Origin of the sequence: Kerstersia similis (assembly GCF_965139615.1) — a bacterium.
Lineage (GTDB): Bacteria > Pseudomonadota > Gammaproteobacteria > Burkholderiales > Burkholderiaceae_B > Kerstersia > Kerstersia similis.
In genome coordinates this window covers 113545-157031 of the sequence record NZ_CBCSIQ010000005.1, presented here as the reverse complement: position 1 = coordinate 157031, position 43487 = coordinate 113545, and the positions used below count along the sequence as shown (strand labels likewise).

41 protein-coding genes (1 of these 41 running past the window's edge) are annotated in these 43487 nt (G+C 61.0%); 25 read left to right on the top strand and 16 right to left on the bottom strand.

All coding sequences use genetic code 11. From position 1 onward, the window contains the following. Positions 1-59: 59 nt before the first annotated feature. Genes ACNA1V_RS05400 through ACNA1V_RS05390 form a run of 3 tightly spaced genes read right to left on the bottom strand, consistent with a single transcriptional unit; the run spans position 60 to position 984 of the window. Positions 60-248, bottom strand: a complete 189-nt coding sequence (locus tag ACNA1V_RS05400; protein ID WP_415832559.1) for a hypothetical protein — start codon at positions 246-248, stop codon at positions 60-62. After that, positions 245-526, bottom strand: coding sequence for a type II toxin-antitoxin system HigB family toxin (locus ACNA1V_RS05395; protein WP_415832549.1), 282 nt, complete (start codon positions 524-526; stop codon positions 245-247). Before ACNA1V_RS05395 ends, ACNA1V_RS05400 begins: the two co-directional genes overlap by 4 nt. An 11-nt stretch (positions 527-537) precedes the next feature. Beyond that, entirely contained in the window at positions 538-984 is a 447-nt protein-coding gene (locus ACNA1V_RS05390; RefSeq protein WP_415832548.1) for a helix-turn-helix domain-containing protein, read from the bottom strand. 138 nt (positions 985-1122) lie between these two features. Here ACNA1V_RS05390 and ACNA1V_RS05385 point away from each other — a divergent pair, with 138 nt between their 5' ends. After that, entirely contained in the window at positions 1123-1980 is an 858-nt protein-coding gene (locus ACNA1V_RS05385) for an SIR2 family NAD-dependent protein deacylase (protein WP_415832547.1), read from the top strand. Positions 1981-2138: 158 nt separating this feature from the next. Here ACNA1V_RS05385 and ACNA1V_RS05380 read toward each other — a convergent pair whose 3' ends face one another. Together ACNA1V_RS05380 and ACNA1V_RS05375 are read right to left on the bottom strand one after the other, a co-directional pair. Further along, complete coding sequence (locus ACNA1V_RS05380) at positions 2139-2516, bottom strand: glyoxalase superfamily protein (protein ID WP_415832545.1); 378 nt, start codon at positions 2514-2516, stop codon at positions 2139-2141. A 191-nt stretch (positions 2517-2707) separates the two neighbouring features. After that, positions 2708-3193 carry a PACE efflux transporter gene (locus ACNA1V_RS05375; protein ID WP_415832544.1) on the bottom strand — a complete coding sequence of 162 codons (486 nt, stop codon included), beginning with the start codon at positions 3191-3193 and terminating at the stop codon, positions 2708-2710. Positions 3194-3407: 214 nt separating this feature from the next. On the opposite strand from ACNA1V_RS05375, the gene ACNA1V_RS05370 reads away from it, so the two are divergent. Beyond that, the gene (locus tag ACNA1V_RS05370) at positions 3408-3968 is read left to right on the top strand and encodes a GNAT family N-acetyltransferase (RefSeq protein ID WP_415832543.1); all 561 of its coding nucleotides are present in this window, start codon (positions 3408-3410) and stop codon (positions 3966-3968) included. 35 nt (positions 3969-4003) lie between these two features. Here ACNA1V_RS05370 and ACNA1V_RS05365 read toward each other — a convergent pair whose 3' ends face one another. Further along, positions 4004-5452, bottom strand: coding sequence for a glycoside hydrolase family 32 protein (locus ACNA1V_RS05365; protein ID WP_415832542.1), 1449 nt, complete (start codon positions 5450-5452; stop codon positions 4004-4006). A 162-nt stretch (positions 5453-5614) separates the two neighbouring features. Further along, positions 5615-8323, bottom strand: a complete 2709-nt coding sequence (locus tag ACNA1V_RS05360) for an aminotransferase class I/II-fold pyridoxal phosphate-dependent enzyme (protein ID WP_415832541.1) — start codon at positions 8321-8323, stop codon at positions 5615-5617. 270 nt (positions 8324-8593) lie between these two features. On the opposite strand from ACNA1V_RS05360, the gene ACNA1V_RS05355 reads away from it, so the two are divergent. From ACNA1V_RS05355 to nuoN, 19 genes are all read left to right on the top strand, one after another. Beyond that, positions 8594-9574, top strand: a complete 981-nt coding sequence (locus tag ACNA1V_RS05355; protein ID WP_415832540.1) for an ABC transporter substrate-binding protein — start codon at positions 8594-8596, stop codon at positions 9572-9574. 100 nt (positions 9575-9674) lie between these two features. Beyond that, positions 9675-11549: an ABC transporter permease gene (locus ACNA1V_RS05350; protein ID WP_415832539.1), complete on the top strand. Its 1875-nt coding sequence runs from the start codon at positions 9675-9677 to the stop codon at positions 11547-11549. Continuing rightward, positions 11537-12571: an ABC transporter ATP-binding protein gene (locus ACNA1V_RS05345; RefSeq protein WP_415832538.1), complete on the top strand. Its 1035-nt coding sequence runs from the start codon at positions 11537-11539 to the stop codon at positions 12569-12571. Before ACNA1V_RS05350 ends, ACNA1V_RS05345 begins: the two co-directional genes overlap by 13 nt. Continuing rightward, positions 12568-13260: a histidine phosphatase family protein gene (locus tag ACNA1V_RS05340; protein WP_415832537.1), complete on the top strand. Its 693-nt coding sequence runs from the start codon at positions 12568-12570 to the stop codon at positions 13258-13260. Before ACNA1V_RS05345 ends, ACNA1V_RS05340 begins: the two co-directional genes overlap by 4 nt. 254 nt (positions 13261-13514) lie before the next feature. After that, positions 13515-14636 (top strand): porin, encoded by a 1122-nt coding sequence (locus ACNA1V_RS05335; RefSeq protein ID WP_415832536.1) that lies wholly within the window; start codon positions 13515-13517, stop codon positions 14634-14636. Positions 14637-14958: 322 nt separating this feature from the next. Next, entirely contained in the window at positions 14959-15318 is a 360-nt protein-coding gene (locus ACNA1V_RS05330; RefSeq protein WP_415832535.1) for an NADH-quinone oxidoreductase subunit A, read from the top strand. 30 nt (positions 15319-15348) lie between these two features. Continuing rightward, a complete protein-coding gene (locus tag ACNA1V_RS05325; RefSeq protein ID WP_068366901.1) occupies positions 15349-15825 on the top strand; it encodes a NuoB/complex I 20 kDa subunit family protein in 477 nt (158 codons plus the stop codon). 41 nt (positions 15826-15866) lie between these two features. Further along, on the top strand, positions 15867-16481 hold the full coding sequence (locus ACNA1V_RS05320) for an NADH-quinone oxidoreductase subunit C (protein ID WP_415832534.1): 615 nt from the start codon (positions 15867-15869) through the stop codon (positions 16479-16481). A 2-nt stretch (positions 16482-16483) separates the two neighbouring features. After that, a complete protein-coding gene (locus ACNA1V_RS05315) occupies positions 16484-17740 on the top strand; it encodes an NADH-quinone oxidoreductase subunit D (RefSeq protein WP_415832533.1) in 1257 nt (418 codons plus the stop codon). Positions 17741-17780: 40 nt separating this feature from the next. Then, a complete protein-coding gene (gene nuoE, locus ACNA1V_RS05310; protein WP_415832532.1) occupies positions 17781-18290 on the top strand; it encodes an NADH-quinone oxidoreductase subunit NuoE in 510 nt (169 codons plus the stop codon). A 20-nt stretch (positions 18291-18310) separates the two neighbouring features. After that, a complete protein-coding gene (nuoF, locus tag ACNA1V_RS05305) occupies positions 18311-19675 on the top strand; it encodes an NADH-quinone oxidoreductase subunit NuoF (protein WP_415832558.1) in 1365 nt (454 codons plus the stop codon). Between the two features lie 15 nt (positions 19676-19690). Continuing rightward, positions 19691-22024 carry an NADH-quinone oxidoreductase subunit NuoG gene (gene nuoG / locus ACNA1V_RS05300; RefSeq protein WP_415832531.1) on the top strand — a complete coding sequence of 778 codons (2334 nt, stop codon included), beginning with the start codon at positions 19691-19693 and terminating at the stop codon, positions 22022-22024. Between the two features lies 1 nt (position 22025). Beyond that, positions 22026-23099 (top strand): NADH-quinone oxidoreductase subunit NuoH, encoded by a 1074-nt coding sequence (gene nuoH, locus ACNA1V_RS05295; protein ID WP_415832530.1) that lies wholly within the window; start codon positions 22026-22028, stop codon positions 23097-23099. Between the two features lie 22 nt (positions 23100-23121). Then, positions 23122-23610 carry an NADH-quinone oxidoreductase subunit NuoI gene (gene nuoI / locus ACNA1V_RS05290; RefSeq protein ID WP_415832529.1) on the top strand — a complete coding sequence of 163 codons (489 nt, stop codon included), beginning with the start codon at positions 23122-23124 and terminating at the stop codon, positions 23608-23610. 18 nt (positions 23611-23628) lie between these two features. Next, positions 23629-24273 carry an NADH-quinone oxidoreductase subunit J gene (locus ACNA1V_RS05285; RefSeq protein WP_415832528.1) on the top strand — a complete coding sequence of 215 codons (645 nt, stop codon included), beginning with the start codon at positions 23629-23631 and terminating at the stop codon, positions 24271-24273. Next, positions 24270-24578 (top strand): NADH-quinone oxidoreductase subunit NuoK, encoded by a 309-nt coding sequence (gene nuoK, locus ACNA1V_RS05280; RefSeq protein WP_068366885.1) that lies wholly within the window; start codon positions 24270-24272, stop codon positions 24576-24578. Before ACNA1V_RS05285 ends, nuoK begins: the two co-directional genes overlap by 4 nt. 14 nt (positions 24579-24592) lie before the next feature. After that, positions 24593-26614, top strand: a complete 2022-nt coding sequence (gene nuoL, locus ACNA1V_RS05275; protein ID WP_415832527.1) for an NADH-quinone oxidoreductase subunit L — start codon at positions 24593-24595, stop codon at positions 26612-26614. Next, positions 26611-28110, top strand: coding sequence for an NADH-quinone oxidoreductase subunit M (locus ACNA1V_RS05270; protein WP_415832526.1), 1500 nt, complete (start codon positions 26611-26613; stop codon positions 28108-28110). The genes nuoL and ACNA1V_RS05270 overlap by 4 nt, the downstream gene beginning before the upstream one ends. A gap of 9 nt (positions 28111-28119) precedes the next feature. Then, entirely contained in the window at positions 28120-29607 is a 1488-nt protein-coding gene (nuoN, locus tag ACNA1V_RS05265) for an NADH-quinone oxidoreductase subunit NuoN (RefSeq protein ID WP_415832557.1), read from the top strand. A 155-nt stretch (positions 29608-29762) separates the two neighbouring features. On the opposite strand, the gene ACNA1V_RS05260 is transcribed toward nuoN, so the two are convergent. From ACNA1V_RS05260 to ACNA1V_RS05250, 3 genes are read right to left on the bottom strand one after another with little or no spacing between them, the layout of a single operon-like run. Beyond that, positions 29763-30869, bottom strand: coding sequence for a Rieske 2Fe-2S domain-containing protein (locus ACNA1V_RS05260; protein ID WP_415832525.1), 1107 nt, complete (start codon positions 30867-30869; stop codon positions 29763-29765). 22 nt (positions 30870-30891) lie between these two features. Next, positions 30892-31869 carry a PDR/VanB family oxidoreductase gene (locus ACNA1V_RS05255; RefSeq protein ID WP_415832524.1) on the bottom strand — a complete coding sequence of 326 codons (978 nt, stop codon included), beginning with the start codon at positions 31867-31869 and terminating at the stop codon, positions 30892-30894. 60 nt (positions 31870-31929) lie between these two features. Next, positions 31930-33291, bottom strand: a complete 1362-nt coding sequence (locus ACNA1V_RS05250) for an MFS transporter (RefSeq protein WP_415832523.1) — start codon at positions 33289-33291, stop codon at positions 31930-31932. A 218-nt stretch (positions 33292-33509) separates the two neighbouring features. Here ACNA1V_RS05250 and ACNA1V_RS05245 point away from each other — a divergent pair, with 218 nt between their 5' ends. Then, positions 33510-34388 (top strand): LysR family transcriptional regulator, encoded by an 879-nt coding sequence (locus ACNA1V_RS05245; protein ID WP_415832522.1) that lies wholly within the window; start codon positions 33510-33512, stop codon positions 34386-34388. A 60-nt stretch (positions 34389-34448) separates the two neighbouring features. Here ACNA1V_RS05245 and ACNA1V_RS05240 read toward each other — a convergent pair whose 3' ends face one another. Both ACNA1V_RS05240 and ACNA1V_RS05235 read right to left on the bottom strand, forming a co-directional pair. Further along, positions 34449-34613, bottom strand: coding sequence for an RcnB family protein (locus tag ACNA1V_RS05240; RefSeq protein WP_415832521.1), 165 nt, complete (start codon positions 34611-34613; stop codon positions 34449-34451). 433 nt (positions 34614-35046) lie between these two features. Continuing rightward, positions 35047-35577: an RcnB family protein gene (locus tag ACNA1V_RS05235; RefSeq protein WP_415832520.1), complete on the bottom strand. Its 531-nt coding sequence runs from the start codon at positions 35575-35577 to the stop codon at positions 35047-35049. 265 nt (positions 35578-35842) lie between these two features. On the opposite strand from ACNA1V_RS05235, the gene ACNA1V_RS05230 reads away from it, so the two are divergent. Further along, complete coding sequence (locus tag ACNA1V_RS05230; protein WP_415832519.1) at positions 35843-36607, top strand: SDR family NAD(P)-dependent oxidoreductase; 765 nt, start codon at positions 35843-35845, stop codon at positions 36605-36607. A 163-nt stretch (positions 36608-36770) separates the two neighbouring features. On the opposite strand, the gene ACNA1V_RS05225 is transcribed toward ACNA1V_RS05230, so the two are convergent. From ACNA1V_RS05225 to mfd, 3 genes are all read right to left on the bottom strand, one after another. Further along, the gene (locus ACNA1V_RS05225; RefSeq protein ID WP_415832556.1) at positions 36771-37211 is read right to left on the bottom strand and encodes a GNAT family N-acetyltransferase; all 441 of its coding nucleotides are present in this window, start codon (positions 37209-37211) and stop codon (positions 36771-36773) included. Between the two features lie 102 nt (positions 37212-37313). Further along, positions 37314-38180, bottom strand: coding sequence for a phosphoserine phosphatase SerB (gene serB / locus ACNA1V_RS05220; RefSeq protein WP_415832518.1), 867 nt, complete (start codon positions 38178-38180; stop codon positions 37314-37316). A gap of 192 nt (positions 38181-38372) precedes the next feature. Further along, entirely contained in the window at positions 38373-41864 is a 3492-nt protein-coding gene (gene mfd / locus ACNA1V_RS05215; RefSeq protein WP_415832517.1) for a transcription-repair coupling factor, read from the bottom strand. Positions 41865-41891: 27 nt separating this feature from the next. On the opposite strand from mfd, the gene ispD reads away from it, so the two are divergent. Next, on the top strand, positions 41892-42584 hold the full coding sequence (ispD, locus tag ACNA1V_RS05210) for a 2-C-methyl-D-erythritol 4-phosphate cytidylyltransferase (RefSeq protein WP_415832516.1): 693 nt from the start codon (positions 41892-41894) through the stop codon (positions 42582-42584). Next, the gene (gene ispF, locus ACNA1V_RS05205; RefSeq protein WP_415832515.1) at positions 42581-43072 is read left to right on the top strand and encodes a 2-C-methyl-D-erythritol 2,4-cyclodiphosphate synthase; all 492 of its coding nucleotides are present in this window, start codon (positions 42581-42583) and stop codon (positions 43070-43072) included. The genes ispD and ispF overlap by 4 nt, the downstream gene beginning before the upstream one ends. A 40-nt stretch (positions 43073-43112) precedes the next feature. Here the strand turns inward: ispF and ACNA1V_RS05200 are convergent, their stop codons facing one another. Beyond that, positions 43113-43487: the 3' portion of a peroxiredoxin gene (locus tag ACNA1V_RS05200; protein ID WP_415832514.1), read on the bottom strand. It continues 165 nt past the right edge of the window; 375 of the gene's 540 nt are visible here — the last part of the coding sequence; its start codon lies off the right edge, out of view; it ends in the stop codon at positions 43113-43115.

Genomic DNA, 43487 nt, shown 5'->3' with positions numbered 1-43487 from the left:
GCCAAATGGAGCCGCACTGGCCATGATTGGAAGACAGCCATGAACCAATTCGCTATCCTTTACGAAGAACGATTCATCCGGCCTTCCGCCTGATGTTCAATCCGCCTTGAACACGGAATTGCTGACACTCCCAAGACTTCCAGCTCGTCGCCTTCGGGAGAGCCTACAGGAGCTCCCCAGAGCACGCCAATACGTTCCATGGCTGCTTCATAGTCTTGCTCGGTTCGGATCAGTTTGATGTTCATCATATGTTCTCCGCATCGACTTTATCGTACTGGGCATGAGTACCCACAAACCGAATCCAGCCGATTTGCCGCTCATAATCTACGGCGGTAATCACGCGATATTTATTGCCCGCGATATTGAAAACAACCCGCCCGCCTTTCAGGATACTGGCTGTCCTCAATTCGGCTTTGAGTGCTTGAGGCGTCGTATAAATTGCTTTTTCCATATGACGATACCACTCCGTAAGGGGTGATACCGCGTCTGCATAGGAAGGGCTGCTATCCCAAAATTCTCGCAGCATACGCCGCGCGATCACTCACATTCCCTGTTTCTCCCAATTTGGGAGGATTTTGGCTCTGATGGAACGGTATGGCAATGGCTGTCTGAGTCGTTTTTAGCCCTTTGATGGCTTGAAATGCTGTCAAAGAGCCGTGCTTCGATTTTGGCCTCAAGCCGCTTCAAGGCACGCTGCACGGTGCGTTCCGATACGCAGCATTCCCACGCCAGTGTGCGAATGCTGGGGTTGACCAGGATCTTGCGCAAGCGATTGATGAGTTGCTTGCCATCAAACGTGTATCCCCGGAAATGGGCTTGTCGCCGCAGATTTTTGCCATTCAACGATATATTGAGGCGGAGCTTAATCGGCAGGAGATGACGCGTCCGGTGCGGCATGAATGTGGCGAGGTGGAACCTGCGCTTTCCGATTTGTTTCGTGCTATGTTGAAAGAGTCCTGGGTTTGAAGGGGGCATGACCACCATCCCGGTGTTGCCGCCAATTTTCGCTTGAGCGCCTGGCTTTCGCCATGCCGGTTTTCGCTGCCTGCGCAGCGTATCCGGTGCTGTCTGTAGTGCTAACCTCCTAGGGCTGGATACCTGCCAGGACGACGGATTGAGGCAATGATGGCGCATGACTCAAACATGCAAGCGACGATTGAACGCGCGGCTCGGTTGGTGGATGCCGCCCATGCACTGATGGTCGTGACAGGGGCAGGCATGGGCATTGATTCAGGCCTGCCCGATTTCCGGGGTAAGAATGGTTTCTGGAACGCCTATCCCGCCCTGGGCAGGCAGGATATCCGTTTCACGGATATTGCCTCGCCGGAAGCGTTTTACCGGAATCCAAGGCTTGCCTGGGGGTTTTATGGGCATAGGCTGGCCATGTACCGCAAGACGGTGCCGCATGGCGGGTTTCAGATTCTCAAAGGATGGATGGGAGAGGCCTTGCTGGGCGGAGCCGTGTTCACCAGCAATGTGGATGGCCATTTTCAGAAAGCCGGGTTCGATGATGCCTTGCTGGTCGAATGCCATGGTTCGATTCATCGGCTTCAGTGCCTGGAGGCGTGCTGCGCTGAAATATGGACTGCTGATGATTTCAGGCCGGAGGTGGACGCCGATAGTGGTCTGTTGCGCTCTGATTTGCCGCACTGTCCGCATTGTGGCACCCTGGCTCGGCCAAATATTTATATGTTCGATGATCGGAGCTGGCTGGCACATCGCACCCAGGTGCAAATCCAGCGTTTGGGGCACTGGTTGCAATCCGCCGAACGCATGGTGGTAATCGAGATAGGCGCGGGCACGGCCATTGCGACCGCCCGGGCATTTACGCATCAGATGGCTTTCGAGCACCGGGCGCCAGTCATACGGATAAATCCAGATGAAGCTGCCATACACGGCAACCCGCGTCATGTGTCGCTGCCTTTGGGGGCGATGCAGGCCTTGGTAGCGATAGAAGGCGCCAGAAACGGTGAGAGATGATGTGGGTTGCCATGCCTGGAAGGGGCTAGTCACGGCGGGTCATGGAGCCAAGGCGGCAGAGCGGCCTGCATCGCGTGACACAGGCCGGTTGCTATCAGAATAGCGCTTGTGGAAAAAAGTAGGCCCCGCTGGGATGCCTCAGGACTGCGGAGGAAGGCTTATCGCTTTTCCCCGACATCAATCCGGTTGCCATCCGGATCTGCAAATACGAATGCGCGCTGGCCGTAGTCCTTGTCGCTCAGGGATTTGATGATGCGCACCCTTGCGCTTACGCACAGTTGGTAGAGGGCGTCGATATCATCGACGAACATGTGCAGCGCATTCATGCGGGTAGCAAGGTGTTCACGATTCTGGCTGAGATGGATTTCGGCGGCATCTTTTTTCAGCACCATGAAACCGACAGGATTGCCGTTTTCGAAGGTTTTCTGAAACTCGAGAACGCCCGAGTAAAAGGCCAGGGCTGCCTGGATATCACGGACGGGCAGGCATGGCGCGGTACGGCCGAAGGTGATGGACTGAATGATGGATGGGTTCATCGCAAGTTCCCAACAAATAACGGCAGGGGCGGCGATGCGCTTGCCAGGTCAGGAGCGGTGTCCCTTTTTTCAGATTAGCATGGTGCTCGAAGGATACAAAGCACAGCGTTTCCCCTCCGGAAGCAGGCACATGAAGGTAGGGATGCAGCGGCACATTGTGAGGTAAATGTGCCGCCATGCGGACCTGCGACTCAGCGCGTCGCTTCCGCAGATACGTTTTCTGCCGTGTCCGTTTGCTGCGCGGTGGCGCCCTGTTTCTGTCCTGGCAAGGCAAAGATCGAGTCGAATGCCAGGGTGAAGAGGAAGGTGTAAAACAGGAAGAACAGCAGGAGCGCTGTTTCCATCTTGATGGCTTCCCAGGGGCCAACGTGGTACCAGCCCATGTAGAGGGGGATGGTGAACAGGAACAGGCCGCCCTCGAACGCGATGGCATGGAACGAGCGCAGCAGCAGGCTGCGGGAGGTGCGATGCGTGCGGCGTTCCCAGGCTTCGAAAAGGGTGTTGAAGATGTAGTTCCACGCGACGGCAATGGCTGAGACCGCAGCGGCCACAGGCAACGAGTCGTGCGCCGGGCCACCGCTCAAGAGACTCAACAGCAGCGTCGATGCCGCGATGGCAATGACTTCGAAGGTGGCAACATAGACAATACGGCGGGTAAGCGGTTTGAGATATATCATTTTCGGCTCGCGAGATAAGGGGTATCTCGTTTCGTTAGAGCCGGTCCGTCCCGGGTCTTTCCATGAATGTGGGCATGCTGCCCTGCTGGCCACGGTTTCCGCCAGCAAGACGATGATAGCCCGTCGGGCAGGGGGAAGCAATTCTCTGCGTCGTGCCGGCGCCACCCGGTCTGTTGCATGCCATCGAGGCAAGTAGGAGTCTTTTATGAATGTCGTGTCGAATTCCGATCAAGCCGGCCCGTTGCTGCGTACGGAGCGTTTGCTGCTGCGCCCTTGGTGCGATGCGGATCTGGAGCCTTTTGCCGCGTTGAATGCTGATCCCCTGGTGATGCGATTTTTTCCGGCAACCTTGCAACGAAAGGCGAGTGATGTACTGGCCAGCGGTTTGCGTGCGGCATTCCGTAGCCAGGGGTACGGCATTTGGGCTGTTGAGGTACCTGGGCAGGCGTCTTTCATCGGTTTCGTGGGGCTGGCCATCCCGCAGTTCGATGCGCATTTCACGCCCTGCATGGAGCTGGCCTGGCGCTTGTCCAGTCAGTGGTGGGGGCAGGGAATCGCGCCGGAAGCCGCCCGGGCGGTGCAGGCCTATGCGTTCGATACCTTGGGCCGGAATGAGCTGGTCGCTTATACCTTGTCGGAAAACAGGCCTTCGCGCAGGGTGATGGAGAAGCTGGGCATGACGCATGATCCGGCAGAGGATTTTGATCACCCTTTATTGCCCGCCGGGCATCCCATGGCACGGCATGTGCTGTACCGGCAGGTTGCGCAGAGATAGCGCGGCAAGCGCCGCGTCAGGGGATGCGGTGCCGGCTAGCTGATGTGCTGTATTTGCAGCTGCCCGTTTTGCCAATGGCCGTTCTCAAGCCATACCTCCAGCTGTTCAGGTGCCTGATCGAAAAAGTGCAGCATGGTGCCCGCGCTTTCGCCCTGCATGCCCAGCATTTCTATCGAGCATTGGTCGATGACGATGCGGCAGTCGAAATGCTGCAACGGGCCATGCAGCGCATGCAGAACCGCCTTGTGATTCCAGAAGGGGTGGTCAAAGCCACGTACGCCTGAGCGGTCGATGTAGAAACCGGGATAGGTGCCGTTGTCCAGGCCGGCTTCCAGGCATTCTCCGTAGGTGTTGGAGAGCCGCAGCCGCAAGCGGCTGCCAGGAGCAAGCTGCCCGCTGGCCGTAATGTCCAAGGCATGCCGGCTGGACCACGGTACGGTGGCGATCAGGCCATTCACGGCGTGGTGCCAGCGTTTTTGCAGGCCGCTGTCACGGGCCCAGCGGCCAAGGTCTGGCAGGCGCTGGACGACATACCAGTGATCCTCGTGCTGGCGCAGCGAGAGTTCGCGTGGCAGGGTCATTGCGCCGCGTGCCGGGTAGGCCGGGGTGGCATTGCAATATAACCAGTTGTTCATCCATGCCAGACAGACTACCCGGCCAGGAGTATTGGCAAATGTTTGCATGGCGTAGAAGTCCTGCCCTGCATCCAGCAGGCGAGTGGCCTGGTCCTGCGCGGTGAAGGTCTGGCCATCAAAATGCCCGACGAAATACTGCATGGCGCTGCCGCCAGTGGGGGCGCCCGGGTTGATGGAGATGAAAAGCACCCAGCGGCTGCCGCCTCCCTCTACCGGCAGTTCAACGAGATCCGGGCATTCATAGTCCAGGCCAAGCACGCCGGCATGGCCAAAGCTGCTGCTGTGCTGCCAATCTCGCAGATTGGTGGAGCGATAGAAGCCGATTTCATGTCGGCGGGCATGGGCCACAACCATGATCCATCGCTGGGTCGGGGCGTGCCAGAAGACTTTGGGGTCGCGAAAGGAGTCCGATGCTTCGTCCAGCACCGGGTTGCCGGAAAACAGGGACAACGCTTGAGCATCGCCAGTCGCCGCATAAGCCAGGTCTTGTGCCTGGCGTGCCGGGCCGGCGCGGGTAAAGAGGGCAGCCATGCCGCCACGCCCCGGGGGAAAGAGGCCGGAACGGTTGGCGCCATCCCAGATCATGGAGCCGCTGAACGCCTGGCCGCGCGCGTCTGGAAACAGCGCCAGCGGCTGCTCTTGCCAGTGGATCAGGTCCGGGCTGGTGGCGTGGCCCCAGTGCACATTGCCGGCAACCGGCGCATCGGGGTTGTGCTGGTAGTAAAGGTGATACACGCCATGGACGTGTATCAGTCCGTTGGGATCATTCATGAAGCCTGTGGCGGGGCTGTAGTGAAGGATGGGCCGGTAGCGGTTGGCAAGGGGAGATGGGCTGGCGTCAGGGGGCATGGCAGCTGGCAGTCAAGGGAACGGGGCATGCGGCATTGCGCATTCGGTACTCGGCAGGCAAAAAATTTCGGCAGGCAAAAAATGGCCGCGCCACGAAAGGTCGTGACGCGGCCGGAGGGGCATCCCTCAGGAGAGCGGTACGGCGGCTCTCCTGCAAGAGGTTTACTGTGCCTTGCGCTGAATCACCTTCAGGCCCAGTGTGGCGTCATAGCCGTGGATCTCCTTGACGTCGAGCTTGCGCATGAACTCGATGACATCGCCGGTGATCAACTGGCCGGGAACCAGGATGGGGAAGCCCGGGGGATAGGGGATCACGAAGTTGGCCGAGACCACGTTGGCGCCGGACGCCAGCAGTTCGTCGATTTCCGGGCCATGGAGTGCCAGATAGCTGCACTGATCATCGTCATAGGCATCAAAGAAGGCCGTGCGGATGTCGCCATGGATCGTGTCGCCATCCGCGTGGTCGCGGTAGCGCGCGTCGAAGGAACTGAAGTTCGGCAGATGGGGAACATCCTCGATCAGCGCCTTGACGCGTTGGTCGAATTGCGCACGCTCCGCCGGGTCGGCCAGCTGCTTTTCCAGATCCATCGAAACCTCGATCAGCACACGCAGCAGCATCGCGATGTCGCTGCGTGTATTGTTGATGTTCGATTGCAGCAGGATGCTGTTGCGCGACGTCTTGTTGACCTGGATGTTGTACTTGTCGGCCAGCAGCTTTTTGAACGAGGTGCCGTCGAAGCCTGCCGTGCCGCACAGCAGCGTCAGGCGGGTGGGGTCGAGCAGGAACTCGTCCTGGCGAACGGCATACGCGGCGTCGGCCCAGGACAGGTCGTGCGCGGTGTACTCGTTGACGCCAGACTCCCGATATTCCGCCGGTACCAGGTTTTCGTTGGTCAGGATGCGGAAGTACTTGGAGATCAGCGGATGGTGGTTGACCGCACGACGAATCGACAAGGCGATCTGGATGGCATTGGTGACCAGGCCATAGCCTTCCAGTTCCATCTGACGGCGGGCCAGATCCAGGGTAGCGATGATCTGCTGGTTGGGGCTGGTGGTCGAGTGCGTGAAGATGGCTTCACGGAAGCGTCCCTTGACCTTCTCATGCAGTTCGTCGTGCGCCAGGACGACGGAGCCTTGGCGCAGGGCCGACATGGATTTGTGCACGGAGTTGGTCTGATAAACGCGCAGCACCACCTTGTCGGGATCAGGCACCAGCTGCGTGGCCAACAGGGTAGCGTCGTCCGGGTTGTCGCCAAGTTCTTCGCGTTGCTTGGCGTAGGCAGCGCGTGCTTCGTCGCTTTGCAGGTACTCGGTCAGTGCGGCGGCGGCGCCCATGGCGGTACGCTGGCGCAGCAAGGGCGACCAGTGCGCGAAGCCGAACCAGGCTTCGTCCCAGAGGAAGATGAGGTCGGGCTTGATGGCCAGGCACTCTTCCATGACGCGGCGGACGTTGTACACGTGGCCGTCAAAGGTGCAGTTGGTCAGGTCAACCATCTTCACCTTGTCGAGCTGGCCTTCTGCTTTCAAGGTCAGCAGCGCGCGTTTGATGGTTGCCAGCGGTACCGCGCCGTACATGGAGTATTCGGTCAGCGGGTAGGCTTCGACGTAATAGGGCTGGGCGCCGCTCAGCACGCAACCATAGTGGTGCGACTTATGGCAGTTGCGGTCGATGATCACGATATCGCCGGGAGCCAGCAGCGCCTGCAGCACGATCTTGTTGCTGGTCGAGGTGCCATTCGTGACGAAATAGGCTTCCTGGGCGCCGAAGGCGCGGGCAGCCTTTTCCTGCGCGACCTTGATGTTGCCGGTGGGTTCCAGCAGGCTGTCCAGGCCGCCTGTCGTGGCCGAGCTTTCCGCCAGGAACAGATTGGTGCCGTAGAACTCCGCCATGTCGCGAATCCAGTTCGATTTGAAGATGGATTTGCCGCGGGCAATGGGCAGGGCGTGGAAGGTAGCGATGGGGCGTTGCGCGTAGCGTTTCAGGTTGTCGAAGAAGGGCGTGCTGAAACGGTCGCGGATACCTTCCAGAATGGACAGATGCAGTTCCAGCGCTTCTTCCACTTGATAGAAAATGCGTCGGAAGGCCAGGGTGCTGGCGTCAGCAGCAAGCTTTTCCACCGAGCGGTCGCTCAGCAGATAGATATCGAGTTCCGGGCGAATGCGATGGATCAGTGTCGCCAGACGCTGCGCATATTCTGCTTCGTTGGTGCCCAGATCCATGGGAACGGAAGTCTGGATAGCGTCAACGATGGGGTTTTCCGTTGCTCCCCTGACGCTGAAGCCTTCGTACAGCACGACCGCGTTGATATGGTGGTTCAGGACGACGGCGGTCAGGGCATCTTCGGCATTGCCGGTGACCACGACGTCATAGATGAATTCATCTTCGGGGCGGCGGACGGCACGCGATTCCTGAACGATATGGGGCCAGCGTGAAGGAGAGTGCGGAACCACGCTGAGTACTTCGAAGTACGGACGGTGCGTATTGTTGCTCAGTGACGGCGGCAGGCGGTCCGCCGGTGCGCTGCTGTCGCCATCCGTGTGTTCTGCGGCATCGGGATCCTGCGCATACTTCTGCGCGATGATGGAGGTGGCCGTGCTTTGCGTCAGGCGTAGCAGGCCTTTGAAATCCTGCTCGCCGAGCAGGTGCTGGATGGCGTCAAGAACGCCGGAGCCGGGATAGGCAAAATACTTTTCCGCCTGCAGGAGATTGGCCAGCAATTCGGAGAACTTGCTGGTATCCAGGGTTTTACCTGACTCCTGGTTGGCCAGGCTGCGGGCTTGCGCCAGCAGTTCCAGCCAGAGGTCGGCTCGCAGGGAAGGGGCTGCCATCAGGCTGCCCAGGGTGTAGGCCTTTTGCTCGGGTACTGTCATCGCTACTTCCTTTGCTCAAAGGTGGTGCATTTTTGGGAAGAAATGCCATTTGCCTGCGTGCGGCGAAGCATGATTGCTCAGGCTTGCTATTTCTAGTCCATTACGCCATTTTGTTTGTGGGGATTGTATTTCTTTTTGTTAATAAGAAATGGGTTAATCATGATTTTGTCGCGGTGCAGCGTGCGGCGGCAAGGGTCATATGGCTGTCATCGGTTCTGGCTAAGCTGGCGGTCTTGCCGATTTTTCCCGTCGTACGATCCCGGAGTGATCATGGTTATCAAACAAGTTTCTTATGTTGCAGCAGCCTTGGTATCAGTGGCTGCGTTGGGCGCGCAGGCGGAAACGCTGGTGCTGTACACCAGCCAGCCTAATGCTGACGCACAGGCGACGGTAGATATGTTCAGCAAGGCCAATCCCGACATCAAGGTGGAGTGGGTTCGGGACGGTACGACGCAATTGATGGCACGGCTGGAGGCTGAGCTCAGCGCCGGGGCCGTCAAGCCGGATGTGCTGCTGATTGCCGATAGCGTCACGATGGAGTCACTCAAGCAGCGCCAGTTGCTGCAGCCCTATCTGAGCCCCGAGCGCAAGGCCTATGATGCGGCGCTCTACGACGCGCAGGGGCACTACTACGGTACCAAGCTGATCACGACTGGTATTGCTCACCATAGCCAGGCCAGCGTCCAGCCCAAGAGCTGGCAGGACCTGCTGGATCCTCAGCTCAAGGGGCAGGTTTCCATGCCCAGCCCGCTGTATTCCGGCGCTGCGCTGATTCACCTGGCCAGCCTGACCAACACGCCGGGCCTGGGTTGGGACTATTACGAGAAACTCAAGGCCAATGATGTCAGCGCTCAGGGCGGCAATGGTGCGGTGCTGAAGGCGATTGCCAGCGGCACCAAGCCTTACGGCATGCTGGTGGATTACATGGCCATTCGTGAAAAGGCCAAGGGGGCGCCCATCGAGTTCGTGTTTCCCCAGGAAGGCGTCAGCATCGTGACCGAGCCGGTCGCGATTCTGAAGTCGGCCGCTCATCCGGAAGCGGCACGCCGTTTCGTGGATTTCGTGTTGTCGCAGCCCGGCCAGGAGCTGGTGCGCGAGCAAGGCTATGTGCCGGCGCTGGCGTCGGTGCCGGTGCCAGAGGGCTTCCCGGCGCGCAGCGAAATCAAGCTGCTGCCTTTTGATGCGGGGCAGGCGTTGCGCGATGCGGAAAACAATAAGCAGCGCTTTGGCGAGCTGTTCGGCACGAAATAAGAGGTGTCGTACAGGGCGGCTGACTGGTCTTGATATCAGCAGAGGTGGCCGGAAGGTCGGTGACGATGCAACCGGCCACTTCGAGAATGAGGGATAAACCGTGTCTGAGGTATCAAGGAAGATAGGCGCCCTGCCTGTACCGCCGGGGATGGCGGCAGGCCTGCCGGCACAGGCCGCCCGTCCTGTGGAGTTTGGGAGCGTGGGCGTACGCGGAAGCACCGTGCCGGAGCGGCAGGCGCCCTTGCGGCAAGCGGCTCATGCACAGCGGCGCGCACGGCGGCAAGGATTCATCGGACGTCATGCCACCGCGTGGGGGGCATATGCACTGATCGGGCTGCTTGCTTTGCTGGGGGTGTTGCCCAGCGCGCGCCTGCTCTGGGAAGCCGGGGCGGGCCTGGCCGCAGGCGGCAACGGCGCCCTGGTGCGGGTGCTGTCCGAGCCAGGCACCTGGCAAGCCTTGTGGAACAGTTTTTATACCGGTGTATTGGGCACGGTGATTGCCGTTGTCCTGGGAGCGGGTTTTGCCTGGGCGGTCGTGCTGACGGACATCCGGCGCAAGTCCTGCTGGGTGTTTCTGTTCATGCTGCCCATGATGATCCCGCCGCAAGTGACGGCGCTGGCCTGGCTGCAGCTGTTCGGCCCGTCCAGTGTGCTGTTGCAAACGCTGGGGCTGGCGCCGGCCATGGGCAGCCCGCAGCCGCTGTATTCGGCCGAGGGGATTGCCCTGTTGTTGGGCGTGCAGCATGCGCCACTGGTATTTCTGGCTTTGCGCGCCAGCTTGTTGACCTTGCCGGGGGATCTCTGTGAAGCCGCGCGGCTGGCGGGGGCGTCGCAGGCCCAGATGCTGCGCAGCATTATCGTGCCGCTGGCGCGTCCGGGCCTGGTTGCCGGCGCGGCCATGGCATTCGTTTCATCTTTGGGTAATTTCGGTATTCCGGCCATGCTGGGCATCCCTGCTGGCTATTATGTATTGCCGACGCTGATCTATCAGAAGATGGCCAGTTTCGGCCCGACCATGCTGCAGCAGGTCGCGGCGCTTTCATTGCTGGTGGGGGTGCTGGCTGTTGCCGGTGTCTGGTTGCAAGGGCGCTTGCAGGCGCGCGCTTCCTATCGCCTGATCGGGGCGGGCCGGCGCATGGCTGCCTTGCCATTGGGGCGTGCGCGTCGCTGGGTGGAAGCTGGCATGGCCGCGGTCTTGCTGCTGATCTTGCTGGCGCCGCTGGGGGCCTTGGTGGCTGCCTCGCTGGTTCCTGCCATTGGCGTGCCGCTGGGCTGGGATACCTTGACGATCACGGCCTATATCGAAATGCTCACCCGGCAAGGCGCCACCTGGCGCGCCGTCTGGAACAGCTGCCTGCTTGCCGGCGGGGCTGCCCTGGTGCTGATGGTGCTCAGCCTGCCGCTGGCGTGGTTGATGGCACGCCAGCCGGGACGCTGGTCACGCTGGCTGGAATCTATTCTCGAGATTCCCTATGCGCTGCCAGGAACCGTGCTGGCCGTATCCTGCATCCTGCTGTTCGCCCGGCCGCTGCCCTGGGTGGGAATCAGCCTTTATGGGACGCTGGGGATCATTTTCTTTGCCTATATGGCGCGTTTCTTTACGGTCGCACTCAAGCCCGTACAGGCCGGCATGCGGCAGCTGGACCCGGCACTTGAGGAAGCGGCACGCCTGGCAGGAGCAGGCCCGTTGCGGCGCTTGCGGGATATGGTGCTGCCTTTGCTGGCGCCTTCCGCATTTGCCGGGGCGCTGCTGGTATTTCTGACGGCAGTGAACGAATTGACTGTTTCCGCTCTGTTATGGAGTGCAGGGACGGAAACGCTGGGCGTACTGATCTTCAATTTCAGTGAAAGCGGAGACAACGTCCTGGCCTCGGCGGTGTCCGTTGCCATCGTGGCCGGCGTGGCCTTGCTGATGGCATTGCTTGCCCTGTTCGGGGGGCGTTTGCCCCAAGGAGTCATTCCATGGCGGAATTGATGTTGTCCATGGTGTCGCGCAGCTATGGCAGCGCGACTGTCGTGGATGGATTGAGCCTGTGCATTCCCCAGGGAGCCTTTGTGGCATTGCTGGGCCCCAGCGGCTGTGGCAAGACGACGACCTTGCGCATGGTGGCAGGTTTTGAAAATCCTGATGCCGGCGAGATCCGCCTGGGCAATCGTACCCTGGCGAGCCCGCAGGGGAGTGTGCCACCGGAGCAGCGTGGCATGGGCATGGTGTTCCAGTCCTACGCGCTCTGGCCGCATCTGAGCGTTGCCGACAATGTCGGCTATCCCTTGAAGCTGCGGGGAGTCAAAGGGGAGGCGTACCAGACCCGGGTGCGGGAAGCGCTGGCGCTGGTGCATCTGGAAGGGCGTGCGCAAACCTCGCCGCAGGATCTCAGCGGCGGCCAGCGGCAGCGCGTGGCGCTGGCGCGCTGCCTGGTGGCGGAGCCGCAGGTGATTCTTTTGGATGAGCCCCTGGCCAATCTGGATAGGCATCTGCGTGCTTCCATGGAAGATACGTTCCGCGAATTTCATCGCAGAACAGGCAGTACCTTTGTCTATGTCACCCATGACCAGGCCGAGGCCATGTCGCTGGCGGATTATGTGGCGGTCATGAATCGTGGCCGTCTGGTGCAATGGGCGACACCCCAAGAGCTCTATGCCAGCCCGCGCAGCGAGTGGCTGGCAGGCTTCGTCGGGCAAGGCAGCGTCTTGCGGGTGGGGCATTCGGAGGCCGGACGCATTCTGGTGGGAACCGATCTGGCCCAGGCCGTGACGATGGGGGGCGCTCATCCAGTACTGGTACGTCCCCAGCATGTCCGTTTGCATCAACGTCCGGCGCAATGGGGTGAGGTCGCGGCCCGCGTGGAGGATTGCGTGTTTCGTGGCGAGCGCTATGAGGTGCAATTGACGCTGGCTGGCGGGCAGCGTCTGCTGGCCTATCATGAGAGCGGGTTGGCAATTGGCACCAGTGTGGCGGCCAGTCTGGTGCAGGCCTGGGGTCTGGAGCAGGGATGATGGCGATGCAGGAGGCGGTGGTGGCAGCGACGGTGCTGGGGGCCGAGGCAGTGGAAACTGAGGTGGCGCTCTCGGGACGGCAGTTCTATTTCATGCGGCATGGGCAGACGGCCTGGAACGCCAGTGGTCTCATCTGTGGCCGCCTGGATCCGCCGCTGGATGAAACCGGTTGCCGGCAGGCGGAAGAAGCCGGAAGGGTGTTGGCGGGCCTGGCATTCGACGGCGTGGCGGTCAGTCCTCAGTGGCGGGCTCGTCAGACAGCGGCGCTGGCGCTCCCAGGCAGGCCGCTGCACGGTTGCGAGGGCCTGCGCGAACGCGACTGGGGCGCGTTGGAGGGGCGGCCGCTGGCGGAGCAGTGCGGATACCGTGAGACCCCCGCTGGGGGCGAATCCTGGGCGGATTTTCTGACTCGGGTGCAGGGCGCCTTGCAGCAGGTGCTGGCCGAGTATGATCGGCCCTTGATCATCGCGCATTCCGGCATCTGGAGAGCCCTGCGTGCATTGGCGACGGGCGCGCCGGAAGGGCCGCGGATTGCCAATGCCAGACCGGTCCTGGTCGTACCGTCGGCAAGGCTGCTGAGCAGGGTGAGCAGCGCTGGCGCAGCGGGGCGGAACCGGCAGGAGACGTCCACGGCTACGCCCGTCCCGGCAGCAGTCCTGCATGCGGACGTTCCGGTGATTAATCTTTAATTAATTGAATTTATTGGTTTTTTGATATTTCAAGCCCGGGCTTTACATGGGATTTGCCGGGGCTGGATTCGGGGTCGGATGTTGTCTTAAACCAACAATAATCCTGTTCCTGTGCTGTTTTCCGCCGGGGAACGTAGCCGAATGCAGCGATTTTTGATGCAATAGCTACAACTTCCCTTAGCGGAGTTAGGGGAGCGGTAGGCCGACAAACGGATACGCTGCTCTTGTCACTCAAATATTCGGAGATTTCTTAAATGAAAAAGACTCTGCTTGCCGCCGCTCTGCTTGCTGGCTTTGCTGGTTCCGCTCAAGCGGCGAACTCGGTTACCCTGTACGGTATCGTTGACACCGGCCTGTCCTATCAGTACGCCAAGATGAAGGATCCTGTCTCGGGTGACACGCATTCGACCAACCAATTCGGTCTGCGTGACGGCGTGCAAAGCGGCAACCGTTGGGGTCTGCGTGGCACGGAAGATCTGGGTGATGGCCTGCGCGCTGTCTTCACGCTGGAAAGCGGCTTCAGCATCAACAATGGCAATGGTGCTCAGGGTGGCCGTCTGTTCGGTCGTCAAGCTACCATCGGTCTGGCCAGCGACGCCTGGGGTCAAGTTGACTTCGGTCGCCAAATCACCACCGTTAACAAGTACGTTGGCGGCATCGTGAACTTCGGCAGCATCTACGCTCCGGTCAACGGCACGTTCTTCTCCACCGGCGATACCACCCGCTACGACAACCAAATCCAATACCGTAGCCCGAGCTTTGGTGGTGTTGAGTTTGGTGTGGGTTACTCGTTCAGCGCAGATAGTCTGAGCAAGGTTGATTCTAATCTGTGGAATAGTAAGGCTGTTGGTGCTCCCGGTAATAGTGCTACGAGTGGGGCCAAGAACTCCGATTTCGATCGCGAGCTGAACGCTGCCATCAAGTACGCCAACGGCCCCCTGGCTGTTGCCGTCGGCTACGACCAGATCTACCTGAAGAAGGCTGATCCGGGCAAGGATCCCAAGGCTTTCATCGTCGGTGCATCGTATGACTTCGAAGTCGTCGCTCTGCAACTGGCCTACCAACACGTCAAGCACGGTGCTCCGTTCGCTGTGACCAACGGTAGCGCCGCTGCTCTGCTGGATGCTGAGAGCGTGAACTCCTACCTGGTCGGTGTCGGTGCTCCTCTGGGCGCCAACGGCAACATCTACGGCCAGTGGAGCCTGTCGGATGCCAAGGACAAGGAAAAGAAATCCAACGCATTCACCGTTGGCTACACCTACGACCTGTCCAAGCGTACCAACCTGTACGTCTATGGCAACTACACGCAAGACTACCTGTACGTGAAGGACCAAAAGGCTGCTCAAGCCGGTATCGGTCTGCGTCACCGCTTCTAATCACGGCTTCCTCCGCTGGCAGGTCTCCTGACCTGCCGGTGGTGGTTGCAGCCGGCAGCAATGCCGGTGTGATACGCGAAAAAAAACCGCCCTTCGGGGCGGTTTTTTTTCGTCATTTTTCTAAAGTTTTGTCTTGGGTGGTGTTTTTTCGGGGTGCACCCGAGGTCGATTCGAGTGGGAACGTTGCGCCGCGCCAGAGAAACATTGTGTGTAATTGAAAATGGTTCGCTTTAACCAGATATGCGCGGTGATAGGGGTTTAAAGGGCGCTGTAAGGCGCTCGAATGCTACAATAGGAAAGTTTGCATATAGGCGGGTCGGTTATGAATCTGCAACAATATTTTCCCGTGCTGCTCTTCATTTTGGTGGCGACAGGCATTGGTTTCGCGCTGATCGGAGCGGGTTCGCTTTTGGGGCCTCGGCGCCCTGACGCGGAAAAGCTGTCGCCGTATGAGTGCGGCTTTGAAACGTTCGATGACGCGCGTATGCGGTTTGATATCCGCTATTACCTCGTTGCCATTCTTTTCATCCTTTTTGACCTTGAAATCGCGTTTCTGTTCCCGTGGGCCATGGCTCAGGGATCGGTGGGGCTGGTTGGCTTCTGGACGGTCATGGTCTTTCTGGCGGTGCTCACCGTCGGCTTTATCTACGAATGGAAAAAGGGAGCGCTGGACTGGGAGTAATCCCGGAGCGGCTTTCCTGACGAGGCAATCATGGCGATAGACGGCATACTCAAGCAGGGTTTTATTACCACCAGCGCCGATAAGGTCCTGAACTGGGCCAAGACGGGCTCCATGTGGCCCATGACTTTCGGTCTGGCCTGTTGTGCGGTCGAGATGATGCACGCCGGTGCGGCGCGCTACGATCTCGACCAGTTCGGCATTATTTTCCGCCCCAGCCCGCGCCAGTCCGATCTGATGATCGTGGCAGGCACGCTGTGCAACAAGATGGCGCCGGCGCTGCGCAAGGTCTATGACCAGATGCCGGAACCGCGCTGGGTGCTCTCCATGGGCTCCTGTGCCAACGGCGGTGGCTATTACCATTATTCGTACTCGGTGGTGCGCGGCTGTGATCGCATCGTGCCGGTCGATATTTATGTGCCGGGCTGTCCGCCGACTGCGGAAGCGCTGGTCTATGGCCTGCTGCAGATGCAGGGCAAGATCCGCCGCACCAACACGATTGCGCGCTGAGTCATGGCGCAACGCAAGACTGACATCCAGGATTGACTGACATGACCAGGCTGGAAACCCTGAAACAAAATCTGCTCCAGACGTTTGGTGAAGATGCCGCGCTGACTGAAGCGCTGGGCGAACTGACGCTGGAGCTTCCCGCAACGCAATGGACGGCTGGCTGTGCCCGGCTGCGCGACGAAGCCGCGCTGCGTTTCGAAACCTGCATCGACCTGACCGGTGTTGATTACCTGACCTACGGCGTGGGCAAGGTGGGCGAGCCCTCCGGGCAGACGTTCCCGGCACGCTTCGCGGTGGTGATCCATCTGCTGTCGGTGACGCATAACTGGCGTTTGCGCGTGCGTGCCTGGCTGGAATCGGACGAGTTCCCGGTCATCGACTCCCTGATGGATGTCTGGCCTGCCGTGGGCTGGCCGGAGCGCGAAGCCTTCGATATGTTCGGGATCGTTTTCGAAGGTCACAACGACCTGCGCCGCATCCTGACCGATTACGGTTTCATCGGCCATCCGTTCCGCAAGGATTTCCCCTTGTCCGGCCATGTCGAAATGCGTTACGACGAAGCCGAGAAGCGCGTGGTCTATCAGCCGGTCACGATCGAGACGCGCGAAATCACGCCGCGCATCATTCGTGAAGATGCATACGGAATTGGGCGGTAAGCATGTCCGAAATCAAGAACTACACTCTGAACTTTGGTCCGCAGCACCCGGCCGCGCACGGTGTGTTGCGTTTGGTGCTGGAGCTGGACGGCGAAGTCATCCAGCGCGCTGATCCGCATATCGGGCTGTTGCACCGGGGCACGGAGAAGCTGGCCGAATACAAGACCTATCTGCAGGCGCTGCCCTACATGGACCGCCTGGATTACGTTTCGATGATGTGCAATGAGCATGCCTATTGCATGGCCATCGAACGCATGCTGGGTATCGAGCCGCCGCTGCGTGCCCAGTACATCCGCGTGATGTTCGATGAAATCACGCGCATCCTGAATCATCTGATGTCTGTCGGGACGCACGCGCTGGACGTGGGCGCCATGGCGGTCATGCTGTATGCCTTCCGTGAACGCGAAGACCTGATGGACTGCTACGAAGCCGTCTCGGGTGCCCGCATGCACGCAGCCTACTACCGTCCTGGCGGCGTGTACCGCGACCTGCCGGACAGCATGCCGCTGAACGAAGGCACCAGCAAGTACCGTACCGAAAAAGAACTGCGCGCGCTGAACGAAACGCGCGAAGGCTCGCTGCTGGACTTCATCGAGGCCTTTACCAATCGTTTCCCCGCCTGTGTGGACGAGTACGAATCGCTGCTGACCGATAACCGTATCTGGAAGCAGCGGCTGGTCGGCATCGGTGTGGTCGATCCCGATCGCGCCAAGGCGCTGGGTTTCACCGGCCCGATGCTGCGGGGTTCGGGTGTGGTGTGGGACTTGCGCAAGTTCCAGCCGTATGAAGTCTATGACCTGATGGATTTTGATATTCCTGTCGGCGTCAACGGCGACTGCTATGACCGCTATCTGGTGCGCGTCAATGAAATGCGCCAGAGCAATCGCATCATCAAACAGTGCGTTGAGTGGCTGCGCAACAATCCCGGTCCCGTCATGGTGGACAACCACAAGGTGGCGCCGCCCAAGCGTACCGGGATGAAGAGCAGCATGGAAGAGCTGATTCACCACTTCAAGCTCTTTTCGGAAGGGTTCCATGTGCCGCCTGGCGAAGTCTATGCCGCAGTGGAACACCCCAAGGGCGAATTTGGTGTGCACGTGGTTTCCGACGGGGCCAACAAGCCTTACCGTCTGAAGATCCGCGCGCCCGGATTCACGCACTTGCAGGCGCTGGACGAGATGTCGCGCGGCCACATGCTGGCCGATGCCGTAACCATCATCGGTACGCAGGACATCGTGTTCGGGGAAATCGACCGCTGAGCGGCCGGTTTTCTCCCTTTACATACACGGATTCAAAATTATGCTGCTTTCCGAACAGGCATATCAGAAGATCGACAGGGAACTGGCCAAGTACCCTGGCGACCAGAGGCAGTCTGCCATCATGGCGGCCCTGGGCATTGCACAGGTGGAGAAGGGCTGGGTGTCGGCCGAAGTCATCGAGGACGTTGCCGGCTATATCGGCGTTCCTCCTATCGCCGTGCAAGAGGTCGCCACCTTCTACAACATGTTCGATGTGCGCCCGGTCGGCCGCATCAAGGTCACGGTCTGCACCAACCTGCCCTGTGCCCTGCGCGGTGGCGAACAGGCGGCTGAAGTCGTGCAGCGCAAGCTGGGCGTGAGCCTGGGTGAAACCACGCCGGATGGCATGTTCACCGTTGTCGAGGGCGAGTGCATGGGCGCCTGTGGTGATGCCCCCGTGCTGCTGGTCAATAACCGGCACATGTGCGTGCGCATGTCCGAAGAGCGCCTGGATGCCATGCTGGACAGCCTCAAGGCGGAAGCAGCCAAACTGCAAGGAGAATCGGCATGACGACGATGCTCGAACACCCGTTGGCCGCACTGGATCTCAGCAAGTTCTCGCAGGGCCTGGAGCCCAATCCGCTGAACGACCTGAGCCAGTCCATGTGCTTCCACGATCGCCATATCGAGCCGCAGATCCTGGCAGGTATCGACGGCAGCAACTGGCACCTGGAAGATTACGTCAAGCGTGGCGGCTATGAAGCCCTGCGCAAAGTGTTGACGTCCGGCATGAAGCCCGAAGATGTCATTGCCGAGGTCAAGGCGTCCGGGCTGCGTGGCCGTGGCGGCGCAGGCTTCCCCACCGGTCTGAAGTGGAGCTTCATGCCGCGTACCTTCCCGGGCCAGAAGTACCTGGTCTGTAACTCCGATGAAGGCGAGCCGGGTACGTTCAAGGATCGCGACATTCTGCGCTTCAACCCGCATGTGGTTATCGAAGGCATGGCCATCGCCGCCTATGCCATGGGTATCAGCGAAGGCTATAACTACATCCACGGCGAAATCTTCGAAGTGTACGAACGCTTCGAGGCTGCGCTGGAAGAGGCCCGCAAGGCAGGCTTCCTGGGCGACAACATCCTGGGCTCCGGCTTCAGCTTCCAGCTGAACGCCTTCCACGGCTATGGTGCCTACATCTGTGGCGAGGAAACCGCGCTGCTCGAATCGCTGGAAGGCAAAAAAGGCCAGCCGCGCTTCAAGCCGCCGTTCCCTGCAAGCTTCGGCCTGTACGGCAAGCCCACGACCATCAACAACACCGAAACTTTCGCGGCAGTGCCCTGGATCATCCGCAATGGCGGCCAGGCCTATCTGGAAGTGGGTAAGCCCAACAACGGCGGCACCAAGATCTATTCCATTTCCGGTGATATCGAGCGTCCCGGCTGCTATGAGATTCCGATGGGCACGCCCTTCAGCAAGCTGCTGGAGCTGGCGGGTGGCGTCAGTGGCGGTCGCAAGCTGAAGGCGGTCATTCCCGGCGGTTCGAGCGCCCCGGTGCTGCCTGCCGACATCATGATGGAATGCACCATGGACTACGACAGCATCTCCAAGGCCGGCTCCATGCTGGGCTCGGGGGCTGTGATCGTCATGGACGAGCGCCGTTGCATGGTGAAGTCGCTGCTGCGTCTTTCGTACTTCTATCACGAAGAAAGCTGCGGCCAGTGCACGCCCTGCCGTGAGGGCACGGGCTGGCTGTACCGGATCGTCAAGCGTATCTACAACGGCGAGGGCCGTCCCGAGGATCTGGAACTGCTCGATAGCGTGGCAGGCAACATCATGGGCCGCACCATCTGCGCCCTGGGTGACGCCGCGGCTATGCCGGTGCGTGCTTTCCTGAAGCACTACCGGCACGAGTTCATGCACTACATCGAGCACAAGCGGGGCGTCGTTGCCCCGTATCTGTGAGACAGAGGATTCAAAATGGTTGAATTGACCATAGACGGCCGGGTCGTCGAGGTGCCGGAAGGCAGCATGGTGATGCACGCTGCCCACAAGCTGGGCGTGTACGTTCCGCATTTCTGCTATCACAAGAAACTGTCCATCGCGGCCAACTGCCGTATGTGTCTGGTCGAAGTGGAAAAGGCGCCCAAGGCTTTGCCGGCCTGCGCGACGCCTGCCACCAACGGCATGGTGGTGCATACCAGTTCGGAGCGTGCTGTCGCGGCTCAGAAGAGCGTGATGGAGTTCCTGCTGATCAATCACCCGCTGGATTGCCCCATTTGCGACCAGGGTGGCGAATGCCAGCTGCAGGATCTGGCGGTAGGCTACGGCGGTTCTTCTTCGCGCTACAACGAAGAGAAACGTGTCGTATTCCACAAGGATCTCGGCCCGCTGGTGTCGGCCGAGGAAATGAGCCGCTGCATCCATTGCACCCGCTGCGTACGTTTCGGCCAGGAAATCGCCGGCGTCATGGAGCTGGGCATGATCAAGCGCGGCGAGCACTCCGAAATCACCACGTTCGTGGGGCGTTCGATCGAATCCGAGCTGTCGGGCAACATGATCGACCTCTGTCCCGTCGGTGCCTTGACCTCCAAGCCGTTCCGCTACCAGGCCCGTACCTGGGAACTGGCGCGCCGCCGCGCCGTCAGCCCGCACGACAGCGTGGGCGCGAACCTGGTGGTTCAGGTCAAGGATAACAAGGTGCTGCGCGTCGTTCCCTTCGAGAATGATGCCGTCAACGAATGCTGGATCAGCGACCGTGACCGCTTCTCCTACGAAGGCCTGAACGTCGAAGACCGTCTGACGGTGCCGATGCTTAAGAGCTGTGATGGCCGCTGGCGCGAGATTTCCTGGGCGGAAGCCCTGGAAGCCGTGGCCGAAGGCCTGGGCCGCGTGCGCGAAAGCCATGGTGGCAACGATATCGGCTTCCTGGCGTCGGAAAATGCGACCGTCGAGGAATATGCGCTGCTGGCCCGTCTGGGACGTGCGCTGGGCTCCGAAAATATTGATTTCCGCCTGCGCCAGACCGATGCCGGTCTTGATGCCGCCCTGGAAGGAACCCCCTGGCTGGGCATGCCCATCACCGACCTGGATAACCGCGATGTCGTCCTGGTCGTAGGCTCGTTCCTGCGCAAGGATCACCCCTTGTTTGCGCAGCGTCTGCGTCAGGCAGCCAAGCGCGGCACCAAGGTTATTCTGGTTGACAGTGCGGCGGACGATCCTCTGCTGCCGGTGGCGGCCCGCATTACCGTGGCGCCTTCCGAGTTGCCGCGCGCCCTGGCTGAAATTGCCGTGGCGCTGGCTGCCACCAAGGAAACCCAGGCTCCTGCCGCCTTCGCGGGCGTTCAGGCAGGGCAGGCCGCACAGGCCATCGCAGCGCTGCTGGCCGGTTCGCAACAGGGCGCCGTGCTGCTGGGCAACCTGGCGGTGAATTCGCCGGATGCCAAGCTGCTGGCTGCCAATGCGCAATGGATTGCGGATAGCACTGGCGCCACCTTGGGCCATTTGACGGCTGGCGGCAATACGGTGGGCGGCTATCTGGCCGGCGCCGTGCCGGGCTCTGGCGGCAAGAATGCCGCAGCCATGCTGGCCGAACCGATGCGTGCCTATGTGGTGCTGCATGCCGAGCCCCAGCTCGATAGCGATAACGCGCCGCAGGCACTGAGCGCGCTGCGCGGTTCGCAGTTCACCGTGGCGCTGACGTCCTATCGCAGCGCTGCCGAGAGCTGGGCCGACATCATGCTGCCGGTGGCGCCGTTCACCGAAACCTCCGGTACTTACGTCAACGCGGCCGGTCTGGCGCAAAGCTTCAAGGGCACGACTGCGCCCTTGGGCCAGGCCCGTCCGGCCTGGAAGGTGCTGCGTGTCTTGGGTAATGTGCTCAAGTTGGCTGGTTTCGATGACGAAACCTCTGAATCCGTGCGTGATACGGCACTGGCTGGCGACATTCCCGCCCGTCTGTCCAATCGCGTCAAGGCCGAGCCCGGTCTGCCTGCGGCACGTGCCGAAGGTTCGCTGGAGCGCCTGGCGGATCTGCCCATCTTCCGTACCGACGCCATTGTGCGTCGTGCCGAATCGTTGCAGGAAGCAGCCGCTTCACGCGCGCCCAAGGCTCGCATGAATGCCGCCACGCTGGAACGCCTGGGCCTGGAAGAGGGTGTCAAGGTTCGTGTGCGCTCGACTCAGGGCGAAGCGGAACTGACGGCTGCGCGTGATGACAAGGTGGCTGATGGCGCCGTGCGCGTCGCTGCCGGTTTCGAACAGACTGCGGCGCTGGGCAGCGCCTTCGGTGCAATTTCGGTGGAGCGTGTCTGACATGAGCTGGCTCGATGTGATCAATAGCCACGGTGAGGCTCTGCTGGGCCCGACCGGCTGGCTGGTGGTGTGGACGGTGATCAAGATTCTCGTGATCTCGCTGCCCATCATTATCTGTGTGGCGTTCCTGACGTACTGGGAACGCAAGATGATCGGCTTCATGCACGTGCGCCGCGGCCCGAACCGCGTCGGTCCGCGTGGTTTGCTGCAGCCGTTCGCCGATGTGTTCAAGCTGCTGACCAAGGAAGTCGTGGTTCCCAGCCAGGCCAACAAGGTGCTGTTCATCATCGCTCCGGTAGTGGTGCTGATGCCGGCACTGGCTGCCTGGGCCGTGGTTCCCTTCGGCCCGGAAGTTGTGCTGGCCGATGTGAATGCAGGCCTGCTGTACGTGATGGCCATTACCTCGCTGGGGGTGTATGGCGTGATCGTTGCCGGCTGGGCGTCCAACTCCAAGTACGCCTTGCTGGCTGCCATGCGGGCTTCGGCGCAGATGCTGTCCTACGAGCTGGCCATCAGCTTCGTGCTGCTGGTCGTGGTGCTGGTGTCCGGCAGCATGAACATGTCCGAGATCGTCAATGTGCAGCTGCGCGGCACGTTTGCCGACATGGGCCTGACTTTCCTGTCCTGGAACTGGTTGCCGCTGCTGCCGCTGTTCGTCATCTACATCATCTGTATGGTGGCTGAAACCAACCGCCACCCGTTCGATGTGGTGGAAGGCGAATCGGAAATCGTGGCCGGCCACATGGTCGAGTACTCGGGCATGGCCTTCGCGCTGTTCTTCCTGGGTGAATACGCCAACATGATCTTCCTGTCGGCGATGGCGTCGATCATGTTCCTGGGCGGCTGGTCTTCGCCGCTGGATATCGCGCCGTTGACCTGGGTGCCGGGCTGGCTCTGGCTGGCTTTGAAGACTTTCGTTGTAGTGTCCCTTTTCATCTGGTTCCGTGCGTCGTTCCCGCGTTACCGCTATGACCACATCATGCGTCTGGGCTGGAAGATTTTCATCCCCCTGACCGGTGTGTGGCTGGTGGTGGTGGCGATCTGGATGCAGACCCCCTGGAATATCTGGAACTGAAGCGGACGAGCAGAGGCAAGATATGGAAGCGATCAAGGATTTTCTCGGCAGCCTGATGCTGTCGGAACTGCTCAAGGGCATGCGCCTGACCGGCAGGTATTTTTTCCGGCGCAAGATCACATTGCGCTACCCGTTTGAGAAAACGCCGGCTTCGCCGCGTTTCCGTGGCCTGCACGCCTTGCGCCGCTACCCCAATGGGGAAGAGCGCTGCATCGCCTGCAAGCTGTGCGAAGCGGTCTGTCCGGCCATGGCGATCACGATCGAATCGGGCGAACGCGACGACGGCACCCGCCGTACCACGCGTTACGACATCGACCTGACCAAATGCATTTTCTGTGGCTTCTGCGAAGAGAGCTGCCCGGTGGACTCCATCGTCGAAACGCACATCCATGAATACCATGGGGAAAAGCGTGGCGATCTGTACTTCACCAAGGACATGCTGCTGGCCGTGGGCGACCGCTACGAAAATGAAATCGCCAAACGGCGCGCGGCCGACGCGCCCTATCGTTGATAACGGGGTAGCTGGCTCATGATCTTCTCTACCATTCTCTTTTATGTCGTCGCCGCCGTGCTGGTGATCGCGGCTGTGCGCGTGATTACCGCAAGCAGCCCGGTGACCGCCGTGCTGCACCTGATCCTGGCGTTCTTCAATGCCGCCATGCTGTGGGTGCTGATCGGCGCCGAATTCCTCGGCCTGTTGCTGGTCGTGGTGTATGTAGGCGCCGTCATGGTGCTGTTCCTGTTCGTCGTGATGATGCTCGATATCAAGCTGGACATGCTGCGTGCCGGTGCGCGCAACTACATGTTCATCGGTGGTGTCGTCGGCCTGATCATGGTGCTCGAAATGGCTTTCGTGCTGTGGGCGACCTGGGGCGGTGTCGGCGAACTGCCGGTGCAGCCGGGTGATTACAACAACACCCGCGCGCTGGGTGAGCTGATGTACACCAAGTATGTCTTTGGCGTGGAAGTGGGCGCCGTGCTGCTGCTGGTCGGTATGATCAGCGCCATCGCGCTGACGCTGCGCCGCCGTACCGACGTGCGCTACAACGATCCGTCCGGCGCCGTGAAGGTCAAGGCCAAGGATCGCTTCCGTATCGTCAACGTCAAGCCCCAGCGCGATGTGGCGCCGGCGGCACCGGCAGCCGATGCGGCCGGCGAAGGAGAAAAGCAATGACACTCACTCTGGCGCACTACCTGGTGCTGGGGGCCATCCTCTTCGCCATCGGCGTTTTCGGGATGTTCCTGAACCGGCGCAATCTCATCATCCTGTTGATGTCCATGGAGCTGATGCTGCTTGCCGTGAACATGAACTTCGTCGCCTTCTCTTCCTGGATGGGCGATGCGGCAGGTCAGGTCTTCGTGTTCTTCATTCTTACGGTGGCGGCTGCCGAAGCCGCCATTGGTCTGGCGATCCTGGTGTTGCTGTTCCGTAACCTGAACACGATCAACGTTGACGATCTTGATCGCCTGAAAGGCTGATGGGGCCCGGAATCATGTCTGAAACCAATTTTTATCTGCTTATCGCACTGGCTCCGCTGGTCGGCGCCATATTGTCCGGCCTGTTCGGCACCGGTTTCCTGGGCCGTCCGATCGGGCGCCGGGCGGCGCATTGCATTACGATCCTGTGCGTGGCGATTTCCGCCATCGGCTCGGTGTTCGTGCTGCGTGATGTGCTCAACGGCCACACCTTCGACGGCACGGTCTATACCTGGACGCTGATCGGCACCACCAAGCTGGAGATCGGCTTCCTGATCGACTCGCTGTCGGCCATGATGATGGTCGTTGTGACCTCGGTGTCGCTGATGGTGCACATCTACACCATCGGCTACATGTCCGATGATCCAGGCTACCAGCGTTTCTTCTCGTATATCTCGCTGTTTACCTTCTCGATGCTGATGCTGGTCATGTCCAACAACATGGTTCAGCTGTTCTTCGGCTGGGAAGCGGTGGGCCTGGTGTCCTACCTGCTGATCGGTTTCTGGTACACGCGTCCGACGGCGATCTTCGCCAACATGAAGGCGTTCCTGATCAACCGCGTCGGCGACTTCGGTTTCGTGCTCGGCATCGGCCTGCTGTTTGCCTACACCGGCACCATGCACTACGGCGAAGTCTTCGCCCAGGCTGACAAGCTGGACGCGCTGCAACTGCCGGGCACGGACTGGCAGCTGCTGACGGTGGCATGTATCTGTCTGTTCATCGGCGCCATGGGTAAATCGGCGCAGGTGCCGCTGCACGCCTGGCTGCCTGACTCGATGGAAGGCCCGACCCCGATTTCCGCGCTCATTCACGCGGCCACCATGGTGACCGCCGGTATCTTCATGGTGTCGCGTTTCTCGCCGCTGTTCGAGTTGTCGGATACGGCGCTTTCGCTGATGATCGTGGTGGGCGGCATCGGTGCACTGTTCCTCGGTATCCTGGGCATCATCCAGAACGACATCAAGCGCGTCGTGGCCTATTCCACGCTGTCGCAGCTGGGTTACATGACGGTGGCGCTGGGCGCTTCGGCCTACTCGGTGGCCGTGCTGCACCTGCTGACGCACGCCTTCTTCAAGGCCATGCTGTTCCTGGGCGCCGGTTCCGTCATCATCGGCATGCACCATGACCAGGACATCCGCAACATGGGTGGCCTGCGCAAGTACATGCCGATCACCTGGATCACCTTCCTGATCGGTACGCTGGCGCTGGTCGGTACGCCGTTCTTCTCGGGTTTCTATTCCAAGGAAAACCTGATCGAAGCCGCGCATGCCGCCAACGTCTGGGGCGCAGACTTTGCCTATTGGTCGGTGTTGATCGGCGTGTTCGTCACCTCGCTGTACTCGTTCCGCGTCTATTTCCTGGTCTTCCACGGCAAGGAGCGTTTCCCCGAGCACGGCCATGACGCCCACGGCCACGGTCACGACGACCATGGCCATGATGATCACGGCCATCACGGCGGCAAGCCGCATGAGTCGCCCTGGGTAGTCACGCTGCCGCTGATCCTGCTGGCCATTCCGTCGGTCATCATCGGCGCGCTGGTGGTGGAACCCATGCTGTTCGGTTCGTTCTTCGACGGTGTCATCACGGTTCTGCCGCAACACCCGGCCATGGCCGATATCGCTTCCACCTGGCACGGCTGGGTTGCCTATGGCCTGCATGCCTTCCAGACACTGCCGTTCTGGCTGGTCGTGGCGGGTGCCGTCATTGCCTGGTACTGCTACCTGATCAACCCCAAGGTGCCTGCCGCCATCGAAGCCCGCATGGGTTGGCTGCTGCGCATCCTGGAAAACAAGTACTACGTCGATTGGTTCAACGAGCAGGTCATTGCCCGTGGCGCCCGTGCGCTGGGCCGCGGCCTGTGGCGCTACGGTGACCGCGGCCTGATCGACGGCCTGCTGGTCAATGGCAGCGCCCGCGTGGTGGGCTGGATCGCCGCTGTCAGCCGCAAGGTACAGACCGGCTACATCTACCACTATGCGTTTGCCATGATCATCGGTGTGATGGTTCTGGTGACCTTCTACGTGCTGATTTACAAATGATGGCTAGCGACATGGTATCTACAACATTCCCCTGGCTGACATGGGCGATCTTCACGCCCATCGTGTTCGGCGTGCTGGTCCTGGCGCTCGGACGCGACTCCGCGCCTGGCCGTACTCGCTGGCTGTCGCTGCTTGGCGCCATCGTCAGCTTCCTGGTCACCATTCCGCTCTATACGCGCTTTGACGCGACCACGGCGGACATGCAGTTCGTCGAGAAGTCGAGCTGGATCGAAGCATTGGGCGTGAACTATCACCTGGGTGTCGATGGCATCTCGGTCTGGTTTGTCCTGCTGACCGCCTTCATCACCATCATCGTGGTGGTGGCGGGCTGGGAAGTGATCACCAAGCGCGTCGCGCAGTACATGGCGGCGTTCCTGATCCTCTCCGGCCTGATGATCGGCGTCTTCGCTGCGCTTGACGGCCTGCTGTTCTACATCTTCTTCGAAGCCACGCTGATCCCGATGTACATCATCGTCGGTGTCTGGGGCGGTCCGAACCGGGTGTACGCAGCATTCAAGTTCTTCCTCTACACCCTGATGGGCTCGCTGCTCACGCTGGTGGCATTCATCTACCTGTGGAATGTCACGGGCACCTTCGACATTGCCACCTGGCAGCAGCAGCCGCTGGGCATGACCCCGCAGATCCTGATCTTCCTGGCGCTGCTGGCGGCCTTCGCGGTCAAGGTGCCGATGTGGCCGGTGCACACCTGGCTGCCGGACGCCCACGTGGAAGCGCCTACCGGCGGTTCCGTGGTGCTGGCCGCGATCATGCTGAAGCTGGGTGCCTACGGTTTCCTGCGCTTCTCGCTGCCCATCGCGCCGGATGCCGCGCATGAGCTGTCCTGGCTGATGATCACGCTGTCTCTGGTGGCGGTGATCTATATCGGTCTGGTGGCAATCATCCAGGCGGACATGAAGAAACTGGTGGCTTACTCGTCCGTGGCCCACATGGGTTTCGTGACGCTGGGCTTCTTCATCTTCAATACCGCCGGCATGGAAGGCGCCATCGTTCAGATGATCTCGCACGGCTTTGTGTCGGGCGCCATGTTCCTCTGTATCGGGGTGCTGTACGACCGCGTGCACAGCCGTGAAATCTCCGCTTACGGCGGCGTGGTCAACACCATGCCGAAGTTCGCCACCTTCTTCATCCTGTTTTCGATGGCCAACAGCGGCCTGCCGGCCACCAGCGGTTTCGTTGGCGAGTTCATGGTCATCATGGGCGCGGTTGAGTACAACTTCTGGATCGGCCTGCTGACTGCCACGGCCCTGATCCTGGGCGCAGCCTATTCGCTGTGGATGACCAAGCGCGTGGTGTTGGGCGATGTCGCCAATGACAACGTGCGCAACCTGAAAGACCTGTGCGGCCGCGAATTCCTGATGCTGGGCATTCTGGCTATCGCAGTGCTGTTCATGGGTATCTATCCGAAGCCCTTTGTCGATCTCATCCACGTCTCGGTCGATGCGCTGCTGCAGCACGTTGCCATCTCGAAACTGTAAGGCTGGACCATCATGCAATCTTCGTTCAACTTTACCCTTGCGCTGCCGGAGATCATCCTGCTGATAGGCGGCATGGCGATCCTGTTGCTGGACGCCGTCCGCAATGATCCCCTGCGCCGCATGACGCACACCCTTAGTCTGGTGCTGCTGCTGGTGCTGACGGTGGTCACGCTGGTGCAGTGGTCTGATGGCCTGCGCGGTTCCACGTTCTCCGGCATGTTCGTGGTGGATCCGCTGGCGCATCTGCTCAAAGTCGCTTCCTATATCGCGGTGGCGGTCAGCCTGATCTACGGCCGTGCCTACGCGCAGGCCCGTGACATGATGAGCCGCGGCGGCGAAATCTACGTGCTGTCGCTGTTCGCCCTGCTGGGTCAGATGGTCATGATCTCGGCCGGTAACATGATGTCCATGTACCTGGGCCTGGAACTGATGTCGCTGGCGCTCTACGCGCTCATCGCCCTGCGTCGTGATCATGTCGTGGCGACCGAAGCCGCGATGAAGTACTTCGTGCTGGGTGCCCTGGCTTCCGGTTTCCTGCTGTACGGTATGTCCATGGTCTATGGCGCGACCGGCAAGCTGGATCTGGGCGAAATCGCAGCTGTGCTGCGTGGTGGCGACTTCCAGCACATGGCGCTGGTGTTCGGCGTGGTATTCGTGGTGGCCGGCCTGGCCTTCAAACTGGGTGTGGTGCCGTTCCACATGTGGGTGCCCGATGTTTACCAAGGTTCGCCGACGTCTTCGACGCTGCTGCTGGGTGCTGCGCCCAAGCTGGCCGCCTTTGCCGTGACGCTGCGCCTGCTGGTCGAAGGCCTGCATACGCTGGCTGCTGACTGGCAGAGCATGCTCATGATCATGGCCGTCTTGTCGCTGGCCATCGGTAACCTGACCGCGATCATGCAGACCAGCTTCAAGCGCATGCTGGCCTACTCGAGCATCTCGCACATGGGCTTTGTCATCCTGGGCCTGCTGTCGGGCGTCGTGGAAGGCAACCCTGGCGCAGCCGGGACGGCCTATGGTGCTTCGCTGTTCTACATGCTGGTGTATGTGCTGACGACGCTGGGCGGCTTCGGTGTGGTCATGCTGATGTCGCGTGAAGGTTTCGAGTGCGACAACATCAGTGATCTGAAGGGCCTGAACAAGCGCAGCCCGCTGTACGCGCTGGTTCTGCTGCTGCTGATGTTCTCGCTGGCCGGCATTCCGCCGCTGGTGGGCTTCTACGCCAAGCTGGCGGTGCTGCAAGCCGTGGTGCAGGCTGGCCATCTGTGGCTGGCAGTCGTCGCCGTGCTGTTCTCGTTGATCGGCGCGTTCTACTACATCCGTGTCGTCAAGGTGGTTTACTTCGACGAGCCGGAAGCCGATGCGCCGACGATCAAGGCCGGCTGTCTGCCGCGTGCAGTCATGGCAATCAACGCCGCGCTGCTCCTGCTGCTGGGTATCCAGGAAAACGGCATCATCCAGTTGTCGGTGGACGCGATCCGCGCTTCGCTGGCATTCTGATAAGGCCAGGCCTCGCCCAATGGGGTGAGGCCTGGTGCCGCAAGCCAGACTTGCGCACGAGCAATAGAAAACCCCAGGGTGGCAAAGCGATGCTCCCTGGGGTTTTTGCGTACTGCGCTACGGTTTACGGCCTGCCGAGGCTGGCCGGGCCGTCGTCACACAGTGATTCCGGCTTCAGCCGCTGCCAGGCGATAGAGTACCTGGCGCATCAGCAGCCCGGGCTTGTCTGGTGCGAAATTCAAGTCGAACTGGGGTTCGGCGTCGCGGCTGACGACATCCAGAATCCATTCCAGGGCATCGACGTCCTCCTGGTATGCCTTGCTCGATGCGTTCAAGAGATGCGTATCGGTTGCCGCATCCTCAAGCTTGAAGTTACGGCTGCAGAACCACCAGTAATGGATGGCATTCTGGCTTTCAGGCGTAAAAATGTGGGAAATATTGAAACGGTAGGTGCGAGGTTCGCCGCTGGCATCGTGCCGGTCAATAATTCTGGCATAGGCGGTATGCAGTGCAGGCGAGACGAAGCGGGCGTCGGAAAGACGATCTACCGGTTGGCCAGTCAGACCGGTCGGGACGGCATAGACACCAGGAGGCGGCGAGTCGCGCAGTTCCCGGTCAATAATGACCATGTTGTCCTCCACGCGTACCTTGAGGCGGGAGCGTGCGTATTCCGGGGTGCCGATGGCGCCGGGGTGAAGAAAAGGAAAGTGGGTCTGATCCAGCAAGTTTTCGTGCATGGAGACATAGTCCGACTTGATGTGAAATGCGCCGCCGACGGATTTCCAGGCGGCACTGTCCAGCCAGCTGGTATCGGGAATGAGGTGTTCGCTGGCGTGATCGGGATCCCCCATCCAAATCCAGATTAAGGGGCCGCGTTCGGCAACCGGGAAGGTACGGACATTGGCGTTGGTCGGGACGATAGGCATGGCAGGCATGTTGACGCAGCGGCCGGACGGGTCAAATTGCATGCCATGGTAGCCACAGACGAGGATATCGCCTTCAAGTTTTCCTTTCGCCAGGGGAAAGGAGCGGTGGGGGCAGCGATTGCGTACGGCGACGGCTACGCCCGCAAGGGTGCGGTACAAGGCAACATCTATGCCCAGCAGGCGGCGGTTGATAATCTCGCGTGAAACTTCATGGGCAAGCGCTGCGACGTACCAACAGTTCCGTATCAGTGGGGTCGTGTGGTCGGCAAAGCCACCGGGTTCGAAGTCGGGAACGGCATGGTCGAAGTCCGAAATCGTGCTGACGGTCGGGGTCATGATAAGGCTCCAGAGAAAGTAGTCAGGCATCCAAAACAAGCTGTGTGCCGCGTATGCGTGACACGCAAATGCACAAGCTGTCGCCAGCGGAGCGTTCCTCGGGCGACAAGTAGTGATCGTGATGTTCCAGGGGGCCATCTGCGGCCAGGACGGTTAATGGACAGAGCCCGCATTCTCCGCGGCGGCAATCCCACAAAACGGGTATGCCCTGGGCCTGCAAGGTGTCGAGAATCGTGGCGTCTGCCCCTATGCGTACCGTTCGGCCACTGCGTTGCAATACGACATCAAAGGCGCGGGCAGTCTGGGAACGTGTCACACCGAAGCGTTCGCTGCGGACATGGTTCTGCCCCAGGCCTGCCTGCAAGGCGGCTTGATGAGTGGCTTCGATCATGGCTGGCGGCCCGCATACATAGACGCGTTTGACGTTGGCGTGCTCCTTGAGCAAGGCCGTCAGATCCAGTTGTCCCTGGCGTTCGCTGTAGTGATAGCTGACCTGCCTGCCGCACAATTGCGAAACGTCATCGTGATAGGCCATGGCATGCGGGGCGCGGCCAAGATAGATCAGCTGGAATGGAACCTGACGGCGTATCAGACTGCGCGCCATCGAAAATATCGGTGTGATGCCGATGCCACCGGCCAGTAACAGCACCGGGCTGTCATGCCTGTCCAAAGGGAAGTCGTTGACGGGTGGTCCGACACGAACCAGCTGGCCAGGCTTGAGCGTCGAGTGCAGATAGGAAGAACATCGGCCCAGATGTTCGCGTTGAATGGCAATACGGTAGGTATGGCGAGGGTCGTCATGTGTTGCCGAGCCTCCCAGCAGCGAGTAATGCCTGACCATCAAGCCATGTTCGGGTGACACGACATGCAGCGCAATGTGGGCACCCGGCGCATAGCTGGGCAAGGGTTGGCGATCCAGCGAGCGTAGCTGGTACTCACAGATTTTTTCCGTCAAAGGGCGGACGGCAATGATCTCGGTGTTGAAATTGTTGCGGGCCATAGGACACTCCGGTTTGAAAAAAACGAGACGAACAGTGAGACATCCGATTGTTGTCAGTCGTCAAGACGGGAGGCGGCTGGCTTGGGGCAGAGATTGGGGCGTGGTGCGTGCGGGCCGGATGGCGCTGGCGATGATGGCAACGCCGGCCAAAGCCGTTGGAATGGCCAGCAGGGAGACGATGCCAGAGAAAGTCCAGCCCAGGCTAAGCAACAGGCCACCTGCCGCGGTACCGAAAATGCTGCCAAAGCGACCCATGCCCAGCATCCAACTGACGCCAGTGGCGCGTACGGCGGTCGGGTAGCAACTGGGCGCGTGTGCGTTGAGGCCGGTTTGTGCACCGTTGATGAAGAAACCGGCGGCCAGCATCCAGAAGGGAAGCGAGCCGGCGAGCGGGCCGGATTGCCCAACGCCCAGGACACAAAGCGCGCCAAGAAAATAGGCCGTGGCGATGACACGGGTCGGGTAGCCGCGATCCATGGCCCAGCCAGTCAAAATCGCGCCGACAATGCCGCCGGTCTGAAACATGGCGGTGACATGGGCCGCTTCGGTAATTGGCAGGCCGGCATCCTTGATCAGGGTCGGCAGCCAGCCCGTAAGCAGGTAGATAACCAGCAGGCCCATGAAGTAGGTACACCAAAGCGCGAGGGTCGTACGTCCCAGGTTGTGCTGAAACAGCAGACGGAACGGGGCTTTGGCCGGTGTGCTGGGTTCGTCGGAGAAAAAAGTCGTTCCGGCGGGGAGCGAGGTGCGACAGACGCGTTCCAGCATACGTGCAATCTGCGTCATGGCCTGGCCACGCACGAGCATGAAGCGTGCCGATTCCGGTAGCAACCAGACCAGCAGAGGCACTAGCATCAAAGGCAGAATGCCGCCCAGCATCAGGACGGAGCGCCAGCCCCAGTGGGGAATCATCCAGCCTGCCGCAAAACCGACAGCAGCGGAGCCGACCCCGAAGCCAATGGACATGGTCGTGATCATCAGCCCACGGCGGCGCTCGGGGACATATTCGGATAGCAAGGTAGTGGTGATGGGCATGGCGGCGCCCAGCCCGATCCCGGTCAGCAAACGCATGACGGCCATTTGTAGTGTGCTGCTGGTAAAGGCCGTGAGCAGACAGCACAGCCCGAAGAGGAAGACCGAGGTGACCAGAATTTTCTTGCGTCCCAGGCGGTCGGAGATCGGGCCGGCGCACAGCGCACCGATAACCAGTCCTACGGGTGCCAGGCTCATGACGATACCGAATTGGGTACGGCTGATACCCCATTCCTGCATGATGGATGGCGCCAGATAGGCCATGATGGCGACGTCTATGCCATCTGTCATGACGACCAGGAAACAGAGCGCCGCCAGCAGGTATTGCGGCCAGGCAATGGGACGCGAGTCTATGAATGATTTGATATTGATTCGGGAATCTACAGGCATGGTTTGTCTCCACCGGTTTTTATGGTTATCCCGCCGGCTTGTCTGTTTTTTTTGGAGCCGGGTAGCAGGGCGGCCGCTGGCCGCAGGGGCCATTGGAGAGACAAGTCTATTTTTAATCAGACGCAGTGATTGAACTAAGTTCTGGGTTTCATTTGATGCTTATTTGAATCAATCAGTGCGTACTGAATTGCTAAGCTGATGGGCAGGAGGAGGTAGCTATGGATGTCATGACGCATATCCGCACATTCGTCGAAGTTGTGCGCAGCGATAACTTCAGTGCGGCAGCACGGCAACTGGGCGTTGTGCCGTCCGTGGTCGCCAAGCGGATCCGGCAACTGGAAGAGGAACTCGGGAGTCGCTTGTTCGATCGCACGACAAGGAAAATCATCCTGACGGACGCCGGGCAGCGTCTTTACACCCGGGCCTCGCCGATGGTGCAGGACTTTGATGAGCTACTGCATGTGGTCAGCCGGGATGAAAAAAGTCTGCATGGCCATTTGCGCGTCATGGCTCCCCTGACCCTGACTTGCCTGCATCTGGGGCAGGTGTTCAACCGTTTTTTGCTGGCGCATCCTCATATCACCTTGGATCTGCGCCTGGTGGATCGCTCGGCCAATCCGGCAGAGTTGGGTTGCGACCTGGCCATCAGCGGCCGCTCAGCCAGTTATGAAGGCGTTGCGGAATTGGCGCTGGGGCCGGTACAGCCGCGTTTGTGTGCTGCACCGGCGTATCTGGCTCAATATGGCAGTCCGCTGGTGCCGCATGATTTGCTGGAGCACTCCTGTCTGGTGTTTTCTGCCGCAGGTAACAGTTGGAACTTCGATACGGCGCAAGGCGTGAACTGTATTGAAGTCCGGCCACGGCTGCAGGCCGATGACAATCTGACTTTAAGGGAGGCGGCCCGGTCAGGCATGGGCATTGCGTTGCTGCCCGACTATGTCGCTAGTGATGCATTGCGTGCCGGGCACTTGATACAGGTGTTGCCCGATTACACCGTGCAGGAAAATTGGTTCAAGGCATATGTGCCACGCCGTCATGCCGGCGTGGCACGTGTGCGCGTCTTGCTTGAGTACTTGCAGCGGCATTGGCCCATATGAGGCGCCAGCCACCTGACTCGTGCGAAGTGAGGGGGCGTTTTTCTGTGCTGGCATCACGGATCAATGTGGATGCAGCACCATGTCGATGATCAGCCCGGTCGCAATGGCGACCAGCAGATAGTCTGCCCCGACTCTCACCCAGCGTTGACCATGCGATGGCGGTGGCAGGCCATGGTAACGGGGATAGACAACATAGTAGCCGGGGTCGGCGTACGGGGCAGGCAACAGGCCGCCCAGGCGAAAATGAGGGGAAGGGCCTGGCGAGTGGCCGGCGTAAGCCGGTGGCCCTCCTCGCCAGGCGGGGCCATGCGGCTGGCCGTGGGCTTGAAACCGCTGTGCGCCGGGGGCGTGGCGTCTATCCTCTTGATGGCGTTCGCCTTGGCGGGGCAGACCATCGTGCCGACCGGGTCCTTGTGGATGTTCCTGCCTGGCATGCTGGCCTGGCTCCTGGTGGCGTCCCGTCCATGCCTGTCTATCGCGAGCTGGACGAGCAGTATTGTGCCGGTCTGCATGACGCTGCTCGTCATATCGTTCACGGGAAGGCCTGTCGTCGCCGTAGGGCTGGGCCTGCAGGCTGCTACTGAAACTGGCGGCAGCCCATCCGGACAGGATAAGCATGGCCGCAGATCGAAAGTAGGGGCGTGCCATGGCGGTGTCCTCAGTGGTTCAGGACGAGGTCGATGATCAGGCCGGTGGCGATGGTGATCAGTACATAGTCCGCACCCACTTTGACCCAGCGTTGGCCGTGGCCCGGCGCTGGCAGGTTGTAACGTTCAGGCTGGCTGACGTAGTACCTGCGGCCCTGATAGGGTTGAGGCAGGGTGTCGCCCTTGTGATAACGGTCATCCGGGCCGGCGCCACGCCTGACCTGGCTGGGAGGGTGTGGTGCGGCAGGCGCGGCCTGATTGCCCGCCGGCGTGGCTTTCTGGCCAGCCTGATGCTTAGGCTGGGGCGTGGCCTGCTGGTTCCGGCTGGGAGTGGAGGCCGGGCGCTGGCCGGGTGTCTGCGGCTGGTTTTGGGCGGCAGGACGGTTTGTGGAGTAGGGCGGATTGCCGCGTCGTTCTTGCTGGGCGTTTTCCCGGAGATCCTCCGGCGAAGGCTGGGCGCTGGCCGCCAGGTTGAAGGCCATTGCAGAAACGCCAAGCAGGGTTGAAATAATGACTGAGGTGGTCTTGGTGGGGCTCGCCATGATGCAGCTCCTTCAGCTGGGCAGCGGGGGAATCCGTTGATGCCAGTGTGTCCTCGTGCCTTGCAAGCGCCGTGGAGATTTCATGGAGAAGTTCGGAGGACGTGTAATAAGTTGCGTCTCCCAGGTTGTGGTATTGATAAATGTTCGCAAGTTGATTTAGCGCAATTGCCGGCACTTACGGCCATTTACAGTGCGATAGGGGGCAGCTGACAATGCCTGAGCGCAGCGGTGTGTGCCGTTGCCGCTTGCTGAACAGGAGAAAGCAATGAAACGTCTGGAAGGTAAGGTTGCCATTGTCACCGGCGCTGCAGTCGGTATCGGTCGTGCTATCGCAATACGTCTGGCGCAGGAGGGCGCCAAGGTCGCTGTGACGGATTTGCAGGATGGCGCCGAGGTGGTGGAAACCATCAGCAAGCAGGGCGGCCTGGCCAAGTTCTGGCGCGTGGATACGACGGACGAGGCTTCGGTGGCCGAGTCTTTCATCGAAGTGGCCGAGTACTTTGGCCGTATCGACATCCTGGTCAACAACGCCGGGATATCCGGGGTGAACAAGCCGACGCATGAAATCACCGAGGCAGAGTGGGATCGCGTCATGGACGTCAACGTCAAGGGCGTGTTTTTCTGCACCAAGCATGCCGTGCCGACCATGCAGGAGCAAGGCGGCGGCAGCATCATCAATCTTTCTTCCATCTATGGCCTGGTAGGGGCTGCCGACCTGCCGCCGTATCATGCTTCCAAGGGCGCGGTACGCCTGATGAGCAAGAACGACGCCCTGCTGTATGCCCGCGACCATATCCGCGTGAATTCGGTGCATCCCGGTTTCATCTGGACGCCGCTGGTCGAGGACCTGGCGAATCAGTCGCCGGCTGGCCCGGCTGCCTTCCGTGCCGAACTGGATGCGCGTCATCCGCTGGGCTATGTCGGCGATCCGGACGATATCGCCTGGGGCGTGGTGTACCTGGCTTCCGACGAAGCCAAGTTCGTGACGGGCAGTGAACTGGTGATCGACGGCGGCTATACCGCCCGGTAACTGCGCTGGCCACACCGCCTGAAAATGGCCAGAAAAACGGCCAGAAAAACGGCCAGAAAAATGGCCCGCTTTCTTTGGAATGCGGGCCATTGCTGTTTGGGCGGCAGCGTTGGGGTGGCGCAAGACCGTGCAGGCTGCCGCCGCACCGGCGCTGCCGCCATGTCTATCGGCTGCGCCGCACCATCGTGATATGGGCGATGCCCGCTTCCTGGAACGGTTCGCCTTCTGCCTGGAAACCGTGCCGTTCGTAAAAAGAACGGGCATGGCATTGCGCATGCAGGATCAGCGCGGTATGGCCTTGACGCAGACCCGCTTCGACCAATGCCTGCAGCAACTGGCCACCCAGGCCGGTGCCGCGCGCAGGCTGGCGCACAGCCATACGGCCGATGTGGCCGTCAGGCAGCAAGCGGCCCGTGCCCAACGCCACGCCTTGCGCGTCGTAGGCGACGGCATGCAGGCAAATCGGGTCCATGTCGTCCAGTTCGATTTCTGGCGGGACACCTTGTTCGTCAACGAACACTTCGAAGCGAATGGGCGTGGCGTCGCCTTGCAGTTCTTCCCAACTGCCCAGGCGCAGCTGAATACCGTCAGTGGCGGCGGGCAAAGAGGGGGCGGGGGGCTGGGTCATGGCGCCGGCGGAGTGGTGGAGAAAGCAGTGATTCGGGGAGCCCGCCAGGAAAGGCAGGGCTCGTCAGGGCAACCGTACTTAGCTGGCAAACCAGTTCAGCACACCATCAAGTCCGGTGTAGTTCAGGGCATGGCTGGCCTGTTGCTGCACGACAGGCTTGGCGCGGTAGGCCACCGAAATGCCAGCCAGTTTCATCATTTGCAGGTCATTGGCGCCGTCGCCGATCACGATCGCCTGACTGGTTTGCGCGCCATGGCTGGCGGCAAATTGCTGTACCAGCTGGGCCTTGGCCTGGGCATCGACAATATCGCCCAGCACACGTCCGGTCAGCACGCCGCTGTCATCGACTTCCAGGGTGTTGGCGTGGGCCGCATCCAGTTGCAGGCGCTGGCGCAGGCGTTCCGTGAAAAAGGTGAAGCCGCCGGAAACCAGCAGGATCTTCAGGCCGGCGGCCCGGGCAGATTCCACCAGGCGTTCGGCCCCCGGGTTGAGCTTGAGGCGGTCGGCATAGACTTCTTCCAGTGCCGTGGCCGCGACGCCTTGCAGCAGGGCGACACGGCGGCGCAGGCTTTCGGAGAAATCCTTGATTTCGCCGCGCATGGCGGCTTCGGTGATGGCGGCGACTTCAGGTTTGCGGCCCACGGCATCGGCGATTTCGTCGATACATTCGATATTGATCAGCGTGGAGTCCATGTCCATGGCCAGCACACGGTAATCAGACAATTTGGCCTGACCGGGGACATAGGCATAGTCCATATGGCGGCTGGCGCACCAGGCGGCCAGTTCCTGGCGACTGGCGTCATCAGCCGCCACGCCGGTCAGGCGCGCTGCCGTCGTGCTGATGCGGCGCACGCCGTTGGCGCAGGCCAGTGCGGCCGCCTGTTCGATGCGATCGGCGGACAGGTCGGGAGATTGCAGGATGAGGTGAAGGCTGGAATCGGTCATGGCGTTCGGGCCGGCGCGGCTGGGCGCAGGGCTGGATGGTGAAAAGTCGCCACGCTGACAGGATGGCGCGTGGCGGTCTTGAATCTGGTCAGCAGGCATCATAGCCGCTGACGGAGCAAACGGGATATGCCGCTGCAGCGACAGCCTGGCGGCGCATGAGGGTTCATGCCCGGCCAGGCTGTTTTCTGGCGGTCAGCCCAGGGCGCGCAGCAGGCCGCGGACGGCGTCTATACGTGCGGCGATGTCGGGTTTGGCAATTTCCATGCGTAGCTTGTCCGGTCCGCTCAGGCGGATATGGCGTTGCTTTTGCACCAGTTCGATCAGGCGTACCGGATCGACCTTGGTATCGGTACGGAAATGCAGCAATGCCTGGGTTTCGCTGGCGTCTATCTTCTGTATGCCCAGCGTTTCGGCGCGCAGGCGCAGGCGGTGGCTGGCCAGCAGTGTCTTGGCCGCCTCCGGCAGCGGGCCGAAACGGTCGATCAGCTCTTCTTGCAGGCCCAGCAGGGTGTCGTCGTCCGCTGCGTGCGATAGGCGTTTGTAGAGCGCCAGGCGGGCATGGACATCCGGGCAGTAATCGGAGGGCAACAGGGCTGGCGCATGCAGGTTGATTTCACAACCCGCGTGCAGATCGGCGTCCAGATCCGGTTCCTTGCCTGCTTTCAGGGCACGCACGGCAGCATTGAGCATGTCCGAGTACAGTGAAAAGCCGATTTCCTGGATGTTTCCGGATTGGGATTCGCCCAGCACTTCGCCTGCACCCCGGATTTCCAGGTCGTGCATGGCAAGGTAGAAGCCCGAACCCAGTTCTTCCATGGCCTGAATGGCTTCCAGGCGTTTCTTGGCGTTGCTGGTGATGGCGTCTTCACCCGGCGTCAGCAGGTAGGCGTAGGCCTGGTGGTGCGAGCGGCCGACGCGGCCGCGCAGCTGGTGCAGCTGCGCCAGCCCGAAACGGTCGGCGCGATGGATGATGATGGTGTTGGCGCTGGGAACGTCGATGCCGGTTTCAATGATGGTGGTGCAAAGCAGTACGTTATAGCGCTGCTGGTAGAAGCCCTTCATCACCTGTTCCAGCTCGCGTTCTGGCATCTGGCCATGCGCCACGGCAATGCGTGCTTCGGGCACCAGCTCTTCCAGCCTGGCGCGGCGATTGTGGATGGTTTCGACTTCGTTGTGCAGGAAGTAGGCCTGTCCGCCGCGCTTGAGTTCGCGCAGCAGGGCTTCCCGTATGGTGCTGCCATCTTCACGGCGGACGAAAGTCTTGATGGCCAGGCGTTTCTGCGGAGCCGTGGCAATCACGGAGAAGTCGCGTATGCCTTCCAGCGACATGCCCAGCGTGCGCGGGATGGGCGTGGCCGTCAGCGTCAGGACATCGACTTCGGCGCGCAGCGCCTTGAGCGCTTCTTTCTGGCGTACGCCGAAACGGTGTTCTTCGTCGATGATGACCAGGCCCAGGCGTTTGAAGCGAACGTCCTTGGACAGAATCTTGTGGGTACCGATGACGATATCTATGGTGCCATCGTTGATGCCGCCGATGGCGGTGCTGATTTCCTTGGCAGAACGGAAGCGCGACAGTTCCACCACTTTCACCGGCCATTCGGCGAAGCGGTCGGAGAAGGTCTGGGCATGCTGTTCCGCCAGCAGCGTGGTCGGGCACAACAGGGCAACCTGCTTGCCATTGGCCACGGCAATGAAGGCGGCGCGCAGCGCAACTTCCGTCTTGCCGAAGCCGACATCACCGCAGACCAGGCGATCCATCGGGCGGCCCGAGGTCATATCGTCGATGACGGCCTCGATGGCGGCAGCCTGGTCGGGGGTTTCATCAAAGCCGAAACCCTGTGCGAAGTTGCCGTAATCGGCAGGTGTCAGCTCGAAAGCATAGCCCTGGCGGGCAGCCCGGCGGGCGTACAGATCCAGCAGTTCGGCGGCGCTGTCGCGTACCTGCTTGGCGGCTTTGCGGCGCGCCTTTTCCCATTGGCCGGAACCCAACTGGTGCAGCGGGGCGGATTCCGGGTCGGCGCCGCTGTAGCGGGCAATGAGGTGCAGCTGCGATACCGGTACATAAAGCGTGCTGCCCTGCGCGTATTCCAGGTGCAGGAATTCCATCTGGCCTTCGCCGAGATCCATGCTGGCCAGGCCCCGATAGCGGGCAATGCCGTGCTGCAGATGCACGACCGGATCCCCTTCGCGCAGTTCGGCCAGGTCGCGCACCATGGCCTCGACGTTGCTGGCCTGTTCCTGGGCGCGGCGCGGGCGGCGCTGGGTGCCGCCGCTATCGGGGTAGAGGTCGTTTTCGGTCAGGAAAACGGTGCCGTCCGCATGCCGGACGAAACCGGTGGTAAGCGGTGCGGTCGCCAGCGTGAATGGCCCAGGTTCCAGCCAGGCGGCCGGCAGGCTGTCCGCCTGGGCATGTGGTGTCAGGCCGTGTTCCTGCAGCATCAGCAAGAGGGTTTCGCGGCGTCCGGCGGAATCTGCACAGAGCACGATACGGCGTGCCGGCGGGTTGCCGGTCGTTCTGCCAAGCTCATGCACGCACTGGCGCAGGCGTGCCAGCGGATCCTCGGCGCGACGTGCCACGGCGACATCGGGTGGCGCGGTGAAATCCGGGCTCGGGGCATCGGTCAGCGCCAGGCGTGGCAACTGGCGCAGGTGCCCGTACAGGGTTTCCTGATTCATGAACAGGCGGTCCGGCGGCAGCAGCGGACGCTCACGATCGCTTTTCAGGAATTGGTAGCGGCTTTGGGTATCGCGGGCAAAACCCTGGATGGTGTTGTCGATATCCCCATGCGTGACAGCCAGTGTGCCGGCTGGCAGGTAATCGAAGAGTGTGGCGGTTTCGTCGAAGAACAGCGGCAGATAGTATTCGACGCCAGCAAAGGCGATGCCGTTGCCGATGTCGCGATAAGGCAGGGCACGGCTGGGATCGCCTTCAAATTCTTCGCGAAAACGCGCGCGGAAGCGGGTGCGTGCCTCTTCATCCAGGGGAAACTCGCGGCCTGGCAGCAGCTCGATTTCGCGTACCGGGTAGAGGGTGCGCTGGGTATCGACATCAAAGCTGCGCAGCGATTCGATTTCGTCATCGAACAGGTCGATGCGGTAGGGGACGACAGACCCCATGGGGAAGAGATCAATGATGCCGCCGCGCAGGCTGAATTCGCCGGGCGCGCTGACTTGCGTGACATGGCTGTAGTTGGCCAGGACCAGTTGGGCGCGCAGGGCGGCTTCGTCGAGTTTGTCACCCTTGCGGAAGGAGAACGTGTAGGCCGCGAGGAAAGATGGTGGGGCCAGGCGGTAGAGCGCCGTCGTGACCGGGACGGTAAGAATATCGACCTGGCCCTGCATCAGTGCGTGCAGGGTTTTCAGCCGTTCGGAAATCAGGTCCTGGTGTGGCGAAAACCCGTCATAGGGCAGGGTCTCCCAATCTGGCAATTGGCGCACTTTGCATTCTGGCGCGAACAGGCGGATTTCTTCGGCCAGGCGCTGCGCCTGCAGCGGCTCGGCGCAAAGAATCAGCAGCGGGCTACCGGCGCGTTCCGAGAGTTCGGCTAGCCAGCAGGCGTCACCGGAACCGTAAGGGCGAGGCTGGGCATAGCGCTGGCCCGGTTTCAGGGCGGCGAGAACGGCGGCGGTGGCTGGCGATTCTGGCAGTAGCGAGATGCCGGCAGAGGTATTGGATTCAGGCATGAGGACTCTGATTATAAAATCCCTGCCATGACAGAGAAACTGATTGCGATTGTGCCCGCTGCCGGGATAGGAAAACGTGCCAGCCGGCATGACGGCGATGTGCCCAAACAGTATCGCCCACTGCGTGGCGAACCGGTGTTGCGTTTGGCGGTGCAGGCCCTGCTGGCCGACCCCCGGGTGGCCGAGGTGCGTGTCGCGGTAGCGCCGGCGGACTGCTGGGCGGCGGATGCCTTGGCCGGGCTGCCACGTGTGGTGTGCCGCCCGTGCGGGGGCGCGGAACGAGCGGATACCGTTGCCAATGCCTTGGACGACGCCTGTGAGCAGGCCGGGCTGGCGGAACGCGATTGGGTGCTGGTGCATGATGCCGCCAGGCCGGGCCTGCCCGCTTTGGCGTTGAGCCGCCTGATAGACGCTTGCCTGACCGATGCGGTCGGTGGTTTGCTGGCCTTGCCAGCGGCCGATACGGTCAAGCAGGGCCGCGACCGGGTAGCGTGTACGCTGCCGCGTGAGGAAATCTGGTTGGCGCAGACACCACAGATGTTCCGTGCCGGGCTATTGCGCGCAGCGCTGGCGCAGGCGCGGGCACAGGGGCGGGTCGTGACGGATGAGGCCAGCGCCATGGAAATGATGGGCCATGCGCCTATGCTGGTTCGTGGGTCGCCGCGCAATGCCAAGCTGACCTGGAGCGAAGATTTTGATTGGATGGAGAATTGGGGATGAGTATTCCGTTTCGCGTCGGGCAGGGCTTTGACGTTCACGCACTGGTAGAAGGGCGCCCGTTGATCATCGGTGGCGTAACGATTCCGCATGCCCATGGGCTGGCCGGGCACTCTGACGCAGATGTGCTGCTGCATGCCATTACCGATGCCGTACTGGGCGGTGCCGGGCTGGGGGATATCGGCCGGCATTTCCCGGATACCGATCCGGCCTTCAAGGGCGCCGATAGCCGCGTTCTGTTGCGCGAAGCCTATGCGCGTGTGCGGGCAGCCGGTTGGGAAGTGGTCAACGTGGATGCGACGGTACATGCGCAGGCGCCGAAAATCGGGCCACATGCAGCCGCAATGGTCGAGAACATTGCGGCGGATTTGGGGCTGGCGCCCAGTGAGGTCAATGTGAAAGCCAAGACCAACGAGCATCTGGGCTATCTGGGCCGCAAGGAAGGCATTGCGGCCACGACGGTAGCCTTGCTGGCGCGCCGGCCGGCCTGAGCGCTCGCACGGGCTGGCCCTTGCCACGCCTTTGCTGGGGTCAGCCGCCGATGGGGCGGTTGCACACGCTGGGTTCGTCGGTCAGCAGTGCGTCCAGGACACGCAGCACTTCCTCGGGGTTGCGGCCCACCTTCAGGCTGTTGACCGAAATGTGCTGGATGATGTTGTCCGGATCGACGATCAGGGTGGCGCGCAGCGCCACGCCCTGGCTGCGTTCGCGTATGCCGAGCTGGTCGATCAGGGAGCCGGAGGTGTCTGCGAACTGGTGGTGCTGAATCCGTGCCAGTTCGTTCTGTTCGCGGCGCCAGGCCAGTTTGACATGTTCGTTGTCGCTGGAGCCCCCGAGCAGGATGGCATCGCGTTCTTCAAAGGCATCCGTCAGGGCGTCGAAGCCGATGATTTCCGTGGGGCAGAC

Excerpts from the sequence above, each read along its gene's own strand:
- ACNA1V_RS05400 (WP_415832559.1), bottom strand. The coding sequence starts at position 248 with ATGATGAACATCAAACTGATCCGAACCGAGCAAGACTATGAAGCAGCC.
- ACNA1V_RS05395 (WP_415832549.1), bottom strand. The coding sequence starts at position 526 with ATGCTGCGAGAATTTTGGGATAGCAGCCCTTCCTATGCAGACGCGGTA.
- ACNA1V_RS05390 (WP_415832548.1), bottom strand. The coding sequence starts at position 984 with ATGGTGGTCATGCCCCCTTCAAACCCAGGACTCTTTCAACATAGCACG.
- ACNA1V_RS05385 (WP_415832547.1), top strand. The coding sequence starts at position 1,123 with ATGATGGCGCATGACTCAAACATGCAAGCGACGATTGAACGCGCGGCT.
- ACNA1V_RS05380 (WP_415832545.1), bottom strand. The coding sequence starts at position 2,516 with ATGAACCCATCCATCATTCAGTCCATCACCTTCGGCCGTACCGCGCCA.
- ACNA1V_RS05375 (WP_415832544.1), bottom strand. The coding sequence starts at position 3,193 with ATGATATATCTCAAACCGCTTACCCGCCGTATTGTCTATGTTGCCACC.
- ACNA1V_RS05365 (WP_415832542.1), bottom strand. The coding sequence starts at position 5,452 with ATGCCCCCTGACGCCAGCCCATCTCCCCTTGCCAACCGCTACCGGCCC.
- ACNA1V_RS05360 (WP_415832541.1), bottom strand. The coding sequence starts at position 8,323 with ATGACAGTACCCGAGCAAAAGGCCTACACCCTGGGCAGCCTGATGGCA.
- ACNA1V_RS05355 (WP_415832540.1), top strand. The coding sequence starts at position 8,594 with ATGGTTATCAAACAAGTTTCTTATGTTGCAGCAGCCTTGGTATCAGTG.
- ACNA1V_RS05345 (WP_415832538.1), top strand. The coding sequence starts at position 11,537 with ATGGCGGAATTGATGTTGTCCATGGTGTCGCGCAGCTATGGCAGCGCG.
- ACNA1V_RS05340 (WP_415832537.1), top strand. The coding sequence starts at position 12,568 with ATGATGGCGATGCAGGAGGCGGTGGTGGCAGCGACGGTGCTGGGGGCC.
- ACNA1V_RS05335 (WP_415832536.1), top strand. The coding sequence starts at position 13,515 with ATGAAAAAGACTCTGCTTGCCGCCGCTCTGCTTGCTGGCTTTGCTGGT.
- ACNA1V_RS05330 (WP_415832535.1), top strand. The coding sequence starts at position 14,959 with ATGAATCTGCAACAATATTTTCCCGTGCTGCTCTTCATTTTGGTGGCG.
- ACNA1V_RS05325 (WP_068366901.1), top strand. The coding sequence starts at position 15,349 with ATGGCGATAGACGGCATACTCAAGCAGGGTTTTATTACCACCAGCGCC.
- ACNA1V_RS05320 (WP_415832534.1), top strand. The coding sequence starts at position 15,867 with ATGACCAGGCTGGAAACCCTGAAACAAAATCTGCTCCAGACGTTTGGT.
- ACNA1V_RS05315 (WP_415832533.1), top strand. The coding sequence starts at position 16,484 with ATGTCCGAAATCAAGAACTACACTCTGAACTTTGGTCCGCAGCACCCG.
- nuoE (WP_415832532.1), top strand. The coding sequence starts at position 17,781 with ATGCTGCTTTCCGAACAGGCATATCAGAAGATCGACAGGGAACTGGCC.
- nuoG (WP_415832531.1), top strand. The coding sequence starts at position 19,691 with ATGGTTGAATTGACCATAGACGGCCGGGTCGTCGAGGTGCCGGAAGGC.
- nuoH (WP_415832530.1), top strand. The coding sequence starts at position 22,026 with ATGAGCTGGCTCGATGTGATCAATAGCCACGGTGAGGCTCTGCTGGGC.
- nuoI (WP_415832529.1), top strand. The coding sequence starts at position 23,122 with ATGGAAGCGATCAAGGATTTTCTCGGCAGCCTGATGCTGTCGGAACTG.
- ACNA1V_RS05285 (WP_415832528.1), top strand. The coding sequence starts at position 23,629 with ATGATCTTCTCTACCATTCTCTTTTATGTCGTCGCCGCCGTGCTGGTG.
- nuoK (WP_068366885.1), top strand. The coding sequence starts at position 24,270 with ATGACACTCACTCTGGCGCACTACCTGGTGCTGGGGGCCATCCTCTTC.
- nuoL (WP_415832527.1), top strand. The coding sequence starts at position 24,593 with ATGTCTGAAACCAATTTTTATCTGCTTATCGCACTGGCTCCGCTGGTC.
- ACNA1V_RS05270 (WP_415832526.1), top strand. The coding sequence starts at position 26,611 with ATGATGGCTAGCGACATGGTATCTACAACATTCCCCTGGCTGACATGG.
- ACNA1V_RS05260 (WP_415832525.1), bottom strand. The coding sequence starts at position 30,869 with ATGACCCCGACCGTCAGCACGATTTCGGACTTCGACCATGCCGTTCCC.
- ACNA1V_RS05255 (WP_415832524.1), bottom strand. The coding sequence starts at position 31,869 with ATGGCCCGCAACAATTTCAACACCGAGATCATTGCCGTCCGCCCTTTG.
- ACNA1V_RS05250 (WP_415832523.1), bottom strand. The coding sequence starts at position 33,291 with ATGCCTGTAGATTCCCGAATCAATATCAAATCATTCATAGACTCGCGT.
- ACNA1V_RS05245 (WP_415832522.1), top strand. The coding sequence starts at position 33,510 with ATGGATGTCATGACGCATATCCGCACATTCGTCGAAGTTGTGCGCAGC.
- ACNA1V_RS05235 (WP_415832520.1), bottom strand. The coding sequence starts at position 35,577 with ATGGCGAGCCCCACCAAGACCACCTCAGTCATTATTTCAACCCTGCTT.
- ACNA1V_RS05230 (WP_415832519.1), top strand. The coding sequence starts at position 35,843 with ATGAAACGTCTGGAAGGTAAGGTTGCCATTGTCACCGGCGCTGCAGTC.
- serB (WP_415832518.1), bottom strand. The coding sequence starts at position 38,180 with ATGACCGATTCCAGCCTTCACCTCATCCTGCAATCTCCCGACCTGTCC.
- mfd (WP_415832517.1), bottom strand. The coding sequence starts at position 41,864 with ATGCCTGAATCCAATACCTCTGCCGGCATCTCGCTACTGCCAGAATCG.
- ispD (WP_415832516.1), top strand. The coding sequence starts at position 41,892 with ATGACAGAGAAACTGATTGCGATTGTGCCCGCTGCCGGGATAGGAAAA.
- ispF (WP_415832515.1), top strand. The coding sequence starts at position 42,581 with ATGAGTATTCCGTTTCGCGTCGGGCAGGGCTTTGACGTTCACGCACTG.